General features: G+C 56.8%; 56 protein-coding genes (1 of these 56 running past the window's edge). 19 read left to right on the top strand and 37 right to left on the bottom strand.

The annotated features are described in order from the left end of the window. Positions 1-378, bottom strand: partial view of an alpha/beta hydrolase gene (locus tag ACT3XD_RS14245; protein WP_192537521.1) — the 5' end (the start) only. 618 nt of this gene lie to the left of the window's left edge; 378 of the gene's 996 nt are visible here — the first part of the coding sequence; the start codon lies at positions 376-378; its stop codon lies off the left edge, out of view. A gap of 206 nt (positions 379-584) precedes the next feature. On the opposite strand from ACT3XD_RS14245, the gene ACT3XD_RS14240 reads away from it, so the two are divergent. Continuing rightward, positions 585-2759: a malate synthase G gene (locus ACT3XD_RS14240; RefSeq protein WP_192537520.1), complete on the top strand. Its 2175-nt coding sequence runs from the start codon at positions 585-587 to the stop codon at positions 2757-2759. Between the two features lie 67 nt (positions 2760-2826). Beyond that, positions 2827-3252, top strand: coding sequence for a PaaI family thioesterase (locus ACT3XD_RS14235; RefSeq protein ID WP_192537519.1), 426 nt, complete (start codon positions 2827-2829; stop codon positions 3250-3252). 84 nt (positions 3253-3336) lie between these two features. Here the strand turns inward: ACT3XD_RS14235 and ACT3XD_RS14230 are convergent, their stop codons facing one another. The 5 genes from ACT3XD_RS14230 to ACT3XD_RS14210 form a co-directional block, all read right to left on the bottom strand. Then, complete coding sequence (locus tag ACT3XD_RS14230; RefSeq protein WP_192537518.1) at positions 3337-4305, bottom strand: substrate-binding domain-containing protein; 969 nt, start codon at positions 4303-4305, stop codon at positions 3337-3339. A gap of 121 nt (positions 4306-4426) precedes the next feature. Next, complete coding sequence (locus tag ACT3XD_RS14225) at positions 4427-5419, bottom strand: ABC transporter permease (RefSeq protein WP_192537517.1); 993 nt, start codon at positions 5417-5419, stop codon at positions 4427-4429. Then, on the bottom strand, positions 5403-6944 hold the full coding sequence (locus ACT3XD_RS14220) for a sugar ABC transporter ATP-binding protein (protein WP_192537516.1): 1542 nt from the start codon (positions 6942-6944) through the stop codon (positions 5403-5405). Before ACT3XD_RS14220 ends, ACT3XD_RS14225 begins: the two co-directional genes overlap by 17 nt. Then, positions 6941-8119, bottom strand: a complete 1179-nt coding sequence (locus ACT3XD_RS14215; RefSeq protein WP_192537515.1) for a Gfo/Idh/MocA family protein — start codon at positions 8117-8119, stop codon at positions 6941-6943. Before ACT3XD_RS14215 ends, ACT3XD_RS14220 begins: the two co-directional genes overlap by 4 nt. Before the next feature lie 21 nt (positions 8120-8140). Beyond that, positions 8141-9196 (bottom strand): sugar phosphate isomerase/epimerase family protein, encoded by a 1056-nt coding sequence (locus tag ACT3XD_RS14210; RefSeq protein WP_192537532.1) that lies wholly within the window; start codon positions 9194-9196, stop codon positions 8141-8143. Positions 9197-9574: 378 nt separating this feature from the next. Here ACT3XD_RS14210 and ACT3XD_RS14205 point away from each other — a divergent pair, with 378 nt between their 5' ends. Continuing rightward, entirely contained in the window at positions 9575-10618 is a 1044-nt protein-coding gene (locus tag ACT3XD_RS14205) for a LacI family DNA-binding transcriptional regulator (RefSeq protein WP_225736089.1), read from the top strand. Between the two features lie 76 nt (positions 10619-10694). On the opposite strand, the gene paoC is transcribed toward ACT3XD_RS14205, so the two are convergent. From paoC to ACT3XD_RS14190, 3 genes are read right to left on the bottom strand one after another with little or no spacing between them, the layout of a single operon-like run. Continuing rightward, on the bottom strand, positions 10695-12875 hold the full coding sequence (gene paoC / locus ACT3XD_RS14200; protein ID WP_192537514.1) for an aldehyde oxidoreductase molybdenum-binding subunit PaoC: 2181 nt from the start codon (positions 12873-12875) through the stop codon (positions 10695-10697). Between the two features lie 3 nt (positions 12876-12878). Further along, entirely contained in the window at positions 12879-13907 is a 1029-nt protein-coding gene (locus ACT3XD_RS14195; protein ID WP_318782743.1) for an FAD binding domain-containing protein, read from the bottom strand. Continuing rightward, complete coding sequence (locus ACT3XD_RS14190; protein ID WP_192537513.1) at positions 13826-14398, bottom strand: 2Fe-2S iron-sulfur cluster-binding protein; 573 nt, start codon at positions 14396-14398, stop codon at positions 13826-13828. The genes ACT3XD_RS14195 and ACT3XD_RS14190 overlap by 82 nt, the downstream gene beginning before the upstream one ends. Positions 14399-14586: 188 nt before the next feature. On the opposite strand from ACT3XD_RS14190, the gene ACT3XD_RS14185 reads away from it, so the two are divergent. Together ACT3XD_RS14185 and ACT3XD_RS14180 are read left to right on the top strand one after the other, a co-directional pair. Further along, positions 14587-15561 (top strand): XdhC family protein, encoded by a 975-nt coding sequence (locus ACT3XD_RS14185; RefSeq protein WP_192537512.1) that lies wholly within the window; start codon positions 14587-14589, stop codon positions 15559-15561. After that, positions 15551-16156, top strand: a complete 606-nt coding sequence (locus tag ACT3XD_RS14180; RefSeq protein WP_192537511.1) for a nucleotidyltransferase family protein — start codon at positions 15551-15553, stop codon at positions 16154-16156. The genes ACT3XD_RS14185 and ACT3XD_RS14180 overlap by 11 nt, the downstream gene beginning before the upstream one ends. Before the next feature lie 26 nt (positions 16157-16182). Here ACT3XD_RS14180 and ACT3XD_RS14175 read toward each other — a convergent pair whose 3' ends face one another. Next, on the bottom strand, positions 16183-16560 hold the full coding sequence (locus ACT3XD_RS14175; protein ID WP_192537510.1) for a DUF423 domain-containing protein: 378 nt from the start codon (positions 16558-16560) through the stop codon (positions 16183-16185). A gap of 160 nt (positions 16561-16720) precedes the next feature. Here ACT3XD_RS14175 and thiS point away from each other — a divergent pair, with 160 nt between their 5' ends. From thiS to trmB, 3 genes are all read left to right on the top strand, one after another. Next, positions 16721-16921: a sulfur carrier protein ThiS gene (gene thiS, locus ACT3XD_RS14170; RefSeq protein ID WP_018916817.1), complete on the top strand. Its 201-nt coding sequence runs from the start codon at positions 16721-16723 to the stop codon at positions 16919-16921. Positions 16922-17000: 79 nt separating this feature from the next. Then, positions 17001-17792 carry a thiazole synthase gene (locus ACT3XD_RS14165; protein WP_192537509.1) on the top strand — a complete coding sequence of 264 codons (792 nt, stop codon included), beginning with the start codon at positions 17001-17003 and terminating at the stop codon, positions 17790-17792. 8 nt (positions 17793-17800) lie between these two features. Then, the gene (gene trmB, locus ACT3XD_RS14160; RefSeq protein WP_192537508.1) at positions 17801-18544 is read left to right on the top strand and encodes a tRNA (guanosine(46)-N7)-methyltransferase TrmB; all 744 of its coding nucleotides are present in this window, start codon (positions 17801-17803) and stop codon (positions 18542-18544) included. A gap of 133 nt (positions 18545-18677) precedes the next feature. Here trmB and ACT3XD_RS14155 read toward each other — a convergent pair whose 3' ends face one another. Continuing rightward, positions 18678-19604, bottom strand: a complete 927-nt coding sequence (locus ACT3XD_RS14155; protein ID WP_192537507.1) for a LysR family transcriptional regulator — start codon at positions 19602-19604, stop codon at positions 18678-18680. A 224-nt stretch (positions 19605-19828) separates the two neighbouring features. Between ACT3XD_RS14155 and ACT3XD_RS14150 the strand changes: the two genes are divergently transcribed. From ACT3XD_RS14150 to argE, 4 genes are read left to right on the top strand one after another with little or no spacing between them, the layout of a single operon-like run. Beyond that, entirely contained in the window at positions 19829-20794 is a 966-nt protein-coding gene (locus ACT3XD_RS14150; protein ID WP_192537506.1) for a Bug family tripartite tricarboxylate transporter substrate binding protein, read from the top strand. A 56-nt stretch (positions 20795-20850) separates the two neighbouring features. Continuing rightward, a complete protein-coding gene (locus ACT3XD_RS14145) occupies positions 20851-21354 on the top strand; it encodes a tripartite tricarboxylate transporter TctB family protein (protein ID WP_192537505.1) in 504 nt (167 codons plus the stop codon). Positions 21355-21378: 24 nt separating this feature from the next. Further along, positions 21379-22851: a tripartite tricarboxylate transporter permease gene (locus ACT3XD_RS14140; protein ID WP_192537504.1), complete on the top strand. Its 1473-nt coding sequence runs from the start codon at positions 21379-21381 to the stop codon at positions 22849-22851. Between the two features lie 32 nt (positions 22852-22883). After that, positions 22884-24071 (top strand): acetylornithine deacetylase, encoded by a 1188-nt coding sequence (gene argE, locus ACT3XD_RS14135; RefSeq protein ID WP_192537503.1) that lies wholly within the window; start codon positions 22884-22886, stop codon positions 24069-24071. Between the two features lie 283 nt (positions 24072-24354). Here the strand turns inward: argE and ACT3XD_RS14130 are convergent, their stop codons facing one another. Further along, positions 24355-25269: an AEC family transporter gene (locus ACT3XD_RS14130; RefSeq protein WP_192537502.1), complete on the bottom strand. Its 915-nt coding sequence runs from the start codon at positions 25267-25269 to the stop codon at positions 24355-24357. A gap of 105 nt (positions 25270-25374) precedes the next feature. Here ACT3XD_RS14130 and ACT3XD_RS14125 point away from each other — a divergent pair, with 105 nt between their 5' ends. Beyond that, a complete protein-coding gene (locus tag ACT3XD_RS14125) occupies positions 25375-25668 on the top strand; it encodes a hypothetical protein (protein ID WP_192537501.1) in 294 nt (97 codons plus the stop codon). Between the two features lie 53 nt (positions 25669-25721). On the opposite strand, the gene ACT3XD_RS14120 is transcribed toward ACT3XD_RS14125, so the two are convergent. From ACT3XD_RS14120 to ACT3XD_RS14090, 7 genes are all read right to left on the bottom strand, one after another. After that, entirely contained in the window at positions 25722-26780 is a 1059-nt protein-coding gene (locus tag ACT3XD_RS14120) for a PHB depolymerase family esterase (protein WP_192537500.1), read from the bottom strand. A gap of 3 nt (positions 26781-26783) precedes the next feature. Beyond that, positions 26784-27464 carry an FKBP-type peptidyl-prolyl cis-trans isomerase gene (locus ACT3XD_RS14115; RefSeq protein ID WP_192537499.1) on the bottom strand — a complete coding sequence of 227 codons (681 nt, stop codon included), beginning with the start codon at positions 27462-27464 and terminating at the stop codon, positions 26784-26786. Positions 27465-27575: 111 nt separating this feature from the next. After that, complete coding sequence (locus ACT3XD_RS14110) at positions 27576-28019, bottom strand: universal stress protein (protein ID WP_192537498.1); 444 nt, start codon at positions 28017-28019, stop codon at positions 27576-27578. Positions 28020-28039: 20 nt separating this feature from the next. After that, positions 28040-29323 carry a TRAP transporter large permease gene (locus ACT3XD_RS14105; RefSeq protein ID WP_192537497.1) on the bottom strand — a complete coding sequence of 428 codons (1284 nt, stop codon included), beginning with the start codon at positions 29321-29323 and terminating at the stop codon, positions 28040-28042. A gap of 30 nt (positions 29324-29353) precedes the next feature. Then, positions 29354-29932: a TRAP transporter small permease gene (locus ACT3XD_RS14100; RefSeq protein ID WP_192537496.1), complete on the bottom strand. Its 579-nt coding sequence runs from the start codon at positions 29930-29932 to the stop codon at positions 29354-29356. 323 nt (positions 29933-30255) lie between these two features. After that, positions 30256-31272, bottom strand: a complete 1017-nt coding sequence (locus tag ACT3XD_RS14095) for a TRAP transporter substrate-binding protein (RefSeq protein WP_192537495.1) — start codon at positions 31270-31272, stop codon at positions 30256-30258. Positions 31273-31463: 191 nt separating this feature from the next. Continuing rightward, entirely contained in the window at positions 31464-32027 is a 564-nt protein-coding gene (locus ACT3XD_RS14090; protein WP_192537494.1) for a TIGR02444 family protein, read from the bottom strand. A 28-nt stretch (positions 32028-32055) separates the two neighbouring features. Here ACT3XD_RS14090 and ACT3XD_RS14085 point away from each other — a divergent pair, with 28 nt between their 5' ends. Further along, on the top strand, positions 32056-34014 hold the full coding sequence (locus ACT3XD_RS14085; RefSeq protein ID WP_193092012.1) for an ATP-binding cassette domain-containing protein: 1959 nt from the start codon (positions 32056-32058) through the stop codon (positions 34012-34014). A gap of 22 nt (positions 34015-34036) precedes the next feature. Here the strand turns inward: ACT3XD_RS14085 and dtd are convergent, their stop codons facing one another. From dtd to ACT3XD_RS14045, 8 genes are all read right to left on the bottom strand, one after another. Continuing rightward, positions 34037-34474: a D-aminoacyl-tRNA deacylase gene (gene dtd, locus ACT3XD_RS14080; RefSeq protein WP_193092013.1), complete on the bottom strand. Its 438-nt coding sequence runs from the start codon at positions 34472-34474 to the stop codon at positions 34037-34039. Between the two features lie 57 nt (positions 34475-34531). Next, entirely contained in the window at positions 34532-35377 is an 846-nt protein-coding gene (locus ACT3XD_RS14075) for a universal stress protein (RefSeq protein WP_193092014.1), read from the bottom strand. Positions 35378-35533: 156 nt separating this feature from the next. Beyond that, positions 35534-36355, bottom strand: a complete 822-nt coding sequence (thiD, locus tag ACT3XD_RS14070; protein WP_192537490.1) for a bifunctional hydroxymethylpyrimidine kinase/phosphomethylpyrimidine kinase — start codon at positions 36353-36355, stop codon at positions 35534-35536. Positions 36356-36363: 8 nt separating this feature from the next. Continuing rightward, positions 36364-37779: a TRAP transporter large permease gene (locus tag ACT3XD_RS14065; protein ID WP_318782742.1), complete on the bottom strand. Its 1416-nt coding sequence runs from the start codon at positions 37777-37779 to the stop codon at positions 36364-36366. Further along, positions 37779-38327 carry a TRAP transporter small permease subunit gene (locus ACT3XD_RS14060; RefSeq protein ID WP_192537489.1) on the bottom strand — a complete coding sequence of 183 codons (549 nt, stop codon included), beginning with the start codon at positions 38325-38327 and terminating at the stop codon, positions 37779-37781. Before ACT3XD_RS14060 ends, ACT3XD_RS14065 begins: the two co-directional genes overlap by 1 nt. A gap of 104 nt (positions 38328-38431) precedes the next feature. Next, positions 38432-39268: an endonuclease/exonuclease/phosphatase family protein gene (locus ACT3XD_RS14055; protein ID WP_192537488.1), complete on the bottom strand. Its 837-nt coding sequence runs from the start codon at positions 39266-39268 to the stop codon at positions 38432-38434. A gap of 35 nt (positions 39269-39303) precedes the next feature. After that, positions 39304-39936, bottom strand: a complete 633-nt coding sequence (locus ACT3XD_RS14050) for a thiol:disulfide interchange protein DsbA/DsbL (protein ID WP_192537487.1) — start codon at positions 39934-39936, stop codon at positions 39304-39306. A gap of 98 nt (positions 39937-40034) precedes the next feature. Further along, on the bottom strand, positions 40035-40652 hold the full coding sequence (locus tag ACT3XD_RS14045; protein ID WP_192537486.1) for a c-type cytochrome: 618 nt from the start codon (positions 40650-40652) through the stop codon (positions 40035-40037). A 347-nt stretch (positions 40653-40999) separates the two neighbouring features. Here ACT3XD_RS14045 and yihA point away from each other — a divergent pair, with 347 nt between their 5' ends. Then, entirely contained in the window at positions 41000-41653 is a 654-nt protein-coding gene (gene yihA / locus ACT3XD_RS14040; RefSeq protein ID WP_192537485.1) for a ribosome biogenesis GTP-binding protein YihA/YsxC, read from the top strand. On the opposite strand, the gene ACT3XD_RS14035 is transcribed toward yihA, so the two are convergent. From ACT3XD_RS14035 to argH, 7 genes are read right to left on the bottom strand one after another with little or no spacing between them, the layout of a single operon-like run. Continuing rightward, positions 41642-42382, bottom strand: coding sequence for an HAD family hydrolase (locus ACT3XD_RS14035; RefSeq protein ID WP_192537484.1), 741 nt, complete (start codon positions 42380-42382; stop codon positions 41642-41644). The two genes, yihA and ACT3XD_RS14035, sit on opposite strands and share 12 nt — an antisense overlap. Further along, the gene (locus tag ACT3XD_RS14030) at positions 42379-43290 is read right to left on the bottom strand and encodes a tyrosine recombinase XerC (protein WP_192537483.1); all 912 of its coding nucleotides are present in this window, start codon (positions 43288-43290) and stop codon (positions 42379-42381) included. The genes ACT3XD_RS14035 and ACT3XD_RS14030 overlap by 4 nt, the downstream gene beginning before the upstream one ends. Then, positions 43283-43993, bottom strand: a complete 711-nt coding sequence (locus ACT3XD_RS14025; RefSeq protein WP_192537482.1) for a DUF484 family protein — start codon at positions 43991-43993, stop codon at positions 43283-43285. Before ACT3XD_RS14025 ends, ACT3XD_RS14030 begins: the two co-directional genes overlap by 8 nt. Before the next feature lie 20 nt (positions 43994-44013). Further along, positions 44014-44862, bottom strand: a complete 849-nt coding sequence (gene dapF / locus ACT3XD_RS14020; RefSeq protein WP_192537481.1) for a diaminopimelate epimerase — start codon at positions 44860-44862, stop codon at positions 44014-44016. Continuing rightward, positions 44862-46133, bottom strand: a complete 1272-nt coding sequence (lysA, locus tag ACT3XD_RS14015) for a diaminopimelate decarboxylase (RefSeq protein WP_192537480.1) — start codon at positions 46131-46133, stop codon at positions 44862-44864. Before lysA ends, dapF begins: the two co-directional genes overlap by 1 nt. A 23-nt stretch (positions 46134-46156) precedes the next feature. Continuing rightward, positions 46157-46279 carry an LPS translocon maturation chaperone LptM gene (lptM, locus tag ACT3XD_RS14010; protein WP_018918552.1) on the bottom strand — a complete coding sequence of 41 codons (123 nt, stop codon included), beginning with the start codon at positions 46277-46279 and terminating at the stop codon, positions 46157-46159. Continuing rightward, positions 46276-47679 carry an argininosuccinate lyase gene (gene argH / locus ACT3XD_RS14005; protein WP_018918551.1) on the bottom strand — a complete coding sequence of 468 codons (1404 nt, stop codon included), beginning with the start codon at positions 47677-47679 and terminating at the stop codon, positions 46276-46278. The genes lptM and argH overlap by 4 nt, the downstream gene beginning before the upstream one ends. Before the next feature lie 228 nt (positions 47680-47907). Between argH and hemC the strand changes: the two genes are divergently transcribed. From hemC to ACT3XD_RS13985, 4 genes are read left to right on the top strand one after another with little or no spacing between them, the layout of a single operon-like run. Beyond that, entirely contained in the window at positions 47908-48852 is a 945-nt protein-coding gene (hemC, locus tag ACT3XD_RS14000) for a hydroxymethylbilane synthase (protein WP_193092015.1), read from the top strand. Continuing rightward, positions 48849-49643 (top strand): uroporphyrinogen-III synthase, encoded by a 795-nt coding sequence (locus ACT3XD_RS13995; RefSeq protein ID WP_192537479.1) that lies wholly within the window; start codon positions 48849-48851, stop codon positions 49641-49643. Before hemC ends, ACT3XD_RS13995 begins: the two co-directional genes overlap by 4 nt. Positions 49644-49687: 44 nt before the next feature. Next, positions 49688-51199: a uroporphyrinogen-III C-methyltransferase gene (locus ACT3XD_RS13990; RefSeq protein ID WP_192537478.1), complete on the top strand. Its 1512-nt coding sequence runs from the start codon at positions 49688-49690 to the stop codon at positions 51197-51199. Next, on the top strand, positions 51196-52458 hold the full coding sequence (locus ACT3XD_RS13985) for a heme biosynthesis HemY N-terminal domain-containing protein (RefSeq protein ID WP_192537477.1): 1263 nt from the start codon (positions 51196-51198) through the stop codon (positions 52456-52458). The genes ACT3XD_RS13990 and ACT3XD_RS13985 overlap by 4 nt, the downstream gene beginning before the upstream one ends. Before the next feature lie 121 nt (positions 52459-52579). On the opposite strand, the gene ACT3XD_RS13980 is transcribed toward ACT3XD_RS13985, so the two are convergent. The 3 genes from ACT3XD_RS13980 to ACT3XD_RS13970 are packed head-to-tail and all read right to left on the bottom strand — an operon-like array spanning position 52580 to position 56387. Continuing rightward, on the bottom strand, positions 52580-53896 hold the full coding sequence (locus ACT3XD_RS13980) for a c-type cytochrome (protein WP_226940175.1): 1317 nt from the start codon (positions 53894-53896) through the stop codon (positions 52580-52582). 11 nt (positions 53897-53907) lie between these two features. Beyond that, positions 53908-55680: a GMC family oxidoreductase gene (locus tag ACT3XD_RS13975; RefSeq protein ID WP_193092016.1), complete on the bottom strand. Its 1773-nt coding sequence runs from the start codon at positions 55678-55680 to the stop codon at positions 53908-53910. Positions 55681-55682: 2 nt separating this feature from the next. Further along, complete coding sequence (locus ACT3XD_RS13970) at positions 55683-56387, bottom strand: gluconate 2-dehydrogenase subunit 3 family protein (RefSeq protein ID WP_193092017.1); 705 nt, start codon at positions 56385-56387, stop codon at positions 55683-55685. Positions 56388-56447: the final 60 nt, after the last annotated feature.

Raw genomic sequence — 56447 nt, 5'->3', positions numbered from 1 at the left:
GAAATCTTCAATTTCCGCCCGCGGGCCGCTTGAAAGACCGTGGCCCGGTAAGTCCCATAGCACTACCCGCCAGCCTTTCGCCAATAGGTGCGCCAGCAGATGGCGATAAAGCCCTAAATGATCGAAGTAGCCGTGCACCACAAACGCCGTGCCGGACGGCTTGGGCGGGCTCCAGACCTGGCACCACAGGCTAAAGCGCCCGGTATCGATAAACCCTGCGTGCACCTCATCGGTGTCTTCCAATAGTGTTTCGAGGCCATAGTGCAGGAAATAGTCCTGCACTATGTTCCAAAGCGCCTCACCCGGTATTAATCGAGAGAACGCTGACTCGCCTGATGCTTGCCGAAACAAGCCTTCCAACTGCTGGAAATCCTGCATCCCTGTCTCTCCGTGAACGCCCTACTTCCATTATTTTAAGAAGGCCACTCTGGGCCTCTTCTCATCATTTGGTCGAGCATTTTACTGCTTTAAGGTCTACGCTGTTTACATGCCCAACCAGATATGGAAGTATTTTCCATAAATATATTTTCACTCTAACTGTGGCCTTCAAACAATCCACGGGCATCTTCACAGGAGAACTCCCCATGAGCGAGCGTATCACGCACCACCGTTTACAGGTGGCCGCCGAGCTGGACCGTTTTATTAATGAACAGGCGCTACCCGGAACGGGTGTGGATAAAAGCGCTTTTTGGGCCGGTGTCGATGCTCTGTTTCATGATCTGACCCCAAAAAATCGTCAATTGCTAGCAGAGCGTGACGCGCTGCAGGAAAAACTCGATACCTGGCACCGTGAAAACCCCGGCCCGATAAGCGATATGCCGGCTTACCGAGCGTTTTTAAAGCAGGTCGGCTACTTGGTAGACGCGCCATCCAACGTGAAAGCCAATACTGCCAACGTGGACCGTGAAGTAGCACTTCAAGCCGGCCCGCAGCTGGTGGTGCCGGTGAGTAACGCCCGCTACGCCCTGAATGCGGCGAATGCGCGCTGGGGCAGTCTTTACGATGCGCTCTATGGCACTGACGCTATTTCCGAGGAAGACGGCGCGGAGAAAGGCACCAGCTTTAACCCCAAGCGCGGCGCCAAAGTCATTGCCTATGCGCGAGGCGTTCTGGATCGTGCCGCGCCCTTGGCCACCGGCTCCCACCGCGATGCGGTTAAATATGCGATTCGCGACGGCCATCTGGTGGTTACGCTGGAAGGCGGCCGGGAAACCGGGCTAAAAGATTCAGCCAAGCTGATTGGCTTTACCGGTGAAATGACGGCACCTGAAGCTATTTTGCTGGCCAATAACGGCCTACACCTGGAAATCCAGATCGACGCCAGTCACGCCATCGGCAAAACCGACCCAGCGGGCGTGAAAGATGTGGTAGTGGAAGCCGCGCTGACCACCATTATGGATTGCGAAGACTCCGTGGCCGCCGTGGACGCCGAAGACAAGGTCGGTGTGTATAGCAACTGGCTCGGCCTGATGAAGGGCGATCTGGAAGAGAGCATCGACAAGGGCGGTAAAACCTTTGCGCGCAAGCTGCACGCTGACCGCACCTGGAACACCACCGAAGGCGGCAAGGTAACCTTACCCGGTCGTTCACTGATGTTTGTGCGTAATGTGGGCCACTTGATGACCACGCCAGCGATTCTGGATGAGGATGGCAACGAGCTGCCGGAAGGTATTCTCGACGCCGTGGTGACCTCGTTGCTTGCCCTGCACGATCTGAAAAAAGACGCCGATCAGCCGCGCAATTCGCGCACCGGCTCAGTGTATATCGTCAAGCCCAAGATGCACGGCCCTGCTGAAGTAGCGTTTGCCAACGAGCTGTTTGGCCGCGTGGAAGACCTGCTGGGCATGAGCCGCGATACCCTGAAAATGGGCATCATGGATGAAGAGCGCCGCACGACGGTTAACCTCAAGGCGTGTATTGCCGAGGCCTCTTCACGCGTGGCATTCATCAACACGGGCTTCCTCGACCGGACCGGCGATGAAATGCATACCGCGATGGAAGCGGGCCCGATGGTTCGCAAGGGCGATATGAAAGGCGCCAAATGGATCGCGGCGTATGAGAAGAGCAACGTGCAGGTAGGCCTTGCCTGCGGCCTGCGCGGTCGCGCCCAGATCGGTAAAGGCATGTGGGCCATGCCCGATTTAATGCACAACATGCTCGAACAGAAAATCGGCCACCCCAAAGCCGGTGCCAACACCGCTTGGGTGCCTTCACCCACGGCCGCTACCCTGCACGCGCTGCACTATCATCAAGTGAACGTGACCGACATTCAGCGCGAGCTTGAAGACCTGGGCGAGCCTGACTTCCTGGATGATCTACTCAGCGTGCCGGTGGCTGAAAACGCCAACTGGTCCGATGACGAGAAGCAGCAGGAGCTGGACAACAACTGCCAGGGCATACTGGGTTACGTGGTGCGCTGGGTAGAGCACGGCGTGGGTTGCTCGAAAGTGCCGGATATTCACGACGTGGGCCTGATGGAAGACCGCGCTACGCTGCGTATTTCCAGCCAGCATATCGCCAACTGGCTGCACCACGGCGTTGTGGATGCGCCACGCGTTGAAGAAACCCTCAAGCGCATGGCCAAGGTCGTCGATGAGCAAAACGCCGGTGACCCCACTTACACCGCGATGAGCAGTCACTTCGAAGACTCTACCGCCTTCAAGGCCGCCTCTGACCTGATCTTCAAGGGTCGCGTGCAGCCGTCAGGCTACACCGAGCCGCTACTTCACGAGTGGCGCCAGGTGCATAAAGCCAAGTAAATCGGTTTCGTGGTACAACTAGCCCCAAGGCATATGCCTTGGGGCTTTTTTATGAAGGATAACAATAATGACCGTCATGACTGTCGAACAGATCGAACACTTTCTGGATGAAGTATTTCCCCAGCGAATGGGCAGAGTTGAAAGCGTGGGCGAGATGAGTGCCACGATGCGCTTAGTGGTAGGTTATGAGCATTTACGCCCTGGCCCTCGGGTTTCCGGCCCTACCATGATGGGCTTTGCCGACGTAGCGCTTTATGTGGCGATTCTGGCCCAAATCGGCCCTGAACCCATGGCGGTCACCAGCGATTTCAACTGCCACTTCCTGCGTGCCGCTTCAGGCGAACACGACATTATCGCCCACGCCAAACTGATCAAGCTGGGCCGCCGATTAGGCGTTGGCGAGGTACAGGTTTTCTCCGCCGCGGATGACACCCGCCCGGTTGCCCATATCACCGCAAGCTACGCTCTGCCCCTGGAACGCGAACAGCGCTAACGTTAAAGCCGCTCTCAAGACAAAAAACGCACCGCCCTTGGCCATTCACTAGCTCAAGGGCGGGGCGTTTAGCGGCCGGGGCGTTTAGTAGGACGCTTCTGGCTCGTAGTACTCTTCTACATTGTCGAGGGTGATCAGGTCAGCGTTAAGAATGAGCCGTGAAGGCACGCCGTGGTACATATCACCCAGATGCTCGCCTTTAACACCGTGCACCGCTAGCGCCATGGCAGAGGCAATCATGTTCGGCGGATAGGTTACGGTGCCTTTAACCATCGGATGCTCGTCACGGATCATTTCGATCACGCGCTGAGAACCGCCACCGCCCACAATCAGCTTTATATCGTCGCGGTTGTTTTCATCAACCGCCTGAAGCGCCGAGATCAATACGTCATCGTCACCCGCCCAAATGGCATCCACTTCCGGGTTACTGCCCAGCAGGTCTTCCGTTACGCTAAGCGCCTGCTGGGGGTTCCAGTTGGTCGTTTGGGAGGCCAGGATATTGATATCGGGATAGTTTTCCATCACTCGATTAAAGGCATCGACACGCTGGCTGTTGATGGGAATCGGCGGACCTTCCAGCACCAGAATATTGCCCTCGCCGCCCAGCTCTTCAGCGATATAACGCGCGGCGTGATCGCCCAAGCCTGGGTTATCGCCCGCAATAAAGACGTTTTGTGCAGGCGTTTCAAGCTCGCGGTCGACCACAACGGTGTAGATGCCTTCGTCATAAGCTTCGGAAATAACCGCCTGAAGCGTTGCCGGGTCGTGGGGAAGAATGACCAGTGCATCCAGGTTGCGGATCATCAGATCTTCCACGTTAGAGACCTGGGCCGTGCCGGAGTTGGCGGAAAGCACCGTAAAGCTCACATCCGGATACTTCTCACTCAGGTCGTCGGCAGCTTGCTGTGCCCACCACAAAAGGCCTGCGGTCCAGCCATGGTCAGCGGAGGGTACGGTGACGCCAATATGGTAGTCGTCGGCCAGCGCCAGGCTGGATGTGCTTGCTATGGCCGTTGCCAGCGCGGCAGTCTTGAAAAGGCGTGATAGTGTCATTGTTATTGCTCCCTTTCTAACGTACATCGTGGATGGGCGAGCCAACCCCGCCCAGTGTGATCGTCGGCCCTGTTTGGGCATAGCGACCGAAAAGACCGTTTTTAAAACCCGTATTAACCAATCAGGCACGCTTGTACTGCAGCAGTACCGCCAGCAAAATGACGCCGCCCTTGACCAGCCCCTGTAAATAAGGGGAAACGCCGGTCAGGTTAAGCATGTTGTTGATAATGCCCAGAATCAGCGCACCGATGACCGTGCCCCATACCGAGCCGCGCCCGCCGGAAAGCGCCGTGCCTCCGATGACGACGGCAGCAATGGCATCCAGTTCATAAAAATAACCTGCATCGCTCGGGCTTACCGAGTTGAGCCGCGAGGTCAGCATGATGGCCGAAAGCCCCACGCAAATGCCCGCAATCACAAAGGTGGAGAGCACAATGCGCTCAACCCGAATGCCCGAATAGCGTGCTACCTGAGGGTTAGCGCCCACCGCGCACACATGCCGCCCGTAAGGGGTATGAAACAGCAGCACATGCGCGATGATCGCCAGGCCAAAGAACACCAGTACCGGAATCGGAATACCTAGAAAGAAGCCGCCGCCCACGCTTGAGAAGTGCGGATTGGGGGTAGAAACCACCGCCGCGTCGGTGAAGTAGAGCGCCAGCGAGCGAAAGATCGACATACTGGCAAGCGTTACCACAAAGGCCGCTATGCGCCCTCGGGTGACTAACAAACCGTTGAATAGCCCTAACAGCCCGCCCGCTGCGATAGCGGCCAACAGGCCGAGAAGCACCGCCTGAATGGGGTCACTAATGCTATTGACGATATACAGGATAACCACGCCTACAAGCGCCACCATCGACCCCACCGACAGATCGATCCCGCCGGCGATAATCACAAAGGTCATGCCGATAGCGATAATGCCGGTATAGGAAACCTGACGCATCACGTTGGAAATATTGCGCGTATTCAGAAAATATTCGCTGGCGATGGACGACACCACGAACAGCAAAATCAGCGCCACCAGCGGGGCCAGAATCGTCGCGTTAAGGGGCAGCCTGCGCAGACCTTGGCGTGCAACGCTCCCCATTGTCTTGGTATTAGGCGGTTGAGCCATCTTGATTCCCCACTTGTTCACGGTTGGCGTGCTGTCGTGCGCCTGCGGCATACAGCATTATTTGTTCTTCGTTAATATCGTCACCGCTAAGCTCGACGGCTATTTGCCCCTCACGAATCACCAACACCCGATCCGCAATACCGATGATCTCTTCAAGCTCGGAGGAGATCACGATAACGGCTTTATTTTGTTGGGTAAGGTCGCGAATCAACCGATAAATCTGCTGCTTGGCGCTGATGTCGATGCCGCGGGTGGGCTCATCGAGAATCAGGATATCGGGCTCGATATCGAGTAGCTTCGAGAAGTAAACCTTCTGCTGGTTACCACCACTCAGAAGGCTTACCGGCGCCGCCAGGTTGGATGCCTTGATGGCCAGGCGCTGCTGGTAATGTTTGGCTTGACGCCGTTCAGCACGATGCTTGATAAACCCGCGCACATAGCGTTTCAGGCTAAGAGCGGTAATGTTCTGCATGACATTAAACGAGAGAATCAGCCCCTTGCCCTGGCGGTCTTCTGACAGATACGCCAAACCGTGGGCGTGGGCTTCGTTGGGCGAACGAAGATCAACAAGCTCGCCATCGATAAATATTTCGCCCTGCTCTTTGCGGTGGAGCCCCATGATGGTTTCAGCAATTTCGGTGCGCCCCGCACCTACCAGCCCGGCAAGCCCCAGCACTTCGCCACGGCGTACCTCAAGGTTGATGTCCTTGAGTTTGCCTTTAAGGCTCAAGCCCCGCACCCGCAGCGCGGGCGGCGTGTTATCAGTACGTTGCGCAAGCTTCTCAGGGTAAATTTGTGACAGCTCACGCCCGACCATTTTGCGCGCCATGTCCTCTTCATTAAGCGTCGCGGTCTCGCACAGCTCTACCTGCTGGCCGTCGCGTAAAATCAGCAGCCGATCACAGAGATCTTTGACCTCTTTTAACTTGTGAGAAATAAACAGAATCGTGACGCCCTTGGCGACCAGCGCACGCACCACGTTAAACAACACCGCAACTTCACGGTCGGTCAGTACCGTAGTGGGCTCATCCAGAATCAGCAGTCGCGCGTCGTTAACCAGCACCCTGGCCACTTCAACCATCTGCTTTTGGGCAACGCTTAGCCGCTCGATGGGAAGTTCAGGGTCCAGGTCCACTTCAAGCGAGCTGAGCAGTTCCTGGGTGCGTTTACGCATGCCTGAGTGGTCAAGAAAACCATGACGGCGTACTTCCTGGCCGAGAAAGACATTCTCGTAAACACGCAGCGTGGGGATTAAGTTGAATTCCTGGGGAATCATCGCCACGCCGTGAAAACGCGCCGTGATCGGGTCCAATGCGCTGAATACCTGGCCATTCAGGTGAATCGAACCCACCGATGGCGTGTAAATACCGCTGATGATCTTTAATAGCGTAGATTTCCCGGCGCCGTTTTCCCCCAGAATACCCAGCACTTCGCCCGGCATAACGGAAAGGGAAATATCATTTAGCACCTGAACGGGGCCGAAGGCTTTACCGATCCCTTCAAGCTTTAACATAGGCTCGCTCATGGGGCGCTCCCGGAAGCGTCTGGCGCTTTACTCAGATGCAGCGGCGTCCAGCTTCCTGCCGCCTGGTGTGAAGTAATCGCCGCCTTAATAAAGCGCATGCCATCCACACCATCTTCAATGCCCGGTAGCCAAGCGGGATATTCACCAGCCGCGTGCCCATCAGCTAACGCCTGATACAGGTTGGCAAAGGCTTCAATGTAGCCTTCCGGATGCCCGCCCGGCACGCGCACGCCTTGAGCGATATTCGCACTTAGCCAGTCATCGCGCCGCGTTAAGCGCTGGCTTGGCCCGTTAAGCGGTTTCAGCCACAGCTCGTTGGGCTGCTCCTGGGCCCATTGCAGGCTGGCCTTCTCGCCGATGACACGAATGGTTAACGCGTTCTCATAACCGGCTGCCGTTTGGCTTGCCCACAGCATGCCCCGCGCACCGCCGTTAAAGCGCAGCAGCGCCTGAACGTTATCATCAAGCGCCCGCCCCGGCACCGCTGTCACCAGCTCAGCGCTTACCTCACTGACGCGCTGGCCGCTTATAAACTGGGCCAGCTGAAACGCGTGCACGCCGATATCTCCCAGGCAGCCAGCAGCCCCCGCTTGGGTGGGGTCCAAGCGCCAGGCGGCCTGGCGGTTATCGGCCTCCGGGGGTTCGCTTAACCACTCCTGAATATACTCGACCTGCACATGGCGAAGCTGCCCTAGCGCGCCTTGGGCAATCAGTTCACGGGCATGCTGAACCAGTGGATAACCCGCATAGTTGTGCATTAATACAAAGTGGCGAGCGCTTTTCTCAGCCGCTTGCGCCAGTTGTTCAGCTTCCTCAACGCTGAGCGTCATGGGTTTTTCACACACCACGTGAAAGCCCGCTTCCAGGCTTGCCAGCGCCGCCGGGTAATGCAGGTGGTTGGGTGTGACTATCGCCACGACCTGGGCGCCATCTTCGCGGGCGGCTTCACCTTTCAGCAGCGCTGCGTAGTCGGCATAGCGGCGCTGACCATCAACACCTAACTCGTTGGCGGTCGCCAGGTTGCGCTCGGTCTGAGAGGAAAAAGCCCCGGCTACCAGCTCAAAGCGGTCATCCAGGCGCGCCGCCATACGGTGCACGCCGCCAATAAAGGCCCCCTGGCCGCCGCCTATCATGGCGAGGCGAAGTCTGCGTGGCGTGTCGTTGGTTGTTGTCATTATCTAACCCCTGAGCGTGGTTTAGCCGAGACCCAGCAGCGTGCGGTTGGCCTCACGATCCGTTCCGGCATCGGCAAAGTCATCAAACGCGCGGTCGGTCACCTGGATAATGTGCTCATTCACGAACGTGACGCCTTCCGCCGCGCCCTGCTCAGGATGCTTGAGCGCACACTCCCACTCGATGACCGCCCAGCCGTCAAAATCGTACTGGGCCAGTTTCGAGAACACCGCTTTGAAATCCACCTGCCCGTCGCCCAGGGAGCGAAACCGACCGGCCCGCTCGACCCAGGAGGTGTAGCCGCCGTAAACGCCCTGCTGGGCGGAGGCATGAAACTCGGCATCCTTGACATGAAACATGCGGATATACGGGTGATAGCGGTCCAGAAAGGCAAGGTGATCAAGCTGCTGGAGCACCAGATGCGAAGGGTCATACAGCATGCAGCAGCGCGGGTGATGGTCCACGGCGGCTAAAAAACGCTCGAAGGTCGCGCCATCGTGCAGGTCTTCACCGGGGTGAATCTCAAAGCATAAGTCCACACCGGCGGCATCAAAGGCATCCAGAATAGGGCGCCAGCGTTTGGCAAGCTCGGCAAAACCATCTTCAACCAGCCCAGCGGGGCGCTGTGGCCACGGGTAAAGAAACGGCCAAAGCAGCGAGCCTGAGAACGTAGCATGGGCCTTCAACCCCAGATTGGCGCTGGCCTGCGCGGCAAGCTTTAGCTGCTCGACAGCCCAGGCCTGACGTGCGACCGGGTCGCCGTGCAGTTCAGGCGGGGCGAAGCCGTCAAACAGGCTGTCATAAACCGGATGCACGGCCACCAATTGGCCTTGGAGATGAGTGGAAAGCTCGCAAATCTCTAGACCATACCCCGCTAAAAGGGCCTGAATCTCCTGGCAATACGCCTGGCTTTCTGCCGCTCGCTCAAGATCAAAAAACCGCTTATCCAACGTGGGCATTTGCAGCGCTTTAAAGCCCAGCTCCGATGCCCAGCGCGCAATATGCTCCAGGCTATCGAAAGGCGGCTCGTCACCAATGTACTGGGCTAGAAAGAGCGCGGGCCCTTTAAGGGTCTTCATCATCGACCTCATTTATTTTGTTGTTTTGGCGTCAGCAATCAGTACTGAAAAACACAATGTAATGGATTACATTTCAGCAGAGCAAAGTACATCGGTCAAGCATGACAAAAAGGATGAAATAAAATGGATAACGCACTGCTACAAAAGGATTTTAAATCTTAAAATTCTCGCTAAGCGCTTATAATTTAGACTAAAGAATAAACAAGAATAGGAAATAAATAGCCATATAATTAACGCGCTAATAGTAAAGGTGCGTTTAAATGTTCTGGTTAACACTGCTAGAATTTGAATGTAAACATTTACATTTTAGCGAGTAGCGCGCCAATATTGTCTTTAACCGCCCGCTTTCAGGCGCGTTTTTTTCAGGACCATCGTTCAATGCTTAACACCCAGGTAACGAGCAAACAGCCGCATAGCGTGCCAACGATTAAAGACGTGGCGAAAGCGGCGGGCTGCTCGACAGCGACCGTATCACGCGCCCTGGCAACGCCTGAAAAAGTCAGCGATGCCACTCGAAAGCGGGTCAACCAGGCAATTGCTCAGGTGGGTTATTCACCCAATATTGCCGCACGCAACTTGCGCCGTGCGGAGTCCAAAACCATCGTGGCGCTCTTGCCGGATATTTCAAATCCGTTCTTCTCCGAGATTATTAGCGGCATGGAGGATGTTGCCCATCAGGCGGGTTACCAGATACTGATTGGCGACTGCGAACACGACCCTGCGCGCGCAGAGGCCTACTTTCGGCTGCTTTCCACCAACCAGGCCGATGGTATTGTGCTGTTGACCTCCGAGATTCCCAGGGCGCTGGTCAAGCAAGCGGATAAGCAGGCGGACTTTCCGTTGGTCATGGCGTGTGAATTTTTTAGCGATATCGACCTGCCGTTAATTGCTATCGACAACCATCAAGCCAGCTGCCAGGCGATTGATTACCTGGTGTCGCTTGGCCACCAACGTATCGCAACGCTTTCTGGCCCAGCGCATAACCCTATTTGCCAGGAACGCAATCGCGGCTATCGCGATACGCTAGCGGCCCATCAGTTGAGTAGTGAAGCGCGTATTGCAGAGGGCAACTTTGGCTTTCGCTCCGGGTATCAGCAGGGGTTAGCCCTGCTGGAGGGGAAAACGGCCCGGCCTACCGCGATTTTTTGTCATAGTGACGAGATGGCGGTTGGCGTGCTGAAAGCCGCCCGCCAGTTGGGCATTAGCGTGCCCGACCAGCTGTCCGTTGTCGGCTTTGACAATATCGGCCTGAGCGAATACTGCGATCCGGAACTGACGACCATTAGCCAGCCGCGCAATGAAATCGGCCAGCAGGCCATGCAGTTGCTGCTGCACCTTTTGCGCGGTGAGCAGCCCATTCGGCATCAAACGCTAAGCAGCCACTTGATCGTGCGTAAAAGCACTGGGCGGCTTAAACCCTAGCCATCGCGTTATATGCCTGCATAAAAAACGCGGGGGCAGTTGCCTGCTCCCGCGTTTTAATGGTTACCGCACTGGCTTACGCGTCAGGCAATCGATCAAGCATACGGTCCAGCGTCATGGGGTAATCGCGTAGGCGTATGCCGGTGGCGTTGTACATGGCATTGGCCACCGCCGCCGCGCCGCCGCAGATACCCAGCTCACCGACTCCTTTAGCTTTCAAGGGTGTAGAGGCGCCGTCCTGGGTGTCGAGAAAGATGACTTCCTGCTCGGGAATGTCGGCGTGCACGGCGATTTCGTAACCGGCCAGGTCGTGGTTGGTAAAGTACCCTCGCCGTGAGTCGATGTTCAGGCTCTCGGTCAAGGCCGCGCCTGTGGCCATGGTCATACCGCCAATCACCTGGCTACGCGCGGTGACAGGGTTCAGGATGCGCCCGGCATCCACGACCGAGAGCGTACGCCTGAGGCGCGTTTCGCCTGTATAGGCATGCACCGCCACCTCGACAAAGTGCGCCGCGAAGGTACCGATCTCAAGCTCGTCCTTGAAGTCGCCAAAGTGCAGCGTATCTTCGCCCACCAGCTCTTCATTCGGGGCCACGTCACGTAGCGCCACACGTTTGTCATCGGTCACCACCTGACCACTTTCGAACCGCGCCGACTCGACGCCCAGGCGCTTGGCAATCTCGCCTTGCAGTGCCACACACGCTGCATAAACCCCCGCGGTAGAGCTGGCCGCGCCCATTTGGCCGCCGGAACCGGACGCCGCCGGGAAGGCGCTGTTACCCAGGCGCACTTCTACATCGTCCATCTCCAGGCCCATGGTTTCCGCGGCGGTCTGGGCGATGATGGTGTAGGAGCCGGTGCCGATATCGGTCATGTCGGTCTCGACGATCAACCGCCCTTCGCTCAACCGTACCCGGGCACCGGAATCCATCGTCGGCGCACCGCGGTAGGCACCGGCCATGCCCTGGCCAATCAGCCACTGCCCTTCGCGCTTACCGCCTGGCGTGGTGTTACGCGCGCTCCAGTTGAATACCTCGGCACCCTTGCGCAAGCACTCGACGAAATGGCGGTCGCTATAGCGTTTGGAAGGCTCTTCGGGGTTGACCTGGGTATCGTTGAGAATCCGAAACTCCACCGGGTCCATGCCGAGCTTTTCGGCCATTTCATCCATGGCGATTTCCAGCACGGCGAGGCCCGAAGCTTCTCCAGGGGCGCGCATGTCGGCGGACTCGGGCAGGTTCATATCGATGGCGTGGTGCGCCACACGGCGGTTTTCGCCAGCGTAGAAGCAGCGCGTCTGATTGACCGCATCTTCACCACTGCCGCCGGGCAGCGTATGGGAGATCGCCGAGTGGTCGAAGGCGGTGATCCGACCGTCCTTACCCGCGGCGATGCGCAGCCGCTGCACGGTGCCGGAGCGATGGGTGGCGTTATTGAAGATAAACGAGCGTGGCAGCGCCACCTTCACCGGGCGGCCGGTCTCTCTTGAGCCCAGCGCGGCGAGCACCGCGTCGGCGCGAAGCCACAGTTTGCCTCCAAAACCGCCACCGATGTAGGGGCTTTCCAGGCGGATGTTGGCCGGGTCGAGTTCAAACGTGGTGGCCAGCGCCTTGCGGGTCCACTTGATCATCTGATTCGAGGTCCAGAGCGTCATGTTTTTGCCGTCACACCAGTCCGCGATCGTCGCGTGGGGTTCCATCATGGCGTGGCTTTGCGAAGCGGTGTGGTAGGTCTCATCCAGCGTGACCTCGGCACTGTCAAAGGCCGCGTCCACATCGCCCACGTGCGAAACCACGTCTCTATCCTGTAGCCGCTTCCAGGCATCATCCAGATCGAACTCGCCTGGAATCTCTTCGTACTCTACCTCGATGAGCGATGTGGCCGCCCGGGCCTGCTCCAGCGTGTCGGCCACCACCACGGCAATCGCCTGATGGTAATGTTCAACCATATCGCCGCCAAACAGCTTGGCGACGTTGCTTTTGGCACGCGGCAGCTCGTCGATATCCAGCGCCGTGATCACCGCCGCCACGCCGTCCGCGTTACGCGCCGCCGTTGCGTCCATCCGGGTAATACGCCCCTTGGCGATACTCGACCCCAGCGGGTAACCTACCAATGGATTATCCGCTACGTCATGGCGCTCGTAGGCGTAGGGGGCCGTGCCGGTCACTTTCAGTGCACCATCGACCCGGGTATGGGGCTTGCCGATGATCCGGGCGTGGTCAAAGAGGTTCTCGTCGGCTGATTGATTAAAATCCATACATCACTCCTTTGCCAGCAGGGCGGCCAGCGTACGCTCGGCAAGTGTCAGCTTATAGGCGTTCTCATCGGTGGGGCGCGCGCCGTCCAGAAGCTTTTCCATCACCGCTTTGGCGCCGTTGCCAAGCTCGGCATCCGCCTCGTCACGCCGCCAGGGCTTGGGCGCTACACCGCCCAGCGCCACGCGGCCCTTGCCGTCGTCGGTTTCGATCAGTGCCACGGATACCAGCGCAAAGGCGTAAGAGGCGCGATCGCGTACCTTGTAATATTGCTGGCGCCCGCCGACCGGCGCAGGAAGCACCACGCCGGTGATGATTTCACCGGGCTCCAGCGCGTTCTCCACGTTCGGGGTATCGCCGGGGAGCTGGTAAAACTCATCAAGCGTAAGCCTGCGTGTTTGCCCTTCGGGGTTGACGGTTTCCACCTCGGCATCCAGCACGCGAAGGGCCACGGCCATATCCGAGGGGTGCGTGGCGATGCAGTGATCCGACGTTCCGATCACGCCCAGTTGGCGGGTATCGGCGCCCTCGTCGAGCGCGGCGCAGCCAGCCCCGGGCTCGCGCTTGTTACACGGCATCGCCGTATCGTAGAAGTAAGGGCAGCGGGTACGCTGTAACAGATTGCCGCCGGTGGAGGCCTTGTTGCGCAACTGGCTCGATGCGCCGGCGAACAGCGCCCGGCTGAGCACCGGGTAGTCGCGTTTGATGCGCTCGTCGGCGCCAAGGGCGGTGTTGCTGACCAGCGCGCCGATACGCAGGCCGCCGTCGTCGGTCGCGACAATGTCATCAAGGCCAGTGCCGTTGATATCGATCAGGTGTGCAGGCACTTCGATCTCATGCTTCATCAGATCGAGTAAATTGGTGCCGCCAGCAATGAATTTGGAACCTGACACTTCAAAGGCGCGCGCCGCCGCCTGGGCGGCATCGTCGATGCGCTCATAGGAAAAGGCTTTCATGAGCGCTCCCTGGCAGTTTGATCGTTGGCTACCTGATTGATGGCTTTCAAAATGTTGGCGTAGGCACCGCAGCGGCACAGATTGCCGGACATACGCTCGCGGATCTCCTCATCGCTGATCTCGATGGGCCCATTGAGCTCTTGGGTCACGTGGCTCGGAATACCGGCGCGGATCTCATCAAGCGTCGCCTTGGCCGAGCAGATCTGGCCCGGCGTGCAGTAGCCGCACTGAAAGGCGTCGTTATCGATGAACGCCTGCTGCATCGGGTCCATATGCTCGACATCGCCCACGCCTTCGATGGTGGTGATCTCGTCGTCCTGGTGCATTACCGCCAGCGTCAGGCAGGAATTCACCCGTTCGCCGTTGATATAAACCGTACATGCCCCACACTGGCCAAGATCGCAGCCTTTCTTGGAGCCGGTGAGCTTCAGGTGTTCGCGCAGGGTGTCCAGCAGCGTGGTGCGATTATCAAGTTCCAGCTCGTGGCGTTGGCCGTTGATCGACAGGGCAACCGCGGAGCGGGTCGTGGCGCTGTCACGATGCTTCTCGAACGTCGTCGTTGAGGTCATTTGGATTGCCTTTAATTTTTTCGTTGCTATCGCCTGGTCACGGTCATGACGAAATAAGCATAGTCACAATTAAAGCCAGCAGCCCAATTCTTATGATACGCCCGCCCCAGCGCACAATTGGTCTACGCTAAAGGGCACATAGACCCCGGCCCGGCTTGCAGGTCACTGAACAAGGAACGCGTGAATCAATGCAACACCTGGACCTCAAGGTCATCGAACAAGCGCTGACATGGTGTGAAAAGGGCGAGACGATCTGGCTCTGCACGGTGCTTGAAACCTTCGGCTCATCGCCTCGGGCACCAGGTTCTTGGCTGGTCGCCACCTCGCGTGGCGAGCATATCGGTTCGCTCTCCGGCGGCTGCGTGGAGGAGGATTTTCTCGAAAGGCTCAACAACGGCGCCTTTGAGCAGCCCATCACCACCACCCGCTACGGCGATACGGCAGATAGCGATGCTCCAGGCGTAGCGCTGCCTTGTGGCGGCGTGCTGGATGTACTGGTCGAGCGGCTGGCGCCCACCGCCGAGACCCGCGAACACCTGAGCGTGGTTTTAAACGCGCTCAAGGGCCACGAGCCGCTGATGCGTAGGGTCGATACAGTAAGCGGCGAGCGCGGTTTTCACCCGGCCCCACCCACCGGGCCGCGTGTCGAGAGACAAGGTGACGCTATCAGCATGCGCGTCTCCCCGGCTCACCGGCTGGTCATCGCAGGTATTTCGCCGATTACCACGCCGTGTGCGGCGTTTGCCGTGACGCTTGGGTATGAGGTGATTGTCTGCGACCCGAACGAGGCCGCCTGCGCGGGCTTTGACGTGCCCGGCGCCCGGGTGGAGACACGCCTGCCCTCAGCGTATATTTCACCGAACACCTGCCATGGCGCCACCGCGGTGGTGGCGCTCACCCATGACCCACGTATTGATGATCTGGCAATGATGGAAGCCGTGCGCACGAGCGCCTTCTATATCGGCGTCATGGGCTCACTGCGCTCCTCGGCGGCGCGAGCCGAACGGCTGGTCCGCTCCGGCGGGCTGAGCGAGGCAGAAATCGCGCGTATCCATATGCCGATCGGCCTGGCGCTGGGCAGCAAGACGCCGGCCGAAATTGCCCTGGCCGTGATGGCCGATATTGTGCGCGTTCAGCACGGAAGACCTCTCGATGAGCTCTAACCGCGCCTGTCACGTGGTCGCCCTAGTGATGGCCGCCGGCTACTCGCGCCGCTTTGGGCCTAGCGATAAACGCTGTGCGCTTATGCCGAATGGCCAAACGCTGCTGGCCGCCTCGCTTGCCAACGTCCAAAAAGCATTTATCCACCTGCGTGTGGCCGTGCGTGAAGAGGAAGATCCGGCGTTATTGGGCATTCCCGAGGATGTGGCGTTGGTGTGCGTTCGTAAGGCGCACCTTGGCCTGGGGGCAAGCCTGGCCGAAGCGGTAGGCGCTCTGGGCTGTGACCCTGACCTTGATGACATTGACGCCGTGGCAATCCTGCTCGGTGATATGCCCTACCTTAAGCAAGAAACCTTGCTGGCCCTGCAACGCCGGGCTTCTCGCGATACCATCGTGCGGCCCTGCTTTGAAGGCCAGCAGGGCCACCCGGTGATTTTCGGGCGGGCAATGTGGCCTGCGCTTGAGAGACTTAGCGGCAGTGACGGCGCCAAGGGCGTGATCAAGCAGTACGCCTCGCGCTTGCGGGAATGCCCGGTCGCAGATGCAGGCATCTTGCGTGATATCGACGCGCCAGCAGATCTATCAAGGGCCGTTTAGTTAAAGGCTTGTTAGCTAGAGACCAGTCAAGGACTTCTTAGTACCGCCACCGCCAGCATCAGCCACCCGCCAATCAGCAAAACGCCACCAATAGGCGTCACGATACCCGCATTCAAACCGGCCATCGCCATGGCATAAAGCGAGCCGGAGAAACCCACGACTCCCAAGCCCCACAGCGCAACCGACCACTGCCAGCCCTTGAAACCAAACACGCGCTGACCAATTAGCACTGCCATCATCGCCAGCGTGTGCCAGGCCTGGTAGCGCACGCCGGTTTCGGCCGCATGCACCATTTCGGCACTGGCCCGTAGCGCCAGACCGTGGGCCGCGTAAGCTCCCACCATGACCGTGACAGCCCCAGAGAGCGCGATCAGGCACCAAATGATTCGTTCGTTACGTTGCATTGCTGCTCCTTTCAAGGTGTTACCGCACCTGTAAAGCTCGCGTGCGACTCGGCATACCTTGCACCGCGGGAAACCGCTACAATAGAGGCACTTTTAAGCATTTTGCTAGGGTTAGCCCTAACTCTTATAGACCCTATGCCTCGATAGACGAGACAGTTTTATGCACATTCAACTCAATGGCGAGCCTTACACGCTGGAAGCGGGCCTGACGGCCGCGGATCTAATCGATCAACTGGCGCTCACCGGCCGGCGGGTCGCGGTAGAGATCAACGAAGAGATCGTACCGCGCAGCCAGCTGGCCACCACCCGCTTGGCTGAAGACGACCAGGTGGAAGTGGTGCATGCCATCGGCGGTGGCTAGCCCGCAGCACTTATGGCTCTTTGACTGGCTACGCCCTCTTTTTCGCGTTCTATTTCTCGCGTTTTATCCAGGATTCGCTATGACACTTCAAAACGATACGCCGTTTACCATTGCCGGACGTAATTTTAGCTCTCGCCTGCTGGTGGGTACCGGCAAATATAAAGACTTCGACGAGACCGGCGCGGCGATTGCCGAAAGCGGCGCCGAGATCGTCACCTTTGCCGTACGCCGTACCAACCTGGGCCAGGAAGCGGGGCCTAACCTGCTCGACGTGATTTCACCGTCGCGCTATACCCTGCTGCCCAACACGGCAGGCTGCTACACCGCCAAAGACGCCGTGCGCACCTGTCGTCTGGCCCGCGAACTGCTCGACGGGCATAAACTGGTCAAGCTGGAAGTGCTGGGCGATGAGACCACGCTCTACCCCAACGTCGTCGAAACCCTGAAAGCCGCCGAAACGCTTCTGGCCGATGGCTTTGACGTCATGGTGTACACCAGCGACGACCCCATTGTAGCCCGCGAACTTGAGGCCATGGGTTGCTGCGCCATCATGCCGCTGGGCTCACTGATTGGCTCGGGCCACGGCATTCAGAACCCGCACAACGTGCGCCTGATTGTGGAACAAAGCAGCGTGCCGGTACTCGTCGATGCCGGTATCGGCACAGCATCCGACGCGGCTATGGCCATGGAGTTAGGTTGCGACGGCGTGCTGCTGAACACCGCCATCGCCCACGCCCGCGAGCCGCTGCGCATGGCGCGTGCCATGAAAAGCGCCGTAGAAGCCGGGCGTGATGCTTTTCTGGCCGGACGCATGCCGCGCCGCCAAACGGCAGACCCATCATCACCTTTTGCTGGCCGCATTAACGGTTAAGAGATTTTATGACTGATATTAAAAGTACCGACGAGTCCTCAACCGGGCCGGAAAGCGCTGAAGCGCCGCTGCATCGTCGGGGGATTAAAAGCTATGTAATCCGTGCCGGGCGCATGACCCAGGCGCAGAACCGGGGCCTTGAAGACGTATGGCCACGCTTTGGTCTGACGATTGACGACGGCCTGCAGGACCTGACCGCGCTGTTTGGCCGGGAAGCCCCGCGTGTGGTTGAAATCGGCTTCGGCATGGGCAACTCGCTGATCGAGCAGGCCGAAACCCACCCGGACACCGACTTTATCGGTATCGAAGTGCATTCGCCGGGCGTCGGCAAGCTGCTGGATGAAGTGGACAAGCGCGGCCTGACCAACCTGCGTATCTACAAGGAAGACGCCCTGGCCGTACTGGAAAAATGCCTGCCGGAAGGCTCATTGACCACCGTGCAGCTGTTCTTCCCCGACCCCTGGCCGAAGAAAAAGCACCACAAACGGCGCATCGTGCAGCCCGCGTTTGTCGAGCTGATTCGCACGCGCCTCAAGCCCGGCGGCACCTTCCACATGGCGACAGACTGGGAAGCCTATGCCGAGTGGATGGCCGAAGTAATGGAAGCCGCCCCCGGCTACACCAACACGGCCAATGCCGACACGACACCTTACGTGCCCCGCCCCACCTTCCGCCCGCTAACCAAGTTTGAAGCCCGCGGCGAGAAGCTGGGTCACGGCGTATGGGATCTGATCTATCGGCGCGAGGCGTAAGCTCCCGCTTTCGGCCGCCTTCGCCTGTCAGGCGTGACGTTGGGCAAGTGATACCTCCAATGCAACGTCGGCAGGCGCTCCACCCGTTGCGTCTCTTTGCCCTATCTTTCTCTTTACTGCTTTATGCTTCCCTTTACTGTTTTACATTAAGGGACGTTAATATTTCCATTTTGTGCAAGGTGTCGATTTCGGCGTATATTTCTTCGCAGAAGGATTCAGCTACGTTGCTTAACGGCTTGTGTTTAGATTTAAGCAAGGCAATTTCCCATTCGATGGTGGGGTCCATCGCCTTTGACACGACGGCTGTTCCCGGCAGCAGTAGCTCTGCAACAGGATCAATGACAGCGACGCCAAGCCCTCGGTCAACCAGTGCACACACCCCTCGCATATGGCGCATTTCAGCCGCCATATGTCTTTTAATATTCACTGTTTGCATCATGTAATCTACACGGACACGCAGAGGGCTATCTGCCATCAGCTCGACAAATGTCTGATTCTGCAAACTAGACAGCGATATAACGTCCTGCTTCGCGAGTGGATGGGTGCGGTGCATGATGCAGCGCGCAGAACAGCGCGCCAGACTTGTGACCTTTGCGCCGTAGGTATCCGCTTCAAGCGTAATTCCCAATGCTACGTCGCAGGTATTGTTGTCGATCATTTTAAGCAACTCTTGCAAACCTGCATCAATCAATCGCACGCCTACATTGGGGTGTTTTTGTTTAAAGCGCTTAATAACGTCGAGTAAAAAAGTATCGCAAAAAATGGGTTGAGCAGCGACGACGATACTGCCCAACTGATTGTTGGAAATTGCATCCGCATCTTTCTGAGTATCTCGAATACTCGCCATCAGCCGTAAGACAGAGGCGTGATATAAAAATGCTTCGGATGTGGGTGAAAGCTGATTACGCGTTCGTTTGAATAATGCAAAACCCAACGCCTCCTCAAGCCCAGTAAGCAAGCGACTCACCATTGACTGGCTAATGCCCAGCATCTCTGCGGCCGCCTTGGTCGTGCCGTGCTTCATAAACGCGTCAAATGCTTCAATCTCTTTTATTTTCATTACCTTAAACTCGCTTTAAAAACGTTAGCTAAATCATTGGCAGATTAAAACAGACGTTATAAGCCGTAAGCTTGCAATTTCAGCCCTCTACTAGAACATTTATGCATACTTAATTGAATTATTGAAACAATTTTCATACTTGTCTATGTTGAATAAGCTAGGTTTAAAACTGCTGCTGGCAACGCCGTTTAATAAAACCTCTAACAACTGCTGCGGAGACAAGTATGAAACTCACCCTAAGCTTAACGGCGGCAACGCTTCTCGCTGCATCCACCGCCTATGCTCAAAACTATCCTTCCGAACCCGTAACGCTTGTCGTTCCTTATGGCCCGGGCGGCGCCTCTGACCTTGCGGGCCGGGCCCTGGCGGAGTCTGCGCGCGAATATCTAGGCCAGCCTGTCACCGTCGTCAACCAAGCCGGCGCCGGTGGAATGACCGGTGCTCGCGACGTGACACAGGCCGAGGCCGATGGTTACACCCTCTTACTGGCTCGCGTCGGCATGGCGCTGTCACCAGCAGTCAATGAAAACAGCAGCGTTGACTGGGATGAGTACACGTTTATCAGCCCGCTTGAAGCCACTCCCATGATTCTGGCCGTCGCCGATGACTCCCCCTACGAAAGCGTTGAGGATCTGCTGGAAGGCATCGAAAACGACCCTGGGGCAATGAGCTACGCCGCCTCTGGCGCCACCGCCATTGATGGTTTTACGGTGCAATCTCTGCTTGCTGATGCGGAAATGGATCCACTGACGGCGGCAACGTTGATTCCTTATCGGGGCGGCGGCGAGCTGGCAACGGCCCTGCTAGGTGGACACGTTGATTTTCTCGCCATCGCGGCAGCGTCACTGATGCCGCATATCGAGAGCGGCGATATGCGCCCATTAATGGTGTTCTCACCCGAGCGCATGGAAGCATTGCCGGAAGTGCCCACTGCTGAAGAGCTGGGCTATGAGCTGGCAGGCCAGGTCATTGGCTGGAGCGCTTTGTACGGCCCGCCTGATCTGCCCGAAGAAGTGATGAATACCTGGAGCCAGGTAATGGAGCAGGTTGCCGAAGATGAAACGTGGCTCAGCCGTGCCGAAGGCCGTGGCTCGATTTCTACCATCGGCAGTGTCGATATGGAGACGTATGCAGAAGAGCAATACGAGTTCTATCGCTCCTTGGCTGAACAGTTTGGCTACCTGGAGTGAGTCCGCGCTAAACACCGCGTAACAACTGCATACATCATTTCATCGCTGGAGGGGTCATGGGTATAACACGCGGCTTGGTTATTACAGCGCTGTTCGGGGTCGTGCTTTTTTTACTTATCCCCGCCTATGTGCCCCGCCCGCGCTTTATTCCGGGGTTTGCACCACCGCCTGATATGTGGCCACGAACGGTTTCCATGCTGGGCATGGCGCTGGGAATGCTGCTTGTCGGGCTATCGTTTTCGCGCAAAACCGAAGCACTCGCTGACCCTGAAGATGCCAGTACCCTTCGCGGCGGTACACCCCTTGCCACATTGCTCACTCGCTTCGCCTGGACAGTACTGGCCTTTGCGCTCTTTATCGGCGCAGTGTCGCTATTAGGGTTCTTGTTATCAAGCATCCTGCTGTTAATGGCAATGCTGGTACTGACGGGTTATTGGCGCCACAAAATAGTGGCGACCATCGTAGCCATCGTGCTTCCACTGCTTCTCTACCTGTTTTTCTCCAGCGCACTCAATACGCGTTTCCCGGTTGGCAGCCTTTTCAGGGCTTTCGGAATTTAACTGTCGCGTACAGGACTGACCACTATGCTCAACGATCTGCTGGTTGCCTTTCAGGCGGTGGCCACCATGGAGAATTTCCTGATCATGGCCGCCGGTATCTGGGGAGGTGTGATTATTGGCGCGATTCCCGGCATGACCGGCACCATGGCTGTTACATTGGCGCTGCCCTTCACGTTTTACATGCAGCCTATTCCAAGTATTTTGCTGCTTGTCGCGCTTTATAAAGGCTCGACCTACGGCGGTTCGGTATCGGCGATATTGATCAAGACCCCAGGTACTGCTTCAGCCGCTTGCACCACCCTTGATGGCTATCCCCTGGCCCAACAGGGCAAGGCGGGCAAAGCCCTTAACATGGCGCTCTACTCCTCATGTACCGGGGATTTTATTTCCAACCTTTCACTGATTTTTATCGCCGCGCCACTGGCGCTTCTCGCACTGCGTATCGGTCCTCCCGAATATTTCATGCTGATGATTTTTGCGCTTACTACCGTGGCTGGCGTATCCGGGCGCTCACTTCTGCTTGGGCTGGTTTCTGCATGCCTGGGGCTTTTGTTGGCCACCGTGGGGGAAGATATGTACGGTTCTTTCCGCTTTGACCTGACGGTGGATATGCAGAGCGGCCTGGCCGTGGCACCCGTGCTGATTGGCCTGTTTGCGATTCCTGAGCTTCTAAAGATTATTGTGTTTCGCAACAACCAAAGCCATAAGCCCATGCAGCTGGGCGATAACCGGGTAACACGCGATGAGCTGCGCCGTTCATTAAAGGCAATGCTCAAAGGCAGCATGATCGGGGTCGTGATGGGGGCCATTCCCGGCATTGGCCCTTCGGCGGCGGCTTTCTCCTCCTACGGCGAAGCACAGCGTAGTTCAAAGAACCGCGAAAACTTTGGTAAAGGCGAACTGGAAGGCATTGCGGCATCAGAGTCTGCCAATAATGGCTGCTGTGGCTCCACCATGATTCCGTTATTAGCCCTGGGCGTACCAGGTGATGTGATTACGGGCGTGATGCTGGGCGCCTTTATGATTCACGGCATGACCCCAGGCCCCATGCTGTTTGAGAACAACCTTCATGAGGTTTACATGCTGTTTATTGGCATGCTGTTCTCATCCGTTTTGCTGTTTGGGGCCGGCAAGGCAACGATGCGCTTTTTCTCGCATATCTCACGTATTCCGCCTGGCTTGATGGCGCCGATTGTCCTCGCCCTGTGCGTATTCGGTATTTTTTCGATCTCCAACAGCATGTATGACGTCATCGTGCTGCTGGCGATGGGCGTATTTGGCTTTTTCATGTTCCTGTTCGCCATTCCCGCCGCGCCCTTTTTAATCGCGTTCATTCTTGGCCCAATGCTGGAAGAAAACCTGCGTCGCGCCCTTGCTCTATCTCGTGGTGATCCCAGCATTCTGGTGTCATCGCCGATCACCTGGTTATTCGCGTGTTTGGCGATATTTGTGGTGGTAGTAACGATTCGTCAGCAACTTAAAAAAACCCAGGTTTGAGCCAACGATTCCCCTATTGCCGAGGATTAACCATGCAAGCTAGTGCCATGCCGAATGCTCATCCGCAGTTGGAAGCTTCAATATCACACCTTGCCGACCTGATCGCTTACGACACAACGAGCGCGTACTCCAACCTCGAAATTATTGACTACATGGAGAGATTCTTCACCAATCTAGGCGCGGACGTGACGGTGTTACCGGATAAGAGCGGTGAGAAAGCCAATCTGGTCGCTCGCTTGGGCCCAGCCGACCTACCTGGCATCGTTCTCTCTGGTCATACGGACGTGGTGCCTGCCAACCCGAAGAGCTGGCAAAGCGACCCTTTCAAAATGGAGCAGCGCGGCAGTCGCCTGTTTGGTCGCGGCACCTGCGACATGAAAGGTTTTGCAGCGTGCGTCATGGCGGCAGCACCGGCGTTTGCCAACGCTGAACTACAGCGCCCCGTCTATTTCTGTTTCTCTCACGATGAAGAAGTGGGCTGCCTGGGGGCACCCGCCATCGCACGCTATTTATCAGAACTGAAAGCACCACCGGCGTTGGCGATTATTGGCGAGCCCAGCGAAATGAAGCTGATCAACGGCCAGAAAGGCAAGATCGCCATGCGAGTGACGGTGCGCGGCGAAGGCGGTCACTCCTCGTTTTCTCCCCAGCACGTCAATGCCGTCGAGTATGCCTCACGTATCATCACCATGATCGCTGAACGAGCACGACGATATGAGCAGGATGGCCCTTTCGATCACGACTTTACCGTTCCTCATGCCACCACCCTTACCACCATTATTGAAGGCGGTGTGGCAACCAACGTTACCCCCGACACGTGTAGCTTTATCTTCGAGCTGCGCAGCATTGATCAAGAAGCAGCCGCCACGGATATTCAAACCCTGATCAACGATATTGAGTCGGCCCTACTGCCCGAAATGCAGCGCCAATCATCAGATTCCGCCATTGAATGGCAAGAGCTGTTTGCCTACCCTGCCATGGGCGATGCCACTGGCAGCGCGATGTTTAAAAAGCTTGAACCCATTCTTCCGGGGCGTGGCGGCAAGGTTTCTTATGGTTCTGAAGGCGGGGTGTTCGAGATCGATGGCGGCATCCCGTCGGTCATTCTTGGCCCAGGCTCTATTCGCCAAGCCCATAAACCCGATGAGTTTATAGAAATTGAGCAGCTTAATCAGTGCCTTGAGTTTCTAGACGAACTAAATGGCTGGATGGAACGTTAATATATCGACAGAAGCTAGGTACTTTCCGACAGATGGAAGTACTTTCCGACAGAAGATAAACATTTTCTCATTGCATAGAAATTTGCAGGCCTAGAAAAAAGAAAGCCACTCCAAGGGAGTGGCAAAAGACCGTGACTAGCAATGAGAGGGAGAAACCATGACAAAAAACTGGCGGTTATCTGTCGTGGTCTGTAGCGACTCATTAAACGCTACACAGACAATATAAGCATTCGTATTTATCTCGTCAATACAAATGCGAATACTTTTTATTTATTTTTGCATCTTAGCCGGCTAACTGTAGCCATAGCGGTAGTGAGAGCATGGCGAGCAAGGTCTGCCCGGTAATAATGGCCGCCATTAGCTCGGCATCGCCGCCCAGCTGGCGGGCCAGAATGTAGGCTGAAGTGGCAGTAGGTAGGGCAGCGAACAATAGCGCAACGTCTCGGCTAATCGTGTCCAGCCCTAATGCCCACGCCAGTACCAATACCAATGCAGGCATCAGCATTAGCTTAATACTGTTGGTGGCGAGCAGGCCGCGGTCGATCCGCAATAGCGCTGCCGGGCGCAGGGCTACCCCCACGGCAATCAACCCCAGCGGCAAGGCGGCTCGTCCCAGAAGGCCCACGGTATCCTGGCTCCACCCAGGCAGACCAATACCGGTCAGGTTTAACGCAATGCCCGTCAAGCAAGCGAGTATCAGCGGGTTTTTCACCAGCGCCATCACGCTTTTTCCCATACTGGCACTGCCTAACGTGCCCGCAGCGACAAAGCTTGCTACACATATCACGTTAACCACGGGCACCATTAACGCCACGGCTACAGCAGCAGTCGTTGCTCCTAACTCGCCGTGCAACGCTGCCGCCCCTGCTACGCCAACATAGGTGTTAAAGCGCACCGCTCCTTGAAACACGGAGGTAAACGCTGCGGGTGTTAGCTGTAACCAATGGCGTAGCCACCAGATCAGCAACCCAAAAAATGCTATTGCGCCTAACAATACTAGGGCTAAGCGCCCCACGGGTACCTGGCTGACATCGGCGGTAGCAAGTGTCCCCACCAGCATGGCTGGAAAAAGCACAAAGTAGATTAATCGCTCCATAGCGGGCCAAAAACCCGGGGACGGCCAACGCCAGTAACCCAGCGCTGCGCCAAAAAGTATCAAAAGAAACAAAGGCCCTAACGCAGCGGTAATACTCTCCATGGGGTTTCCTTATGACCTGCGACATCACAGCACAACGACATCGACACATTTACTGTTACCATGAGACGAATCCCCGTCTGACGGCTTGCGTAGCGATATTCTGCCATGAAAATACTGCCTCAACCTGCTTACTTTGCGGGTTTTAAGGGACTCAAGGTACTGATTTTGACCACCGCCTTAGCGCTGGCGGCCTGTACTTGGTATGTGTTTTTTCATCGTCTGCACGATGGCCACCCGACTGCGGGGCACCTCACAATGGCTATCTGCGACCTTAATGGTCAGGCCTGCTCAGCTATTTTGGGCGATGGGGGGAGGTTAACACTGCAGATCAATATCGACAGATCGGCAAAAGCCGCCTCTCAAGCCATTATGCCTATGGCAGGCACGCGTCATCCTTGATATCCCAAAAGGGAGATCAAAGTCGGCTTGACGTTAATGTGCCAGAAAAAAGCTTAGTCGGCGTCGATAGAGGCCGTTTGCAATCGGTCGAGCATGGCTATCAGCGCGCTCACCTGGCTGCCTTCACGGGTATCGTGGAGCGGATTCTGCTGCCAAAGGCTTTCGGCATATCCCCACCAATCCCAACACCCTTGCGGATTGGATAAGCTACTGTCGATTTGCGGGTAAAGCACTACCTGGCGATGCCTTGCGGCCCAGTGATTTAATCCACTGTGACTGACGAAGGTGTCATTGATGGCATTAGTGCTCATCTGGCAGCCGTGCAGGGCAATCGTGACCGGGCAGGCTTCATCTTCACAGGAAGCGGGGATAAATAGATACCCGGTATCCGCCAGCCCCTTGACGGCAAACTCTGACTGATCGAACGCGACCAGTTCACCTGACTCTGGACTCACCGTTTCGCGCTCTGGGTATAGCCAGTCGAGCATTTCGCGGGCGACGTCTTCATCGCAGGCGAGCACATGGCTTCCCCCGCCCTGACGGCAGTTCCCCAGCTCATGGGGGCCAACCGTCTCCTCTTCGTGAAGACGCACCGGCCAGCCGTGTCCTGCTGTTGGATTGCGCACGACCTTTAACTGTTCAGGCGCTGCCAGCCACTGCCGCCACTGCCCGGCCAAAAGCTCAACCAGTTCGGGATCAACAACGTTATCCGCACCGCCATGCCAGATAAAAGCTCTTAGCTTGCCAAGGGCTGCCTGATCGCCCGCCTGCTCGTTTTGCGTATAACGCTCGCGGCGGTCTTCAAGATCCTCAAGATCAGGCAGGCCACCACGCGTCATCATGCATTGACTAAGCGCCACGCTTAGCGAACCCTGGGAACACCCCCAAGGCCCCGCCGCCAGTACCCCAACGCCACTAAAGCGCTCAGGCCAGGCAACCGCTAACTGGGTGGCCATATAACCACCCGAAGATACGCCTACTACGCTTGCCTGTTCAGCCATTGCATTTAGCGCAGGCAAGCGATCAGGTGTTTCAGCAGCACTGGCCACCAGAGGCCCGCCTACCAAGAGTATGAAACTGGTGTAACGGGCAACCACTGGGGCCAGGAACATAGGTTATTCGACGCCTAGCAGTTCAACGCGGAAGGTAAGCATTTCGTTGGGGCCAATCGGGCCCTGGCCGTGTTCACCGTAGGCAAGGTCAGCGGGAATGTATAGCATCCAGCTGTCGCCAACGCTCATCAGCTGCAGGGCTTCCTGCCAGCCTTCAATCACTTGATTGACTTGGAAGCTTACCGGTTCACCACGCTCAAACGAGCTATCAAATACGGTGCCATCGAGCAGCATACCTTCGTAGTTCACTTCCACGGTATCTTCAGGCCCAGGTGTTTCACCATCGCCCGACTCCAGCACTTCGTACTGCAGGCCCGACTCGGTTACTTCAATACCTTCACGCTCGGCGTTTTCCGCCAGGAAGTCATCGCCTTCTTCCTGGTTTAGCTGGGCCATTTCGGCCGCTTCTTGTTCACGCGCTTCTTGCGAGCGTGCCTGGAAGGCCATGATCGACTCAACCATCTCATCTTCGCTGAGTGCCAAGTCATTGTCTTCGAACACGTCGCGCATGCCATCGTTAAACGCGTCCAGGTCCAGGTCTTCGATATCGGCCTTCATGCTTTCGCCAAGCGTAACGCCAAGGCTGTAGGCAAGACGCTGCTCGTCTGTATCAGGGGCGGCGGCAACAAAAGGCGCCACCAAAAGCAGACTGGTCAGGGCCGTTGTAGAGAGCAGTGTTTTCATTAAAAAATAACCTTATTCGTCGGCGTGATACGCCATATTTAGGGTGCTTCAAAAATATTTAGAGTACTTCAAAAAATAGGACAGCGTGTTTATCCAGAGGTTTGCACCAGATTACACAACGAGCGTCGGACAGTGGGCCGCACCGGCCACCCGTTGAGAAACGCTACCTAACAGCATACTTTTTTCACCGTTGGTGCCCTGCGCACCAATCACAATTAAATCGCACTCCCGCTTCCAGGCAAAGCGGACGATTGTGCGTGACGGGCGCCCACCTTTCACAAAAGCGCGAACGCAGCTACTTTCAGCTCCCCTATCGATCGCGTAGGACTTGGCATGCACGGCAATCTCGGTAGCGTACTCTTTTAACGCGTCATCGGGTATATCCAGTTGGCTTGGGCGTACCATAGAAAGCGACGCCTCAAGCAAACTGTGATGCTTGAATACACACAGGAAATACAGCTCGGCGCCCGTTAGCATATGTAGCCCAACCGCCTTGTCGAGTGCTTTGATGGCCCCTTTTGATCCATCCACCGGGACTAAAATGCGATTAAACATGCAATTCTCCTTGTGGAAAGTTAGCGAAAGGCCACATCACGCAGGAACAGCGCAATTTGCGGAAACATAATCAGCAGTGCGGCCGCCAGGATCAGCATAAAGATAAACGGAGGCGTGCCTTTAATAACCTCCCAGTAAGGCCGCTTAAAGATCGCAATGGCGGTAAAGATATCGCACCCAAACGGCGGTGTCGCCGATCCTATGGCCACCTGCAATGTAATCAGGATACCCACCAGTACGGGGTCCAGGCCTGTCGCCGCAATAGCGGGAGCAAAGATAGGCGTTAAAACCAGAATGACCACGATAGGATCAACGAACATGCACGCGATAAAGAAGGAGATACAAATCGCGATCAGAACGCCGGTCGGCCCTGCGTCATTCACCCCGACCGATTCCAAAATCGCCTGGGGGATCTGAGCAAAGGATATGATCCACGAGAAACTGTTGCCTACCGCCACCAGGATAAACACCACGGCCGTAATCAAACCGGTGGACTTGGCGATGGCATAGATATCGTTCATTTTGAGCGAACGAAATACCACAAACTCCAGCAGAATGGCGTAAAGCACACAGGCGGCAGCGGCCTCGGTGGGGCTGAAAATACCCCCATAAATCCCACCGACGATAATAACCGGGAAGCCCAGCGGCCAAAGCGCCTTTTGCACGGCAACGCCGCGCTCCTTCCAGCTGGCACGCTCTTCCGTGGGTACGTCTTTGACTATCGCGTAAACGATACAGTAGGCTGAAAACATGAACAAAATCAGCAATCCTGGCCCAATACCGGCGATAAACAGCTCACCAATCGAAGTGCCTGAAATAACCCCGTAGATGATCATGCCGATACTCGGCGGGATCAGAAACGCAATATCGCTGGCATTGATTATCAGTGCCAGGGTAAATGAGTCGGAGTAGCCCGCTTTCAGCATTTTCGGGCGCAGCGGCGAACCAACCGCCACCACTGTAGCCTGGGTGGAACCGGACACAGCGCCAAAAAGCGTGCAAGACGCCGCCGTGCTTACCGCAAGCCCGCCTTTAATATGGCCGATAAACGACATCACCATATCGATCAGACGGTTAGCTGACTGGCCGCGCGTCATAATATCCGCGGCGAGAATAAACATGGGCACGGCAATCAGCGACGCTGGACGAATGCCCGCCATCATTTGCTGGATCAGCGTATCCATTTGGCCGAAGCCATTAAACATCATATAAAAGCCGATGATTGCCGCCGTAATCAGCGGCACCATCATTGGAAAGCCCAGCAGCAGCAGGGCAATCATGGTGACTACCATTATTGTCGTCATAACTATTCCCCTAGAGTGCGATGCCCTACGTCAAACTTCGGTTTCAGTATCTTTATAACCGTCCACAACGCCGGTTGAGAGATACACATCATGCGAAGTGAAGTTTTTGATCGCGGTCAGCAGGTATTGGATACCGGTGATCAAAAAACCCATTGGCACCCACAGGTAAATAATCCAGACCGGCAAGCTTAGCGAGGGCAGCACCCGCCCCTTGCTATACAGATCCAGGATATAAACGACAGAGTAATAAAGTAGAAAGAACATGATCATCGAGGTAAATAGCGCAATACAGATCATGAGAGCTTTGCGCCCACCTACCGGCAACGCATCATAAATTGCCGACATACGAATGTGACGCCCATGGCGCGCCGCATAGCCAATACCGGCAAACGTAATCATGATGATTAGAATGCGGTTAAGCTCGCCGGAAAACATAATGCTGTTGCCAAACACAAAACGGGCCACAACGTTGGTAACCGTATTCAGCGCCATTAGCAAAACCCCTAGCGCCAGAATCACTGACTCGATTTTGCTAATTGCATTGTCGATTATCCCTAATATGCCGGGTAAACCTGAGTGGTAGTTCTTTTCGGATTCTTCATCGGTCATGGCAGGACTCCCCCTTTGGCAGCATGGCTGTGGCTTACAACCGCTCACAGCCCGCTCAACATCATGATCATTCCACGCTCACGATTGCATTGATGAAATAGCGATAGTGAAAAAGTAGTGATGAAACCAGTAGTGATGAAACCGCATCGCCACTTTCTTAGCGTAACGGGTGCTTGGCTTTTTTGCGTCAAGATTGGAAAACTATTCTCCAACGCTTTCTACACTTTTCAAGCCTGCTCTCAGCGCCCTTAGGCCCATAAAAAAGGGGCAGCCTGGCTGCCCCTTGATGAGTCACCCTATCCGCCAAAGCGGAAATGTTACGGTTACTCGTTGCTGACGGCTTCAAGGTCGGCTTTGAACTGCTCAAGCAGCTCAGCACCGTCTTCTCCGGTCATTTCGAGGAAGGCTTCTTCCACTTGCGGCGCGCGATCACGGAATGCCTGGATCTGCTCTTCATCCAGACGAGTAACGGTCACTTCATCGGAAGCGGCCTGAATTTTCTCCAGCGCTTCTTCGGCCAAGCCTTTAATGTGCTCAATAGTGTGGTCGTAAGCAGCATTGGATGCGTCTTGAACCAACTGCTGGTCTTCTTCAGAAAGACCTTCATAGAAGTCCTGGTTTGCCATCATCGCGGTTGTGAACCAACCGTGGCCGGTAAACGTCAGGTGCGGAGAGACTTCGTACAGGCCGCCTGACTCGATCCAGAAAATCGGGTTTTCCTGACCATCCAAAATACCGGTTTGCAGACCGCCATACACTTCACCCCACGGCAGCGGCGTCGGTGTTGCGCCAAATGCATCGTAGGTTTCGGAAAGCAGCGGATTGGTCATGGTACGGATTTTTTTATTGTTCATATCCTCTGGCGAGCTGATCGGCTCGTTAGTGGTGATGACCATTTCACCTTCAGGATACATTTTCAAAAGCTCAAGGCCTTGCTCGGCGTAAAGCTCAGGGAACATTTCATTGATGGCTTTGCTTTCGTCGAAGAACGTGAGGACCGTTTCTTCATCCGTAGGCAGAAGGTAGGGAATAAAGAAAATCTGCGCTTCAGGAATCAGCGCACCGGTAAAACCAGGCGACTGATTAACAAACTGGAGGATGCCGTTTTGCGTCTGCTCCATAATGTCGTCCGACTCGCCCAACTCGCCAAAACGGTAAACCTGCAGCGTGTGGTCGGAATTCTCTTCGATATATTCTTTGAACGCGTAGGCGAACACATCCTGTACATCGCCTTCGTACTCTTCATGCGCGTAGCGCCAGTTATCCGCCTGTGCAGCTGCTGTCATGCCCAACAGCAATGCGCCGACGCTAGCCGTCGTTATTAACTTGCTTGCCTTCATGCGATGTTCCCCTTGCAGTGGTAAGCGCGATACGAGTGCGCAAGATTCTGCTTTTGTTTTCAGCGTTGAGAAACGCACTTTAACGATTGGTTTTACCTTCGCTGACCTGCATAAACGTTATTCACTGCTGTCAGCCAGCGGACGTATAACGAATGGTTAATCAAAAGCAGCTTGATTTTAGGCTAGCGCGCTCATTCAAAGCGGTCAAGCCGGGCGGCCAGGGTTTGCCAGGCTTGCGACACGCTCTCGCGCGCGCTTTGCCCAGACGGACAATGCTTGTCAAGTTCGCCGAAAAACAGCCTATCCTGCAGCCATTGTGCAACATTTTGTATATTTTCAGCACGTTTTGTTAAATGCGGATTGTTTTCAAACATCTGCATCGCCCATGTTTGCCAGCGTTGAAGGTTCTCACGTTCGGCCTGGAGTTCGGCCTGCTGAATGGTTTGGCGAAGAGTGGCAATAGATGAACTTTGCAGCGCCTGTGGCTTTAACGTGCGCCGCAAATGACGCAATACCTGGGTTATCTCGCGCTGCCAAATATTGCGCTCTTCACGCTCTACTGCAAGGGCATAGGGTCGCGCCTCAAACCCATGCACAAACAGCCAGCTATGCAATAAAATCTCGCATACATCCACACCAAGCGAGTCCTGCAATGTCAGGCAGGCGCTCTCTATACCGGGCTCGGCATAAAACGCTAGGGCAAAATCCCATAGCGGCGCCTGCTCCAAGCGGCGCAATCGGTTAGAATCAAGCATTGGTTTACCCACTTTTTAGGGAGAGAGCATGATCGCACTGCGCCAAGTCGCCCTGCAACGCGGCAAGCAAACGCTACTCGATAACGCTGACCTAACGCTACATGATGGCATCAAGGCAGGCATTATCGGGGCAAATGGCGCTGGTAAATCGAGCTTATTCAAGCTGTTGCTGAATGAACTGGGCCCTGACCAAGGCGACGTTGAAATGAGCGGCGGCCAGCGCATTGCGCATATGGCGCAGGAAGTAGAGGCGCTTGACCGCCCGATTATTGAATATGTTCTCGACGGTGATCATGCCCTGCGTCAAGCAGAGGCCGCGCTGTTGGCCGCCCAACAGGCGGGCGAAGCACATCGCGAAGCCGAGCTTCACGGGCTAATCGAAACCCTGGATGGCTATCGCGCCGAGTCTCGCGCCGCACAGCTTTTGGTGGGGCTTGGCTTTATGCAGGCTGACCTGGCGCGCCCGCTATCCGACTTTTCCGGCGGCTGGCGGATGCGCGTCAATCTGGCGCGTACGCTGTTCATGCCCTCGGATTTACTGCTGCTCGATGAGCCTACCAACCACCTGGACCTCGACGCGCTGCTCTGGCTTGAACAGTGGCTGACCCGCTACCCCGGCATGCTGCTGCTGATTTCTCACGACCGCGATTTTCTGGATGCGGTATGTGACCACATCGTGCATATGCACCACCAAACGCTGGAGCTGTACCGAGGCAACTACTCCCGCTTTGAACGCACCCGTGCCGAGAAGCTGGCGTTGCAGCAGGCGGAAGCGGCAAAGCAGCAGGCCCGCCGGGAAGAGATCGAGCGGTTTATTACCCGCTTCAAGGCGCAGGCAACCAAAGCGAAGCAGGCGCAAAGCCGGGTAAAAATGCTGGAGCGCATGGAAGACATTGCCGTCGCCCACGTTGATTCGCCCTTTCACTTTACGCTACCGGCCGCCGATAAGACCTCGCACCCGCTACTGGTGCTCGACCAGGCCCAGCTGGGCTACCGGGGCAAAGAGCGCGACACCGTTCAGCTCGACAAGGTCAATATCACCCTGCTGCCGGGCAGCCGTATTGGTCTGCTGGGGCCTAACGGGGCAGGCAAATCGACACTGATCAAATCCCTGACCGGTGAGCTTGAACTGTTAAACGGCAAGCGCATCCCCGGCGAGCACCTGGCGATTGGCTACTTTGCCCAGCACCAGCTGGAAGGCCTGGACGTCACCTCGACCCCGTTTGTGCATGTCCAGCGCCTTTCCCCTAAAGCCAGCGACCAGGAGATTCGCAACTTCCTGGGCGGCTTTGGCTTCAAGGGCGATGACGCCTTTGGCGAAGTGGCCACGTTCTCAGGCGGTGAAAAGGCGCGCCTGGCACTGGCGCTGGTCGCCTGGCAAAAGCCCAATTTGCTGCTGCTGGATGAGCCTACCAACCACCTGGACCTGGAAATGCGCGAAGCGCTTACCGAGGCACTGGCCGGTTTTGAAGGCACGGTCATTCTGGTATCTCACGACCGTCACCTGCTGCGAGCTACGGTCGATGAGTTCTGGTGCGTGGCGGACAATCGGGTTGAACCGTTCGACGGCGACCTTGAGGATTATCGCGCGTGGTTAAAAGCGCGCCTTGAAGAGAGCCGCCGCGATTCGCGCAGCGAAAAAGCCGAGCGCCAGAACCAGCAGCCCAGTGGCGATAGCCGCGAGGCGCGCAAAGCCTCACGCAAGGCGGCCGCTGAACTGCGCGAAAAGCTGCGTCCGCTGAAAAAGGAGCGCGACCAGGCTGAGAAAACCATGGAAAAGGCGCAGGCAGCGCTGGAAGAAGTAGAAACCATCCTGGCCGACCCCGAGCTATACACCGACAGCAGCCGCAAAGCCCAACTGACGGAAGTGCTCGCTAAACAGGCTGATATCAAGGCCGGATTAGACCGTGCCGAGCAGCAGTGGTTAGCGGCTGAAGAGTCGTTGGAAGCCATGGAGGCGGAGCTTCTTGCCAGTGAAAACGCTTAGCGCAGGGCTTTTCGCACTCAGTCTAGCTTTCTAGTAAAAAGGTAACCGGCCCGTCGTTAACCAGCGCCACCTGCATATCGGCGCCAAATTGTCCGGTGGCGACGTTCGGCCAGGCTGACTGGGCCTTGGCAACCAGCTGATTAAATAGCCGCTCTCCCTCAGCCGGGGCAGCGGCGCTGGAAAAGCCGGGGCGCAGGCCCTTTCGCGTCTCGGCGGCCAAGGTAAACTGCGAGACCAGCAGCAATCCGCCGTTGATCTGCTGAAGATTTAGGTTCATCTTGCCGTCGGCATCGCTAAACACGCGGTAGTGCAAAAGCTTATGCAGCATTTTTTCAACCGCGGCGTCGCTGTCGTCTCGCTCAACGCCGACCAGCGCTAAAAGCCCCTGATCAATGGCGCCGATTGTCTGCCCTTCCACCACTACGCTCGCCTGCTTAACTCGCTGTATGAGTACCTTCAACGCTCCCTCTCCTGATAAGCTAAAAGGTTTAGTGTACCTATACCTTTCTCGCCAGTCTTACCAGGCACGATACAGCATCAAGTCACAGTGCGGCTCACTCAGCAGCGACAGGGTTAGCTGGCTGGTGTGATAAGGCTGGCCTCGGCTGCCCATTATCACCAAATCAGGCGAGTGGCACTTGATATAGTCTTTGACGACATCGCACGGTGTGCCAGGTTCGAGTACCAGCTCGATATCGGGGGCGCCGTCTCTATCTTGTACCAGGCACGCTATTTCGCTGTTGAGCATCTCACGCAAGCGCGCCACTTCCTGCTCGCGCCACTGAGCGTAATAGACCTCTGAGCCAAGCTCGCCTTCACCCGGCAGCGTCCAGGCGTGGAGCAACGTCAACTTGGCTTCGGGGAAGCGGTTTAACGCCTCGATCAGGGTCTGGCGTGCGGCCAAATAGGAATCTACCGGAATCAGGATGTGCTGCCAGGGTTGGGTAGGTACGTGGCGCACTACCACCACCGGGCATGGCGCGCTGCGCAATACGCGCATCAGCGTGGTGCCCGCCAGCAGTTCTGGCTGGCCCCGCTTACGGTGCATGCCCAGCACAATGAGTTCTGCCTGCTGCTCATGGGCCTTACGCACAATTTCCACATGGGGCTCACCAATCACGGTTTGCACTACGGTTTTGGGCGCTTCAAGCGCATAGTCTTCGCGGATATCGGTCAGTGTGGCGCCAATATGCTCGTTTACCGCCTGCTCCAGCGCCTGAAGCAGATGGGCCGGTAGATAGGGGTCGAGTACGTGCAGTACGTCTAGCTGGGCGTGCTGGGCATACGCAAGGCGCAGTGCGCGGGCGAAGCCAGCGCGATTATCAGCGGAGAGGTCGGTGGCAAACACAAACGTGCGGGTCATGGCATAACGCTCCTCGAACAAGCATCCAAACCGTTAGGCAGTCGTCGTCACACAGACACCCCTCAGCATGGTGGGCGAAGCCATATCCCGCAAGCTAAGTACGTTTCAAAGTACGTTTTAAAGTGCATTTAGTTTTTAAAGCGCACTTGAAGCGCATTACCACCAGGCATGAAAGTGATGTACCGGCCCACGGCCTTTACCCACGCTAAGACGCACGCTGGCTTCAAGCGCGGCATGCAGCCACCGCTTGGCATCACCAATGGCGGCGACAGTCGCATCGTCAGGGGCGTCAGCCGGCAACTTTGCCAAACAGGCGGCAATCGCAGACGACAGTGCACAGCCGGTGCCATGCAGGTTATCGGTCTGAATGCGTGAGGCAGGCAGCCATTCATGGCTAGTCGGTGTCGCTAGCAGATCGGGGCAGGTTTCGCCGCGCAGGTGCCCGCCCTTGAGTACGACATAGGGCGCACCCAAGCGAGTCAGGCCCGGCAACATCAACTCCATGGCCTCAAGGCTCTCGGGAGAGGGGGTATCCAGCAGCACCGCCGCTTCCGGCAGATTAGGCGTGATGACATCGGCAAGCGGCACCAGGATATCGCGCACCGCATGAATCCCCGCATCATCGACCAAAATATCACCGCTTTTGGCGACCATGACTGGGTCGAGCACAATCCAGCGCGGACGGCGTTGGCCTAGTACCTCGGCAATTACCTCAGCCACTTCACGGCTGGCCACCATACCGATCTTAACTGCATCCAGCTTAACGTCATTGAGCAGCGTCTCGAGCTGTTCGCGGATTGCCTGAGGCGACACCGGATACACTGAAGCAACACCACAGGTATTTTGCGCAATCACGGCGGTAATAACATTCGTACCATAGACACCGAGCGCCGAAAATGTCTTTAGATCCCCTTGCAGTCCGGCACCTCCCGAAGGGTCGGAGCCCGCAATCGTCAATACATTGACACTATTTGTCATGGGGTCTCCTAAATAACCGACGGAAGCCAGGTGGCGAGCCCTGGGAATAGCGCCAGCGCCAGCAGCATTGCCAGCTGCATGACGATAAACGGAATAACCCCACGGTAGATGGCCGAAGTAGGCACGCTTTGCGGAGTAACGCCGCGCAGATAGAAAAGCGCAAACCCAAACGGCGGGGTCAAAAACGACGTTTGCAGGTTAACGGCGATCATGATGCCTAGCCAGATAGGATCAAGCCCCATGGCGAGCAGCACCGGGCCGACAATTGGCACCACCACAAAGGTGATCTCGATAAAGTCGAGAATAAACCCGAGTAAGAAGATCACTAGCATCACCACAATGGTCGCGCCCAAAACGCCACCCGGCATGGAATCAAACATATGGTTGACCAGCTCTTCGCCGCCAAACGCCCGGAACACCAGCGAAAATAGCGCCGCACCAATCAGGATCAAAAACACCATGCTGGTCACCTGAGCGGTGGAACGCACCACTTCGCCCAGCATTGAAAAGCTTAACCTCCGGTTGGCCGCAGCCAGCACCAACGCACCGAATGCGCCCACTGCCGAAGCTTCCGTGGGCGTTGCAAAGCCGCCCAAGATCGAGCCCAGCACGGCTATAATCAGCAGCACGGGCGGTAAAAGCCCCTTCAACAGTAGCGGCCAGATGCTGCCGGTATGCCCAAGCTCTTCCATCAACGCTTCTCGATCCGCCGCCGGAGCCGTGCTGGGTTTTAGCCACGCCACCACAAGCAGATAGATAATATAGGCGACCACTAGCAGCAGGCCGGGCACCAGCGCGCCGATAAACAAATCGCCCACAGAGAGTGTCTTGGGGCTCCAGGTACCCATGGAGAGCTGGGCCTGCTGGTAGGCATTGTTTAGTACGTCACCCAGCAGCACCAGGGCGATGGAGGGCGGAATGATCTGGCCTAGGGTGCCCGTCGCGCAGATAGTGCCAGTCGCCAGTGACGGCGAGTAGCCGCGCTTGAGCATGGTAGGTAGCGAGAGCAGGCCCATGGTAACGACTGTGGCCCCCACAATACCGGTAGACGCCGCCAGCAGCATGCCCACCAATACCACGGCAATACCCAAGCCGCCGCGCAGGGCACCAAACGCCATGGTCATCGCGTCCAGCAGGGTTTCTGCCACCCGTGACTTCTCAAGCAGCACGCCCATCAGCACGAATAAAGGCACCGCCAGCAAGGTGTTATTCGTCATGATGCCGTAAATCCGATTAGGCATAGAGCCCATCCAGCGCGCCTCAAAGTGCACCGGCACACCCATCGACTGGAGCAGAAAGCCTAATCCGGCGAAGGCCAGCGCCGTTCCTGCCAGTGAAAGCGCCACCGGATAACCCAGCATCAAGACGCCGCATACCGTGGCAAACAGCAACAGCGGCATACCTTCCAATAGAGTCGCCAGCACTAGACCATCTCCTCATGCACAGGGGCAGAACCGGATAGCTTGCCGCGAATAATCAGTACCTGACGAATAAGCTGCGCGACCGCCTGTAACAGCAGCAGTCCCACCATGACCAGAATCAGCGTTTTAAGCAGAAACACGGCCGGAATGCCGCCATCCCCCGAGCGCTCCATAATGGCCCAGCTGGTAATCACATAGTGGAAGCTTGAAATGGCAATAAACGACATGACCGGAATCAGCAAGAACAGCGTGCCGAGCAGGTCGACCCATGCACGGCCCCGGTCTGACATCTTGCGGTAAAAGATATCCACCCGTACATGACCATCGTGGCGTAGCGTCCATCCCGCACCGAGCATAAACACAGCGGCGTGCATGTACATCACGGATTCCTGCATCACGATACTGTTGATACCGAAGATATAGCGCAGCACGACGATGGCGAACTGCACAAGCATCATGATCACAACCAGCCAGGCAATGGCCCGACCCACTCCCTCAGTCACGCAGTCGAGCCAGCGTAGCAGGCGCGGCTCATGGGCATTGACGAGCATGTTAAATGTCCTGGAAAAGAAAACGGCCCAGAATCATCGCTGATTCTGGGCCGAACGTCATCCCCCAAGCGCGCTTGTGCGACCTTTTATTACCGCTAAGCGACTTATGAAACCGAAGGCGCGGCCTGTTCAATAGCCAGCAAACAGGCCGCTGGAAGCGGTAAATCCACGGCGATAGGCAAGTGGTCGGAAAATAGATGATCCATCACCCGCACTTCCGCCGCTTCCAGAGTTTGCGAGAGCAGAATATGGTCAAGCGCACGCCGGGGCTGCCAGGAGGGGTAGCTGAGCAGCGGCTTGACCGGGTGCAACGGCAGCGAGGTGCTGAATCGCTCATGGGCATGCAACTGATCCGGAGTACAGTTGAGATCCCCCATGACGACCACATGACGAAGTGGCTCAATAATCTCGCTTAAGTAGTTAAGCTGGAGTACCCGTCCCCGGTGGCTAAGTGCCAGATGCGCAATAAAGATATGCAGCGCATCGGGGCCGTTGCCAAACCGCACATGTATCGCCCCGCGGCCAGGCAGCATACCAGGCAAGCGATGCTCTTCAATTTTGGAGGGCACCAGACGCGAAAGCAGCCCGTTACTGTGCTGGGCAATACGCCCCAAATTGCGATTCAACTGCTGAAAGTGGTGGGGAAATCCGGCTTTGGCTGCCAGATACTCTACCTGGTTAATACGGCTGGAGCGAAAGCTGCCGCCATCGGCTTCCTGAAGGCCCACCACATCAAACTGACCCAGCACATCCCCCATGATATCCAAGCGTTTTACCCGCTGAGGATTAGGCAAGAAGTGCTGCCAGCTACGAGTGAAATAGTGATGATAAGCAGACGTCTGAATACCGACCTGTAAATTAAAGGTCAGCAGGCGAAGATGCCCCCGCTCTCGCAGAGGCAATGGCCCGGCTCCCTGGTTCATCGCTGTCATATCGACCATCTGCTTATCACCTGACTCCCTGGTTTAAAAAAACCTTATTGCTCGCGCTCCGTGCGTACACGCTCGATAAGCGCTTCAGCGACTTGCGGCATGTTCTCAAGGCTACCGGCTGAGCTTGGCGTTACCACAAAGCGGCCATCAACCACCAGCGCAGGCACGCCCATCAGGCGCATTTCGCGCATGCGGCTATTGGCCTTGTTGACGTCGCTACGTACGCTAAAAGACGTTAACGCCTTTTTAGCGTCCTCTTCACTTACCCCGTAGTCGGAAAAGAACTCGGCAATCTCGTCGGAATCGGTCAGCTTGCGGCCATCCTGATGGATCGCATCAAAAAAATCAGCATGCAGGTCTTCTTCAATGCCTAACGACTCCGCCGCGTAAAAAGCCGTGGCGTGAGTGTTCCAGTTGCCGCCCATGGTCGCCGGCATATGGACTACGCTGATATCGTCTTCCAATGTGTCATACCACTCGTTGACGGGTGTTTGCAGGCGGTAGCAGTGCGGGCAGCCAAACCAGAAAACTTCGGTAACTTCGATCTGATCTTCATCGGCCTGGGTCGCGACCGGTGATTCCAGCAGCGTGTAGTCTTTGCCTTCTACCAATTCCTGAGCACTGACGGCCGCCGAAAGACTTAAACCCGTCAGGGCAACCAATAACGTTTTGATCATAGCGACAATTCTCCAAGGGTAAGCGAAAGCTGGGACTACTAATAACGCTATCAGGTTCCCCTGCTGATAGGAAACCGGATTAATTAAGTAAACAAACCTTAATGCAGACCCAAGAGATAGTTAGCCAAGGCCTGCATGTCAGCATCGCTTAGTTTTGTAGCAATATCGTGCATGCTGTCATTAGGATCGTTAGTCCTATCGCCTGAGGCAAAGGCGCGTAACGTGGCAATGGTATAGGCAGGATACTGCCCGGCAATGGCTGGATAAACGGCGCTACCGATGCCCGCCCCGGTAGGCGTATGGCACGCGCTACAGGCAGGGATACCCAGGCGGCTGTCGCCTGCGCGGTAAAGCGCTTCTCCGCGTGCCAACAGAGCCGCATCATCGGCCTTGGCATGGCCCAGGTTGGCTTGCTGCTCGGCGTAATAGGCCGCCACATCCCAGGCATCCTGATCGGAAAAATCATCCACCATGCCCATCATCTGAGGCACGATGCGCTCGCCATCACGAATATCCATGATTTGCTTGGCCAGATAGGACATTTGTTGGCCCGCCAGGTGAGGAAAGATTTCAACAGGGCTGATACCGGCTGGGCCATGGCAAGCCGCACACGTCTGGGCTTTTTGCTGACCCGCAACTGGGTCGGCCTCGGGCTGGGCATAGGCGCTTGCCGCACTACTCAAGATAGCCACTAAACCCGCCGACAATACTTTCATAAAAACCTTCATAAATACTTTCATAAAAACGTTCATCACAACCCTCATCACAACTCGCATGAGAACTAGCATACAAACTCACTAGCCTGTTGAATGATGGAGGGTTCTCGCGCCGCCTGGGTAGGCACCGTTTACCCATCCCGATTCAAGCCAAACCAACAGCATGCCGATTAGTCGCGGTTGGCTTAAGCGCGGTGGTACACTAGCGCCCCAGGCCACAGGTATCACCGCTTTGGCAGAACGCTTGACCTGCCTGACGGGGTCATTCGTCGCAGCGCAGCGTGCCGCGCCATTATACGCGTGGTTAACGCAAACTGTTTTATAGGTTCGATTTCAGGATTCATTTCATGTCCACCCCCCAAGATAGCCCCGTCGTTCGGCTGAACTACCACACCGCCAGCTTTGTCATCAGCGCGCCGACGCTGGCGACCTGCCCGGACGACACGGGTGCTGAAGTGGCGTTTGCGGGACGCTCGAACGCAGGTAAATCCAGCGCGATCAATGCGCTAACCCAGCAAAACGGCCTGGCACGTACCTCGCGCACGCCGGGTCGCACCCAGCTGATCAACTTTTTCAGCGTAATGAACAATGAATCGCTACGCTTAGTCGATTTACCCGGCTATGGCTACGCGAAAGTGCCCGAGGCCGTCAAAATCGAATGGCAAAAGCACCTGTCTGACTACCTTCGCGGGCGTTTCAGCCTGCGCGGCCTGGTGCTGTTAATGGATGTTCGCCATCCGCTGACCGAATTTGACCAAATGATGCTGAGCTATGCCGACCAACGCAATATGCCGGTGCATATTCTGCTGACCAAAGCCGACAAGCTGAAAAAAGGCCCCGCCAGCGCCGCGCTGCAAAAGGTCCGCTCGCGGCTTAAAGAGTGGGAAGACTTAGTGTCAGTGCAGCTTTTCTCGTCGCTTAAGCGTGATGGCGTCGATACGCTGTCCCAGAAACTCGACCAGTGGCTGTACACGCCCGAGGAAGACACCTCAGGCCAGTGAGCTTTCCACCCGGTCAAGCACGTCCGGCAGTTCCTTAATATGCGCAATGCGGTGCACTCTGGGCGGCAAAGGCTGGTCGGTATCACTTGAAACCCACACCGCATGCATACCCAGCTGCTGGGCAGGCAGAATGTCTTCCGACCAGGAGTCACCCACATGCATGGCGCATTCTGGCGAGACGTTAAGCTTTGAGAGTGCGGTCAGAAAAGGCGTGTGATCAGGTTTGGGGGCCAAAAGCTCGCCGGCGGCAATGGCCACCGGAAAGTAGGCCGCCAACGGCTGACGCTTGAGGTGGATATTGCCATTGGTGATAGCGGCAAGCTGGTAGCGCTCGCTTAACGCCGACAGCAACCCCGCCGCTTCTGGATGCGGTGATACCTGCACGCGCAGGCGATGAAACTCATTCATCGCCGCCGCCGCCCATAAAATAGCTGCACTACGCGGCAGGTCTTCGGCTTCCAGCTGGGCTTCCAACGCGCGCAGGCGCAGCCAGGTAAAGTCGCCGCGCCGCTCGGGCACATCCTTGGCGAACTGCTGACGGCGCTGTAAATAATCCGCGATGCCTTCTTCATAACCCAGCGGTAACGGCGCCTCATGACGCGTGGCGCGCCATATGCTCAGCGCCTCAAGCAGCCAGGCGTAGTGCCCCTCCTCCGTACGCAGCATCACCCCGTGGTTATCCCAAAGCGTATCGTCTAAATCAAACGTGATGGCTTGCAATGCGGTCATGGTTTACTTCCAGAAGGGCGACGCTTGGCGCGTGGGTGGGCGGAATCGTAACTGGTCGCCAGATGCTGCCAGTCGAGTCGGGTATATACCTGGGTGGTGGAGAGATTAGCGTGGCCTAAAAGCTCCTGAACCGCGCGCAGATCCTGACTTGATTCGAGCAGATGGCTGGCAAACGAGTGGCGCAGCCGGTGAGGATGCAGATGCTCAGGCAAGCCGCGGCTGACAGAGAGCTGGGCCAGGCGTTTCTGAATCGCCCGGTGCCCCAGCCGCGCGCCCTGCTTGCCGACAAACAGCGCCGTTTCACCTTCCGGCGCCATCGCTGCCCGGCAGCTTAGCCAGTCAGCCAAGGCATGCTGGGCACGCTGTCCCACGGGCACCTGGCGTGGCTTGCCTCCCTTACCGATTACCCGAACACGGCTGGCCTGCAGGTCATGAAGATCAAGCGCCGCAAGCTCAGCCAGGCGCAAGCCGCTGGAGTAAAAAAGCTCCAGCATCGCCTGATCGCGCACCGCCAAAGGCGAGCCATCGTGGGGGCTATCCAGAAAATGCGCGAGGGCATCGACATCGACCGGGCGCGGCAGATGGCTAGGCTGTTTGGGAGTACGCAGCAGGCCGACCGGGTTATCGGCCAAAATGCCCTGTTTAACCAGATAATCGGCAAAGCGCGACAGTGCTGCACGGCGCCGGGCAAGGCTGCGGGCTCCCAGCCCACGGCTACGCTCGGTGCCTAGAAAAGCGCGCAGTAGCGCAGTGTCCAGCGTGGCTGGGTCATCAATTTCACGCTGCTCGGCAAACCGGCACAGGGCGCGCAAATCCTGCTGATAGGCCGCCACCGTGGCCGGGCTTGCGTGACGAGCTAACCCTTCCAGGTAGCTCGTTACGGCGACCGCAATAGGCGACTCAGCCATGCTGACCCAGGCGGATCAACAAGCGTGCCACGATATCGCCCAGATACTCGGTAAACAGGGTATCCATGCTGGCGCGATAGCACTCGGGGTTAGGGCTTGCCAACAGCAGGTAGCCTAGCGGCTCCCCTGCCGAAAGGCGTGAAATAGCGCAGGAACCCGCCTTGCGCGGCGCTTTGATATGCGGCAACAAGCATTTCCAGTCGCTGACACTCAGCTTGGCACAGCGGCTGGTTTTACCGTCTAACAATGCGGCTAATCGCGCGCTGGCATGCTGGTCCAGCACATGCCGCGGCGGCTGGGGCATCGCTGGCTCATTATCGCTTAGCGTGGCCGGGCACCACAGCGCCATTGCCGGAGTATCAAAGCGCTCGCTTAACTGCGTGGCCAGGGCCTGTGCCAACGCGTCGCGGTCATCAGCCTCTACCAGCACCATCAGGGTTTCCCGCAGGCGCCGATACTGCGCCTCGTTGTGCCTCGCCGTTTCCAGCAGGTGCTCAAGGCGGTCTTCTGCGGTTTCCGCGCGTTTGCGTAAATCCAGCACCAGGCGCTCAAGCAGCGACACTGCGCCATCAATATGCGGATGGGGGACTTTAAGCTGCTGAAGCAGTCCTTCACGGCCTACAAAAAAATCGGGATGACGAGCAAGCCAAAATGCTACTTGATCTGGATCGAGCGTCTTGCGCGGTTCAGGGGCTTGAGACATCACCGTTCTCCTTGAATCAGTTAAGCGCGACCATCATTGATTAGCGCGACGCGGCCATCAAAGACGCGCGTAGCAGGCCCGACCATGACCAGAGATGCTTCCGGGTCAGGCCACTCGATGGTCAATTCGCCACCGGGTAGATGGACGCTCACCGGGCTTTTCAATAAGCCCTGACGAATACCGCTGGCAACGGCGGCACACGCGCCAGTGCCGCAGGCCAAGGTTTCGCCGCTGCCACGTTCAAATACCCGCAGACGAATCTGGTTGGGCGAAAGGACCTGCATAAAGCCCACGTTAACACGCTTGGGGAAACGGGGGTGGGCTTCTACCAACGGCCCAAGGCGTTCAACCGGGGCCTGCTCAACGCTTTCGACCTGCAGTACGGCATGCGGGTTACCCATGGATACCACGCCGACCTGCAGCGTTTCACCGGCTACGTCAAGCGCGTGCAACGGCTGGTCGCCCGGGGCTTCAAAGGGCAGTGCCGCCGGGCTGAAGCGGGGACGGCCCATGTCTACGCGTACCATGCCATCGTGCTGCACTTTCAATACCAGCGGACCACCGGCGGTTTCCACATGAATTTCATGCTTGTGGGTCAGGCGCTGGTCGCGCACAAAGCGCGCGAAGCAGCGCGCGCCGTTGCCACAATTTTCCACTTCGCTGCCGTCAGCATTGAAAATGCGGTAACGAAAATCCATTTCCGGGTCGCGCGGCGGCTCAACGATCAAAAGCTGATCAAAGCCAATCCCAAAGCGGCGATCAGCGAGCTGGCGAATCTGATCTTCACGCAGCCGGGCACGCTGGGTCACCAGGTCCACGACCATAAAGTCGTTCCCCAGGCCGTGCATTTTGGTGAAGTGTAAAAGCATCAGCGTGCTCCTTCGGGTAGCAACGCCTCGCCCGCCCAAAGGCTTTCCATGGTTTCCCGACGCCGTACCACGTGACAGGTATCGCCATCGACCATCAGCTCCGCCGGACGTGGGCGGCTGTTGTAGTTCGAGGCCATCACAAAACCGTAAGCGCCCGCCGAGCGCACCGCCAAAAGATCGCCTTCGGCAATCGCCAGTTCACGCTCTTTACCCAGGAAATCGCCGGTTTCGCACACCGGGCCAACCACATCGTAAGTGGCCGTTTGCCGGGTGTTGCGTGTATCCACCGCAACAATGGCCTGCCACGCCTGATAAAGCGCCGGGCGAATCAGGTCATTCATGGCCGCGTCGACAATTGCGAAGTTTTTGGTTTCACCGGGCTTTAAGAACTCCACGCGGGTCAGCATAACCCCTGCGTTGGCGGCAATCGAGCGGCCCGGTTCAAACAGCAGCATCAGATTCTCGCCGCCTTCCCAGCGCGACAGGCGAGCCAGAAGCTGGCTTGCGTAATCAAACGGCTGCGGGGGCTTTTCATCCCGGTAAGGCACGCCCAAGCCACCGCCTAAATCGAGATGATCAAGCTCGATGCCTTGCTCGCGCAGACGCTCCATAAGCACCAGCAGGCGCTCCAGAGCATCCAGGAACGGCGCGGTTTCGGTTAGCTGCGAGCCGATATGGCAATCAAGCCCTTTAACCTGAAGATTCGGCAGGCTGGCCGCCAGCTCATAGACCTCAAGCGCGTCGTCCACCGCGATGCCGAACTTGTTGTCCTTAAGCCCGGTGGAAATATACGGGTGGGTACCCGCATCTACATCTGGGTTCACACGCAGCGACACCGGGGCGACTTTACCCAGCTCGCCTGCCACGGCGTTCAAGCGCTCAAGCTCCGGGCGCGACTCGACGTTAAAGCACTTGATACCCACCTCAAGCGCGCGGGCCATCTCATGGGGCTGCTTGGCAACGCCGGAGAACACCACTTTTGCAGGGTCGCCGCCAGCGGTTAATACGCGCTCAAGCTCACCAGCCGAAACAATATCAAACCCGGCACCCAGTTTGGCTAATACACCCAATACGGCCAAGTTGGAGTTAGCTTTAACCGCGTAGCAAATCAGGTGCGGATGGCTGCCCAGGGCCTCGGTGTAAGCGCGAAAATGGCGCTCAAACGTGGCCTTGGAGTATACGTAACAAGGCGTACCATGCTCTTGGGCAATCTGTGAGAGCGGTACGTCTTCGGCGTAGAGTACGCCGTCGCGATAGTTAAAGTGATCCATGAACTCGTTTCTCCTGCAGCCGCTTACCCAGCCTGCTCGGCAGCACCGTTATCGGGCGAAGTATCCTCGGGCAGGTAAAGCGGTCCTTTCTGACCGCAGCCTGCGACTAATAGCGCGATGATCGCGATACATGCCAGCGTTTTCATGCCTGCCCCTGCAGTAAAGAAAGCGCTTCGCGGGCACGCTGAGCCGCGGCACGCACCTGATCCGGTGCAGTCCCGCCGATATGGTTACGCGCAGCAACCGAGCCTTCAAGCGTCAACACGTCAAAGACATCCTGCTCGATGATAGTGGAGAACTGCTGCAGCTCTTCCAGGCTCATTTCTGACAGATCCTTTTGAGTCTTCAAGCCGTAGGCAACCGACTGACCGACGATTTCATGGGCATCGCGGAAGGCAACGCCACGACGGACCAGGTAGTCGGCAAGGTCGGTCGCGGTCGAGAAACCGCGCCGCGCCGCTTCATACATGCTGTCTTTTTTCGGCTCGATGGCAGGGATCATATCCGCAAACGCCTTCAGGCAGTCACGCACCGTGTCCACCGCATCAAACAGCGGCTCTTTATCTTCCTGGTTATCCTTGTTGTAGGCCAACGGCTGCGATTTCATCAGCGTCAAAAGGCCCATCAGATGACCATATACCCGGCCCGTTTTACCGCGCACAAGCTCCGGTACATCGGGGTTTTTCTTCTGCGGCATGATGGATGAGCCGGTGCAGAAGCGGTCAGGCAGGTCAATAAAGTTGAACTGGGCGCTGGTCCACAGCACAAGCTCTTCGCTCATGCGCGACAGGTGCATCATCAGGATGCTGGCGAAACTTGTGAATTCAATCGCAAAGTCACGATCCGACACGGCGTCCAACGAGTTTTCCGCCGGGCGGTCAAAGCCTAAAAGCTCAGCGGTTACGTGGCGGTCGATCGGGTACGTAGTACCGGCAAGTGCTGCAGCACCTAGTGGCAGTACGTTGACGCGCTTACGGCAGTCAAGTAAACGCTCGTGGTCGCGGGCAAGCATTTCCTGCCAGGCCAGCAGATGATGACCAAAGGTCACCGGCTGGGCGGTTTGCAGATGGGTAAAGCCCGGCATGATAGTGTCGGCTTCGCGGTCGGCAAGCTCGATCATGCCTTCGCGCAGACGCTTCAATTCCACTTCAATGACGTCGATCTCGTCACGCATGAACAGGCGAATGTCGGTGGCGACCTGATCATTACGCGAACGCCCGGTGTGCAGCTTCTTACCGGTAATGCCGATCTTGTCGGTCAGGCGTGCTTCGATATTCATGTGCACGTCTTCAAGCGGTACCGACCAGTTAAATTCGCCGCGCTCGATTTCACCCTGAATCTCGGTCAAACCGTTAATGATCGCATCGCGCTCTTCGTCGGTAAGTACACCGACGCGGGCAAGCATGGTGGCATGGGCAATGGAGCCCTGAATATCCTGGCGCGCCAGGCGCTGGTCAAACGTCACAGACGCTGTAAAGCGCGCAACAAAGGCATCGGTGGGCTCGCTGAAGCGACCGCCCCAGGACTGATTCGTAGTTTGGCTCATCGGAGGCATATCCTGCTGACAAAACAAAAGAGTCGATTGCGGAAAGTGTAACAGAGTCATTGCCCTGAATGCTTGAGTTCAAAGGCACGGCATATTTAGCTCAATGGCGTTTCAACCATCTGGCGCTTATCTTAAATAAAGCGGCTGATTTTTACTGTGTGGCCGGGTGCTTTATGATGAGACACATCATAGCTTGACGCGCCGCGTCAGCGGCAAAGGGAGAATAACGTGTCATCCATCACCAAACTGCGTATCGCCACGCGGAAAAGCCAGCTGGCCATGTGGCAAGCCGAACACGTTCGCGACCGCCTGATGGCGGCACATGAGGGCTTGGAAGTCGAACTGGTGGCGCTTTCCACCAAAGGCGACAAGATCCTCGATACGCCCCTCTCCAAAATTGGCGGCAAGGGCCTTTTTGTCAAAGAGCTGGAAGACGCCATGTTGGACGGTCGAGCGGATATCGCCGTGCACTCCATGAAAGATGTGCCGATGCTGTTTCCCGAGGGTTTGGGGCTCTCGGTGATTCTAGAAGGCGCTGATCCCACGGATGCTTTTGTATCCAACCACTACAAAAGCGTCGATGAATTGCCCGAGGGCGCCAAGATTGGTACTGCCAGCCTGCGCCGTGGTTTACAGTTACGCGAAGTACGCCCCGACCTGGAAATTCTTAACCTACGCGGCAATGTGCAGACCCGCCTGGCCAAGCTCGACGATGGCGAATTTGACGCCATTATTTTGGCGACCTCCGGCTTAAAACGCTTGGGGCTTGATGGGCGCATCGCCCAGGCACTGCCGCCTGAAGTGTGCCTGCCTGCGTGTGGCCAAGGGGCGCTGGGCATCGAATGCCGCCTGCATGACCCTGAGCTGATTGGTCTGCTAGCCCCACTGGATGACCCAGACACGGCCACACGCGTACGCGCTGAACGCGCCATGAATACGCGCTTGGAAGGTGGTTGTCAGGTACCCATCGCGGGCTTTGCGGTACTCAATAAAGCCAATGATACGATTTGGCTGCGTGGGCTTGTCGGCAATCCCGAAGGCACTGAAGTACTGCGTGCCGAAGGCAGTGGCTCGATTCATGAACCTGAAGCGCTGGGAATACGTATTGCTGAAGACCTGCTTGACCAGGGTGCAGGCGAAATTTTAGCCGAGGTGTACGGCAACAACGTATGACACAGCCGGTTTTAATCTGCCGCCCGGGTCAACGGGGTGAGGCACTGGCCAATACGCTGCGTGCTGCGGGTGCCTATGTAGAATCGCTCGACGTACTGGCGCTTGAAGCCTTACCGGAAGACCCTGTCATGCGCAGTATCTGGCTCAATATTGATCAGTATGACAAAGTGGTAGTAATCAGCCCTTTCGCGGCCGAGTATTTAAGTGACGCATTGGACCGCTACTGGCCGCAACTGCCGGTCGGCATTGATTACTATAGTGTGGGCCATGCCACGGCTGACGTACTGTTTAACCAGCTTGGGGTCAGAGTACGTATACCTCCAGCGGGTTTTGATAACCAGCCTACTAGCAATAAGCATGCTGAAAAAAATAGCGGAGAAAACACCAGCGAGGCGCTTTTATCGCTTGCCTCGCTCAAGGATGTCGCGAACCAGCGGGTGTTGCTGGTGGCGGGTGAAGGCGGCCGCACGCTGTTGGCCGATACCCTGGCCGAGCGCGGTGCCACGATTACCCGGGTTGCCGTGTATCGGCGGGTTTTTCGAGCGCCTTCAGAAGCCATGCAGGCGCGCCTGGCAGCCGGTGATTATCGAGCGTTAATCGTCACTAGCGGCGAACTGCTTGAACATCTGGCAAAATGGTGTGATCAGACAGCGTTGAACCAACCGCTAATCGTTTCCAGTCGCCGTTTAGCTACACTGGCCGGTACACTGGGTTTTTGTGACCTCAAGGTGGCGTCGGGAGCAACGCCGGCTGCCCTGGCAGCTGCGTTAAACAGGTCCTGTCACCCTTAGGGTGCCGATGTCGATCAAGGAACTTAATTAAGGGCTAGCGACAGATGAGCAAACAACCAAACGAGCAGGAAGACGTACAAAAAACGTCCGCTGATGCGTCCAAGGACAGCGTCAAATCGGATGCTACTGCCGCGTCAGCCACTACTCCTCCACCCGCCAGCGAGGCAGCAAGTCGTCCTCCTGGTGGTGCGACAACGTCGCCAAACGAGTCACCCAGGAACGGAAATGGCCGTTCGCGTCGACGTGGCAAAGGCGGCGGCACCTCTAACGCAACGCCTGCGGCAGCATCACCGCCAGCCAAGCCAGCGTCAAGTGAGGCGTCTTCAAGTACGTCGCCTACGACTGATAAACCGGCATCGACGCTTACCGACAAACCGACTGTCACCAGTGAGCCTGCGTCCGCTAAAAAAGATACTCTGGGCAGTACATCTACGCCTCACAGCCCATCCGGCAAAGGTGGTAATGGTACACCGCCGCCAACCTCCAACAGCGGGGGCGGTAAGCGCGGAGGCAGTAAAGGCGGGCTTATCGCCCTGGTACTAGTACTAATATTGGCCGTAGCGCTTATTATGGTGGCTTGGCAGGGTTGGCAACGTCTGGATAGCCAGCAGCAGCGCATCAATGAGCTAAGCCAGCAGGCTGAAAACAGCGCCACTCAGCAAACCGTGAGCGATCTTGAATCACGCTTTGAAAGCAGTGAAAGCGAGCGCACACAAGCGCTTGAAGGCACGCTGGAAGAGCTGCGCGGTGAGCTGGACAGCTATCGCAGCGATGTTAACAGCACGCTCGACGACGTACTGAACCAGCTTTCTCAAGCCCAGGACACCGACGACCGCGACTGGCTGCACGCTGAAGCCGCCTACCTGCTACGCCTGGCTAACCAGCGCTTACAGCTTGAAGGTGATGTTGATGGCGCCGCTGCCCTGCTACGCACCGCCGATGCCCGCCTGGCGGATGCCGATAACCCGGCGTTAACCGCCGTGCGTCGTGAAATTGCCAACGAACTTGCCGAGCTGGATGGCGTGCCGCGCGTGGATCGCACCGGTATTTACCTGGCACTCAATGCTCAGCAAGAGCGAGTGGCTGGCCTGCGCCTGTCGCAAGAAGTGGAAGAGCGTGCCGTAACCTCCGGTATTGAACAGCCGCCTACCGGTACCTTCCAGCGTCAGCTGGCCCGCTTTGGCGAAGAGCTGAAAGATCTGGTGATGATTCGCCATCATGATGAGGCAATGGAAACGCTGGTTACGCCAGAGCAGGAGTCTTACCTGCGCCAAAGCCTACGATTGATTATTGAGCAGGCGCAGCTTGCACTGCTTAAAGAAGAGCAGCCGCTGTATGAAGCGAGTATCGACAAGGCGCTTGAGTTACTCAACGGCTACTACGACGTCGAGCGTGAAGCGACCCAGAGCGTTATTGCCCGCCTTCAAGAGCTGAAGCAGGCCGAGATTGAACCGGAACTGCCGGACATTAGCGCCTCTCAGCAAGCGATGACCAGCTTTATTGAAAACCGCTTTAGATCACGCCAGCAAAACGGTGAAGAGGGAGGTGATGCATGAGAAAACTCGTCCTCCTTCTGGTCGCAGGTCTGGCAGTAGGTGCCCTGCTCGGGCACCTGATGATGTCAGTCCCCGGCTACTGGCTAATCCGAGTAGGTGACACCTCGGTTCAGACCTCCTTCTGGTTTGGCCTGATCATTCTGCTCGCAGCCTTTATCGTGGTGCACTTTGCGCTGCGCCTGCTGACCGGTATTATTCGCCCGGTGGGCCGCTTTCGTACCTGGAATGGCCGCGCTCGCAATCGCCGCGCCATGAAGCGTACCGTGCGCGGCTTGGTTGCGCTAACCGAGGGCCGCTGGAAAAAAGCTGAAAAAACCCTGGTTCACGCCGCCGACGACTCCAGCACCCCGCTGGTTAACTATCTTTCAGCCGCGTTGGCCGCTCATTATCAGGGTAATCACGAAAAATCCCAGGAGCACCTGAACCAGGCGCAGCTTTCCACTGAAGGCGCCGACACTGCGATTGGCTTAATGCAGGCGCAGCTGATGATCGACCGTCAGCAACCTGAAGAAGCAATGGCGATCCTCAACCGCTTGGATAAAAAGCTCAGCGATCACCCGCAAGTATTAAAATTGCTCAAGCAGGTGCACTTGAGCGTTAACGATTGGGAAGGCTTGCGCTGGCTGCTGCCTCGTTTAGCGGCCCAAAAGCTGATTGCACCGCAAGAGCGAGAACAGCTTGAGTTCAAGGCGTACCGCGAGTTGATTACTTTTGAAGCCAAAAACCCAAGCAATATCGAGCGGGTTCGCGGGTTATGGGCAGATATGCCTGAGTACCTGCGGGGTAATACCGAGCTGATCGTGTTGTATACCGACGCGCTGGTTCAGGCTAATGAAGAAACCATTGCCGAACGCCTGCTAAATCATTCGCTGGACCATCATTGGGATGCCCGTCTAGTCAAGCGCTATGGCCTGCTTAACGTGCATGCTGCACGTCAGTTGGCAAAAGCCGAGAAGTGGCTGCAGGAGCGTCCTAACGATCCGGAGCTGCTGCTGACCTGTGGCCGCCTTTCCTTGCGTACCGGCAAGTGGGAGAAAGCCCTGGAATACTTCGAAGCCAGCCAGCGCCAGCGGCCCAACGGCGAAGTATGCGCCGAGCTTGCCCGTCTCTACGCAAGCCTGGGCGAGCACAACAAGAGCCAGCTTTACTATCGCCACAGCGTGGAAATGCTCGCCAAGTCGCTGCCCTCGCTACCCCAACCCAGCGATGCCGGTGACAGCCAGAAGCCTGACACGAAAGCGGCTAAAAAACGCGCTTAACGTGAGCCACGTAAAACGGGTGCCCTTTTGGGCACCCGTTTTTGTTTCTACCTACCGTATGGTTCTAGCTGGTCTAACCTAACCAATCAATACAGCTAGTGAATGTCGCTAATAAATATCGCTAGTCGATATAGCTAGGCGCGCTGGTAGGACGATCTTCCGGCAGCGTGTCTCGTACATCAGCCACCTGGTCAGCACTGACCTCACCGCCCTCATTACCCCAGGCCGAGCGCACGAAGTTGGCGACTTCAGCCACCTCATCATCAGAAAGCCGCCAGGCAAAATCGGGCATAGCCAGCGCTTCCGGGCGCTTCTCGGTCGAAGGCATCCGGGCACCGGATAGAATCACGCGAATGATTCCGGTGGGGTCTTCAGCATTGACCAGTGAACTGCCCACCAGTGACGGAAAGACCTGAGGCGCCCCTTTACCATTGGCAAAGTGGCAGGCGTTGCAATTATCCAGATAGAGCCGGGCACCGGTATTGCCATCCACATCGGCGTGGGTCAGCATCGTTTGGGTCTGTTCGGCGGCCCGTTCATCGCGTGGTGCCTCATCACCGTCACCCGCGGGCAGCGATTTGAGATAGCCTGCGATGGCGTAGAGATCGGCCTCTTTAAGATGCGACGTGCTGTGGGCAACCACCGGGGCCATCTCGCCGACAACGGCGCTATGATCATTTCGGCCGGTTTCCAGATAGGCGACGATATCCTCTTCGCTCCAGCGCTGAAGCGGATGGCGCTGATTACCGCTACCCCGCAAGTTCGGCGCATACCAGCCTTCCAGCGTTTCCCCTGTAAGGAAATCGCTGCCCTCGTCCTTCATGGCCTTTTCCTGGAAGAACAGTCCACGCGGCGTGTGGCAGCTGCCACAGTGGCCTAACCCTTGTACCAGGTAGGCGCCGCGGTTCAGCTCATCGCTGCGCTCGTCAGAAGGCTTAAACGGTTCAGAGGATGTGAATAACCAGTTCCAAAGCCCGATCCCCCAGCGCTGATTAAACGGAAAGCTCAGATCCGTACGCTCCGGCTGATAGGACACCGGCGCCACGCCTTCCATAAAGTAGGCATAAAGCGCATCAATATCGTCATCGGTAATTAACGAGTAGGAGGGGTACGGCATGGCTGGATAAAGCTTTTTACCGTCGTTACGTACGCCATCGCGCAGCGCCGCGGCAAACTCGTCGCGCGTATAGTTACCGATCCCGGTATCCGGGTCGGAGGTAATATTGGTCGAGAAAATCTCCCCAAAGGGGCTTTCAACCGCCAGACCGCCTGCAAAAGGTTCGCCACCCGGGGCGGTATGGCAGGCAACGCAGTCGCCCGCCCGGGAAAGGTACTCACCGCGCTCTATCTCGGCCTGGTCGAACGCCACGCCTTGTGCCGCCACGCTTAACAGACCCACGCCCGCCAGCCCCTGACGCCATTGTCGATGAATCATCATGGTCGCTCTCCTTAGGCTTGGACCAGAGGTCCGGGGTTGGGTAGATACTGCTCGCGAATTGCTTTGGCCGACCAGTAAGCCAAAGCGCCGACCAGCCCCGTGGGGTTATATTGAATATTCTGCGGAAAGGCACTGGCACCCATCACAAACACGTTGTGGACATCCCAACTCTGCAAATAGCGATTCAGCGCGCTGGCGGATGGGTCGAATCCCATAATAGCTCCACCGACGTTATGAGTTGTCTGGTAAGGGCGGACGTCATAGCGTGAATCGAAATCCTTGAACGAGAGCTTGTAGTCATCCGGGCCCAGCGCCTTGGAGAGCGTGTCGATCTTCTGCTTCATAAACTGGGTCATGCGCACGTCGTTTGCCTTCCAATCAAACGTCATACGCATAAGCGGGCGCCCATGGTCGTCGGTATAGTTGGGGTCAAGATCCAGATAGCAGTCGCGGTAAGCCATGTTGCTGCCATGGGAACCAATCGTCATGGTGTGGCCATAGGTTTCCTGCACCGCCTGCTTCCAGCCAGCGCCCCAGGTCGGCGCATCTGAGCGCAGCGGCATGTTGCGAATCGGCTGCCCGTTGGTCATCGCGGCATTGATATACGAGCCGCCAATGAAGCCTTCCTGAGCAAAATCGATCTGTTCGACGCCATAGTCATTAACAACTTCACCATTGCCACCTGCGCCAATAAAAGGATTGAACTCCTTATCCTTGAAGTAGAGCGTTGAGCCGCCGTTCATCTGATAGGCGTAGTTCTTGCCGACCACACCTTCACCGCTTACCGGGTCATAAGGCGTACCGATACCCGACACCAGCATCAAATGTACGTTGTGGAGCGAGTAAGCGCCCAACACCACCAGGTCAGCCGGCTGAAAGACCTCATTACCGTCGCCATCGATATAGGTCACGCCAGTAGCCTTTTTGCCATCGCTATCAAGCTCCACTCGGAGCACTTCGCTATTGGCCTGGTAAGAGAAATTTTCGCGCCGTTTAAGCGCACCTAGAATGCAGGTTTGGGGCGAGGACTTGGAGTAGTTTAAACAGCCATAACGTTCGCAAAAGCCGCAAAAGTTACACGGCCCAAGCTGCATGCCGTAGGGGTTGGTATACGCTTCTGAAGCGTTAGCGGCGGGCAAGGGAAAAGGGTGCAGCCCCTGTTCACGCGCCATATCAGCAAACAGCGTGTCGTTATAGGTACGTGCGAGCGGCGGCATGGGGTACTCGTTTGAGCGCCATCCCTCGAATGGGTTGCCCCCTTCCTGAATCTCACCGTTAAGGTTGCCCGCCTTGCCGGAAATACCCGCCACTTTCTCGAAGTAATCAAAAAAGGGCTCCAGCTCGTCGTAGCTCACGCCAAAATCCTGAATGGTCATTTCGTCAGGAATGATATCGGCGCCGAAATTCTCCTCGACGTAGCTTTTAAGACGCAGCTCCTGAGGCTGGGGCCGCCAGGTATGCCCGTTCCAGTGCACGCCTGCCCCGCCAACTCCGTCGCCGGGTAAAAATGAACCCAGGCTGCGATAAGGCACCGCCATATCACCCAGGCCATGACGGACCGTCAGCGTGCTTTTGGCCGGACGCTGCATCAATTTATAGCGTACGCCATAAGTCAGCTCATCAGCGATTTTCGGGTAGGCAAAGTCCGGCACGGTATCGCGGTCTTCACCGCGCTCAAGCGCCAGCACGTTCAGCCCTTCGTCTGTCAGCTCCATGCCCATGATCGAACTGGTCCAACCCAGACCAACCAGTACAACATCAACCGGTGGATTTGTTTTCGCCATGCTTATCCCCTTTCGCCGGTAAGGCTGACCGGCCCTAACGGATATTTGACATTGTGTTGGTCGACCCACTCCAGATACGCCCCACGGGCACCTGGGAAGCCGATAAATTTCCAGGCGGCCATATGCTTGTTGCCGCCATGGATGGGATCGGCAAAATAGCCTTCCTTGGTGTTTTGCAGCAAAAAGACAAAAAACTGGAGAGCACCGACGCGCTCAAAAGTGATGTCTTCCCGCTCAAGCTGCTGCAACACCGCTTCCTGAGTGGCGTTATCCAACGCGGTGAACTCCTGGCCGTATTGGCGTACGCAGTAGTCACGCGTGGCGGCAATCCCCTCCCGGTAAACCTCCCGTGGGAGCAGAGACGACTGATAGCCCATTAGCGGCGAGACATTGTCAGGAAAGGGGCCTTTCATATACCAGTCAGCGGCATGTCCAAAGCTGCCTTCCATCTGTCTATCAATAAAGATGGGCACATTGGTTTCCAAAGCACCGGGGCCAGGCCCGTCACTGGGGATCAATCGGTCACAGGCCGCGAGCATAAAACCCCATTCGTCTGCATCAAAAAAGACCGGCTGATAGTCGCTTAGTTGTTCCGGTGGTTCGCTGGCGGGAGCGGTGATTGAGACCCCGCTCCCCAGGGTGACGGCGGGAATGCTGGTTAACGCTCCCTTCATAAATCGTCGGCGCGATTCATTTTTAAGACTCACGGGCCTGCTCCTCTTTGCTTTGTTAAATCACGGTATTTTTATTGTTAGTTATCGGACTAA

This window comes from Halomonas sp. AOP7-B1-5 (genome assembly GCF_052353045.1).
In the GTDB taxonomy this organism is placed as follows: Bacteria; Pseudomonadota; Gammaproteobacteria; order Pseudomonadales; family Halomonadaceae; genus Vreelandella; species Vreelandella colorata.
The sequence above is the reverse complement of the archived record's forward strand: the minus strand, read 5'-3'. Positions and strand labels throughout refer to the sequence as shown.

Coding starts and splice junctions, on each gene's coding strand:
- ACT3XD_RS14240 (WP_192537520.1), top strand. CDS start 585: ATGAGCGAGCGTATCACGCACCACCGTTTACAGGTGGCCGCCGAGCTG.
- ACT3XD_RS14235 (WP_192537519.1), top strand. CDS start 2,827: ATGACCGTCATGACTGTCGAACAGATCGAACACTTTCTGGATGAAGTA.
- ACT3XD_RS14230 (WP_192537518.1), bottom strand. CDS start 4,305: ATGACACTATCACGCCTTTTCAAGACTGCCGCGCTGGCAACGGCCATA.
- ACT3XD_RS14225 (WP_192537517.1), bottom strand. CDS start 5,419: ATGGCTCAACCGCCTAATACCAAGACAATGGGGAGCGTTGCACGCCAA.
- ACT3XD_RS14220 (WP_192537516.1), bottom strand. CDS start 6,944: ATGAGCGAGCCTATGTTAAAGCTTGAAGGGATCGGTAAAGCCTTCGGC.
- ACT3XD_RS14215 (WP_192537515.1), bottom strand. CDS start 8,119: ATGACAACAACCAACGACACGCCACGCAGACTTCGCCTCGCCATGATA.
- ACT3XD_RS14210 (WP_192537532.1), bottom strand. CDS start 9,196: ATGAAGACCCTTAAAGGGCCCGCGCTCTTTCTAGCCCAGTACATTGGT.
- ACT3XD_RS14205 (WP_225736089.1), top strand. CDS start 9,575: ATGCTTAACACCCAGGTAACGAGCAAACAGCCGCATAGCGTGCCAACG.
- paoC (WP_192537514.1), bottom strand. CDS start 12,875: ATGGATTTTAATCAATCAGCCGACGAGAACCTCTTTGACCACGCCCGG.
- ACT3XD_RS14190 (WP_192537513.1), bottom strand. CDS start 14,398: ATGACCTCAACGACGACGTTCGAGAAGCATCGTGACAGCGCCACGACC.
- ACT3XD_RS14185 (WP_192537512.1), top strand. CDS start 14,587: ATGCAACACCTGGACCTCAAGGTCATCGAACAAGCGCTGACATGGTGT.
- ACT3XD_RS14180 (WP_192537511.1), top strand. CDS start 15,551: ATGAGCTCTAACCGCGCCTGTCACGTGGTCGCCCTAGTGATGGCCGCC.
- ACT3XD_RS14175 (WP_192537510.1), bottom strand. CDS start 16,560: ATGCAACGTAACGAACGAATCATTTGGTGCCTGATCGCGCTCTCTGGG.
- thiS (WP_018916817.1), top strand. CDS start 16,721: ATGCACATTCAACTCAATGGCGAGCCTTACACGCTGGAAGCGGGCCTG.
- ACT3XD_RS14165 (WP_192537509.1), top strand. CDS start 17,001: ATGACACTTCAAAACGATACGCCGTTTACCATTGCCGGACGTAATTTT.
- trmB (WP_192537508.1), top strand. CDS start 17,801: ATGACTGATATTAAAAGTACCGACGAGTCCTCAACCGGGCCGGAAAGC.
- ACT3XD_RS14155 (WP_192537507.1), bottom strand. CDS start 19,604: ATGAAAATAAAAGAGATTGAAGCATTTGACGCGTTTATGAAGCACGGC.
- ACT3XD_RS14150 (WP_192537506.1), top strand. CDS start 19,829: ATGAAACTCACCCTAAGCTTAACGGCGGCAACGCTTCTCGCTGCATCC.
- ACT3XD_RS14145 (WP_192537505.1), top strand. CDS start 20,851: ATGGGTATAACACGCGGCTTGGTTATTACAGCGCTGTTCGGGGTCGTG.
- ACT3XD_RS14140 (WP_192537504.1), top strand. CDS start 21,379: ATGCTCAACGATCTGCTGGTTGCCTTTCAGGCGGTGGCCACCATGGAG.
- argE (WP_192537503.1), top strand. CDS start 22,884: ATGCAAGCTAGTGCCATGCCGAATGCTCATCCGCAGTTGGAAGCTTCA.
- ACT3XD_RS14130 (WP_192537502.1), bottom strand. CDS start 25,269: ATGGAGAGTATTACCGCTGCGTTAGGGCCTTTGTTTCTTTTGATACTT.
- ACT3XD_RS14125 (WP_192537501.1), top strand. CDS start 25,375: ATGAAAATACTGCCTCAACCTGCTTACTTTGCGGGTTTTAAGGGACTC.
- ACT3XD_RS14120 (WP_192537500.1), bottom strand. CDS start 26,780: ATGTTCCTGGCCCCAGTGGTTGCCCGTTACACCAGTTTCATACTCTTG.
- ACT3XD_RS14115 (WP_192537499.1), bottom strand. CDS start 27,464: ATGAAAACACTGCTCTCTACAACGGCCCTGACCAGTCTGCTTTTGGTG.
- ACT3XD_RS14110 (WP_192537498.1), bottom strand. CDS start 28,019: ATGTTTAATCGCATTTTAGTCCCGGTGGATGGATCAAAAGGGGCCATC.
- ACT3XD_RS14105 (WP_192537497.1), bottom strand. CDS start 29,323: ATGACGACAATAATGGTAGTCACCATGATTGCCCTGCTGCTGCTGGGC.
- ACT3XD_RS14100 (WP_192537496.1), bottom strand. CDS start 29,932: ATGACCGATGAAGAATCCGAAAAGAACTACCACTCAGGTTTACCCGGC.
- ACT3XD_RS14095 (WP_192537495.1), bottom strand. CDS start 31,272: ATGAAGGCAAGCAAGTTAATAACGACGGCTAGCGTCGGCGCATTGCTG.
- ACT3XD_RS14090 (WP_192537494.1), bottom strand. CDS start 32,027: ATGCTTGATTCTAACCGATTGCGCCGCTTGGAGCAGGCGCCGCTATGG.
- ACT3XD_RS14085 (WP_193092012.1), top strand. CDS start 32,056: ATGATCGCACTGCGCCAAGTCGCCCTGCAACGCGGCAAGCAAACGCTA.
- ACT3XD_RS14075 (WP_193092014.1), bottom strand. CDS start 35,377: ATGACCCGCACGTTTGTGTTTGCCACCGACCTCTCCGCTGATAATCGC.
- thiD (WP_192537490.1), bottom strand. CDS start 36,355: ATGACAAATAGTGTCAATGTATTGACGATTGCGGGCTCCGACCCTTCG.
- ACT3XD_RS14060 (WP_192537489.1), bottom strand. CDS start 38,327: ATGCTCGTCAATGCCCATGAGCCGCGCCTGCTACGCTGGCTCGACTGC.
- ACT3XD_RS14055 (WP_192537488.1), bottom strand. CDS start 39,268: ATGGTCGATATGACAGCGATGAACCAGGGAGCCGGGCCATTGCCTCTG.
- ACT3XD_RS14050 (WP_192537487.1), bottom strand. CDS start 39,936: ATGATCAAAACGTTATTGGTTGCCCTGACGGGTTTAAGTCTTTCGGCG.
- ACT3XD_RS14045 (WP_192537486.1), bottom strand. CDS start 40,652: ATGAAAGTATTGTCGGCGGGTTTAGTGGCTATCTTGAGTAGTGCGGCA.
- yihA (WP_192537485.1), top strand. CDS start 41,000: ATGTCCACCCCCCAAGATAGCCCCGTCGTTCGGCTGAACTACCACACC.
- ACT3XD_RS14035 (WP_192537484.1), bottom strand. CDS start 42,382: ATGACCGCATTGCAAGCCATCACGTTTGATTTAGACGATACGCTTTGG.
- ACT3XD_RS14030 (WP_192537483.1), bottom strand. CDS start 43,290: ATGGCTGAGTCGCCTATTGCGGTCGCCGTAACGAGCTACCTGGAAGGG.
- ACT3XD_RS14025 (WP_192537482.1), bottom strand. CDS start 43,993: ATGTCTCAAGCCCCTGAACCGCGCAAGACGCTCGATCCAGATCAAGTA.
- dapF (WP_192537481.1), bottom strand. CDS start 44,862: ATGCTTTTACACTTCACCAAAATGCACGGCCTGGGGAACGACTTTATG.
- lysA (WP_192537480.1), bottom strand. CDS start 46,133: ATGGATCACTTTAACTATCGCGACGGCGTACTCTACGCCGAAGACGTA.
- lptM (WP_018918552.1), bottom strand. CDS start 46,279: ATGAAAACGCTGGCATGTATCGCGATCATCGCGCTATTAGTCGCAGGC.
- argH (WP_018918551.1), bottom strand. CDS start 47,679: ATGAGCCAAACTACGAATCAGTCCTGGGGCGGTCGCTTCAGCGAGCCC.
- ACT3XD_RS13995 (WP_192537479.1), top strand. CDS start 48,849: ATGACACAGCCGGTTTTAATCTGCCGCCCGGGTCAACGGGGTGAGGCA.
- ACT3XD_RS13990 (WP_192537478.1), top strand. CDS start 49,688: ATGAGCAAACAACCAAACGAGCAGGAAGACGTACAAAAAACGTCCGCT.
- ACT3XD_RS13985 (WP_192537477.1), top strand. CDS start 51,196: ATGAGAAAACTCGTCCTCCTTCTGGTCGCAGGTCTGGCAGTAGGTGCC.
- ACT3XD_RS13980 (WP_226940175.1), bottom strand. CDS start 53,896: ATGATGATTCATCGACAATGGCGTCAGGGGCTGGCGGGCGTGGGTCTG.
- ACT3XD_RS13975 (WP_193092016.1), bottom strand. CDS start 55,680: ATGGCGAAAACAAATCCACCGGTTGATGTTGTACTGGTTGGTCTGGGT.